This is a genomic window from Carboxylicivirga longa, from assembly GCF_050589825.1.
Taxonomy (GTDB): Bacteria; Bacteroidota; Bacteroidia; order Bacteroidales; family Marinilabiliaceae; genus Carboxylicivirga; species Carboxylicivirga longa.
Genome location: NZ_JBNGOZ010000016.1, coordinates 57,672 through 111,444, shown reverse-complemented (window position 1 = coordinate 111,444; position 53,773 = coordinate 57,672). Strand labels below are relative to the sequence as shown.

The 53,773-nt window shown below is 42.2% G+C and carries 45 protein-coding genes (1 of these 45 running past the window's edge); 15 read left to right on the top strand and 30 right to left on the bottom strand.

Annotated features, from left to right (window positions below; all coding sequences use genetic code 11):
* Nucleotides 1-378: 378 nt before the first annotated feature.
* The 4 genes from ACRD7A_RS14135 (at nucleotide 379) to ACRD7A_RS14120 (ending at nucleotide 7,223) form a co-directional block, all read left to right on the top strand.
* Nucleotides 379-621, top strand: a complete 243-nt coding sequence (locus ACRD7A_RS14135; RefSeq protein WP_430811748.1) for a type II toxin-antitoxin system ParD family antitoxin — start codon at nucleotides 379-381, stop codon at nucleotides 619-621.
* A complete protein-coding gene (locus tag ACRD7A_RS14130; RefSeq protein ID WP_430811749.1) occupies nucleotides 618-920 on the top strand; it encodes a type II toxin-antitoxin system RelE/ParE family toxin in 303 nt (100 codons plus the stop codon). The genes ACRD7A_RS14135 and ACRD7A_RS14130 overlap by 4 nt, the downstream gene beginning before the upstream one ends.
* A gap of 34 nt (nucleotides 921-954) precedes the next feature.
* The gene (locus ACRD7A_RS14125) at nucleotides 955-1,863 is read left to right on the top strand and encodes a hypothetical protein (protein WP_430811750.1); all 909 of its coding nucleotides are present in this window, start codon (nucleotides 955-957) and stop codon (nucleotides 1,861-1,863) included.
* A 242-nt stretch (nucleotides 1,864-2,105) separates the two neighbouring features.
* Nucleotides 2,106-7,223: a right-handed parallel beta-helix repeat-containing protein gene (locus ACRD7A_RS14120; RefSeq protein ID WP_430811751.1), complete on the top strand. Its 5,118-nt coding sequence runs from the start codon at nucleotides 2,106-2,108 to the stop codon at nucleotides 7,221-7,223.
* Nucleotides 7,224-7,778: 555 nt separating this feature from the next.
* Here the strand turns inward: ACRD7A_RS14120 and ACRD7A_RS14115 are convergent.
* The 5 genes from ACRD7A_RS14115 to ybaK form a co-directional block, all read right to left on the bottom strand.
* Nucleotides 7,779-7,907, bottom strand: a complete 129-nt coding sequence (locus ACRD7A_RS14115) for a hypothetical protein (RefSeq protein ID WP_430811752.1) — start codon at nucleotides 7,905-7,907, stop codon at nucleotides 7,779-7,781.
* Between the two features lie 219 nt (nucleotides 7,908-8,126).
* Nucleotides 8,127-8,585 (bottom strand): aspartate carbamoyltransferase regulatory subunit, encoded by a 459-nt coding sequence (gene pyrI / locus ACRD7A_RS14110; RefSeq protein WP_430811753.1) that lies wholly within the window; start codon nucleotides 8,583-8,585, stop codon nucleotides 8,127-8,129.
* A gap of 17 nt (nucleotides 8,586-8,602) precedes the next feature.
* Nucleotides 8,603-9,511, bottom strand: a complete 909-nt coding sequence (gene pyrB, locus ACRD7A_RS14105; protein WP_430811754.1) for an aspartate carbamoyltransferase — start codon at nucleotides 9,509-9,511, stop codon at nucleotides 8,603-8,605.
* Between the two features lie 386 nt (nucleotides 9,512-9,897).
* On the bottom strand, nucleotides 9,898-10,443 hold the full coding sequence (gene msrA / locus ACRD7A_RS14100; RefSeq protein WP_430811755.1) for a peptide-methionine (S)-S-oxide reductase MsrA: 546 nt from the start codon (nucleotides 10,441-10,443) through the stop codon (nucleotides 9,898-9,900).
* Between the two features lie 90 nt (nucleotides 10,444-10,533).
* Nucleotides 10,534-11,025, bottom strand: coding sequence for a Cys-tRNA(Pro) deacylase (ybaK, locus tag ACRD7A_RS14095; protein ID WP_430811756.1), 492 nt, complete (start codon nucleotides 11,023-11,025; stop codon nucleotides 10,534-10,536).
* A 70-nt stretch (nucleotides 11,026-11,095) separates the two neighbouring features.
* Here ybaK and ACRD7A_RS14090 point away from each other — a divergent pair, with 70 nt between their 5' ends.
* Both ACRD7A_RS14090 and kdsA read left to right on the top strand, forming a co-directional pair.
* A complete protein-coding gene (locus ACRD7A_RS14090) occupies nucleotides 11,096-12,376 on the top strand; it encodes a replication-associated recombination protein A (protein WP_430811757.1) in 1,281 nt (426 codons plus the stop codon).
* A 116-nt stretch (nucleotides 12,377-12,492) separates the two neighbouring features.
* Complete coding sequence (gene kdsA / locus ACRD7A_RS14085; protein ID WP_430811758.1) at nucleotides 12,493-13,314, top strand: 3-deoxy-8-phosphooctulonate synthase; 822 nt, start codon at nucleotides 12,493-12,495, stop codon at nucleotides 13,312-13,314.
* A 74-nt stretch (nucleotides 13,315-13,388) separates the two neighbouring features.
* On the opposite strand, the gene ACRD7A_RS14080 is transcribed toward kdsA, so the two are convergent.
* Nucleotides 13,389-15,224: a sensor histidine kinase gene (locus ACRD7A_RS14080; protein WP_430811759.1), complete on the bottom strand. Its 1,836-nt coding sequence runs from the start codon at nucleotides 15,222-15,224 to the stop codon at nucleotides 13,389-13,391.
* A gap of 197 nt (nucleotides 15,225-15,421) precedes the next feature.
* Between ACRD7A_RS14080 and ACRD7A_RS14075 the strand changes: the two genes are divergently transcribed.
* On the top strand, nucleotides 15,422-17,083 hold the full coding sequence (locus ACRD7A_RS14075) for a dipeptidase (protein ID WP_430811760.1): 1,662 nt from the start codon (nucleotides 15,422-15,424) through the stop codon (nucleotides 17,081-17,083).
* Between the two features lie 213 nt (nucleotides 17,084-17,296).
* On the opposite strand, the gene ACRD7A_RS14070 is transcribed toward ACRD7A_RS14075, so the two are convergent.
* The 7 genes from ACRD7A_RS14070 to ACRD7A_RS14040 all read right to left on the bottom strand — a co-directional run bounded on the left by ACRD7A_RS14070 (nucleotide 17,297) and on the right by ACRD7A_RS14040 (nucleotide 26,413).
* Nucleotides 17,297-18,997 carry a formate--tetrahydrofolate ligase gene (locus ACRD7A_RS14070; protein WP_430811761.1) on the bottom strand — a complete coding sequence of 567 codons (1,701 nt, stop codon included), beginning with the start codon at nucleotides 18,995-18,997 and terminating at the stop codon, nucleotides 17,297-17,299.
* A gap of 115 nt (nucleotides 18,998-19,112) precedes the next feature.
* The gene (locus ACRD7A_RS14065; RefSeq protein ID WP_430811762.1) at nucleotides 19,113-19,838 is read right to left on the bottom strand and encodes a LytR/AlgR family response regulator transcription factor; all 726 of its coding nucleotides are present in this window, start codon (nucleotides 19,836-19,838) and stop codon (nucleotides 19,113-19,115) included.
* Entirely contained in the window at nucleotides 19,835-20,956 is a 1,122-nt protein-coding gene (locus ACRD7A_RS14060) for a sensor histidine kinase (protein ID WP_430811763.1), read from the bottom strand. The genes ACRD7A_RS14065 and ACRD7A_RS14060 overlap by 4 nt, the downstream gene beginning before the upstream one ends.
* A gap of 78 nt (nucleotides 20,957-21,034) precedes the next feature.
* On the bottom strand, nucleotides 21,035-21,700 hold the full coding sequence (locus tag ACRD7A_RS14055; protein WP_430811764.1) for a rhomboid family intramembrane serine protease: 666 nt from the start codon (nucleotides 21,698-21,700) through the stop codon (nucleotides 21,035-21,037).
* Complete coding sequence (locus ACRD7A_RS14050; RefSeq protein ID WP_430811765.1) at nucleotides 21,687-22,730, bottom strand: threonine aldolase family protein; 1,044 nt, start codon at nucleotides 22,728-22,730, stop codon at nucleotides 21,687-21,689. The genes ACRD7A_RS14055 and ACRD7A_RS14050 overlap by 14 nt, the downstream gene beginning before the upstream one ends.
* Before the next feature lie 214 nt (nucleotides 22,731-22,944).
* Nucleotides 22,945-24,048 (bottom strand): universal stress protein, encoded by a 1,104-nt coding sequence (locus ACRD7A_RS14045; protein ID WP_430811766.1) that lies wholly within the window; start codon nucleotides 24,046-24,048, stop codon nucleotides 22,945-22,947.
* 157 nt (nucleotides 24,049-24,205) lie between these two features.
* Entirely contained in the window at nucleotides 24,206-26,413 is a 2,208-nt protein-coding gene (locus ACRD7A_RS14040; protein ID WP_430811767.1) for a RelA/SpoT family protein, read from the bottom strand.
* A gap of 295 nt (nucleotides 26,414-26,708) precedes the next feature.
* On the opposite strand from ACRD7A_RS14040, the gene ACRD7A_RS14035 reads away from it, so the two are divergent.
* From ACRD7A_RS14035 to rplS, 4 genes are all read left to right on the top strand, one after another.
* Nucleotides 26,709-26,996 (top strand): YtxH domain-containing protein, encoded by a 288-nt coding sequence (locus ACRD7A_RS14035; RefSeq protein WP_430811768.1) that lies wholly within the window; start codon nucleotides 26,709-26,711, stop codon nucleotides 26,994-26,996.
* 72 nt (nucleotides 26,997-27,068) lie between these two features.
* Entirely contained in the window at nucleotides 27,069-27,440 is a 372-nt protein-coding gene (locus ACRD7A_RS14030; protein ID WP_430811769.1) for a phage holin family protein, read from the top strand.
* The gene (locus ACRD7A_RS14025; RefSeq protein WP_430811770.1) at nucleotides 27,427-27,711 is read left to right on the top strand and encodes a hypothetical protein; all 285 of its coding nucleotides are present in this window, start codon (nucleotides 27,427-27,429) and stop codon (nucleotides 27,709-27,711) included. The genes ACRD7A_RS14030 and ACRD7A_RS14025 overlap by 14 nt, the downstream gene beginning before the upstream one ends.
* A gap of 138 nt (nucleotides 27,712-27,849) precedes the next feature.
* Nucleotides 27,850-28,197, top strand: a complete 348-nt coding sequence (gene rplS, locus ACRD7A_RS14020) for a 50S ribosomal protein L19 (RefSeq protein WP_430811771.1) — start codon at nucleotides 27,850-27,852, stop codon at nucleotides 28,195-28,197.
* A gap of 472 nt (nucleotides 28,198-28,669) precedes the next feature.
* Here rplS and ACRD7A_RS14015 read toward each other — a convergent pair whose 3' ends face one another.
* Nucleotides 28,670-31,117 carry an AsmA family protein gene (locus ACRD7A_RS14015; protein ID WP_430811772.1) on the bottom strand — a complete coding sequence of 816 codons (2,448 nt, stop codon included), beginning with the start codon at nucleotides 31,115-31,117 and terminating at the stop codon, nucleotides 28,670-28,672.
* 143 nt (nucleotides 31,118-31,260) lie between these two features.
* Between ACRD7A_RS14015 and ACRD7A_RS14010 the strand changes: the two genes are divergently transcribed.
* A complete protein-coding gene (locus ACRD7A_RS14010; RefSeq protein ID WP_430811773.1) occupies nucleotides 31,261-32,841 on the top strand; it encodes a dipeptidase in 1,581 nt (526 codons plus the stop codon).
* A 216-nt stretch (nucleotides 32,842-33,057) separates the two neighbouring features.
* Here ACRD7A_RS14010 and ACRD7A_RS14005 read toward each other — a convergent pair whose 3' ends face one another.
* The 8 genes from ACRD7A_RS14005 to ACRD7A_RS13970 form a co-directional block, all read right to left on the bottom strand.
* Complete coding sequence (locus ACRD7A_RS14005) at nucleotides 33,058-34,572, bottom strand: BACON domain-containing protein (protein WP_430811774.1); 1,515 nt, start codon at nucleotides 34,570-34,572, stop codon at nucleotides 33,058-33,060.
* 17 nt (nucleotides 34,573-34,589) lie between these two features.
* The gene (locus ACRD7A_RS14000; RefSeq protein ID WP_430811775.1) at nucleotides 34,590-37,862 is read right to left on the bottom strand and encodes a TonB-dependent receptor; all 3,273 of its coding nucleotides are present in this window, start codon (nucleotides 37,860-37,862) and stop codon (nucleotides 34,590-34,592) included.
* Nucleotides 37,863-38,287: 425 nt separating this feature from the next.
* The gene (locus tag ACRD7A_RS13995; RefSeq protein ID WP_430811776.1) at nucleotides 38,288-38,857 is read right to left on the bottom strand and encodes a TetR/AcrR family transcriptional regulator; all 570 of its coding nucleotides are present in this window, start codon (nucleotides 38,855-38,857) and stop codon (nucleotides 38,288-38,290) included.
* Nucleotides 38,858-39,004: 147 nt separating this feature from the next.
* Nucleotides 39,005-39,982, bottom strand: coding sequence for an ROK family protein (locus ACRD7A_RS13990; protein ID WP_430811777.1), 978 nt, complete (start codon nucleotides 39,980-39,982; stop codon nucleotides 39,005-39,007).
* 96 nt (nucleotides 39,983-40,078) lie between these two features.
* On the bottom strand, nucleotides 40,079-41,332 hold the full coding sequence (locus ACRD7A_RS13985) for an MFS transporter (protein WP_430811778.1): 1,254 nt from the start codon (nucleotides 41,330-41,332) through the stop codon (nucleotides 40,079-40,081).
* A 315-nt stretch (nucleotides 41,333-41,647) separates the two neighbouring features.
* Complete coding sequence (locus ACRD7A_RS13980; RefSeq protein WP_430811779.1) at nucleotides 41,648-42,238, bottom strand: hypothetical protein; 591 nt, start codon at nucleotides 42,236-42,238, stop codon at nucleotides 41,648-41,650.
* 81 nt (nucleotides 42,239-42,319) lie between these two features.
* Nucleotides 42,320-42,847: an FKBP-type peptidyl-prolyl cis-trans isomerase gene (locus ACRD7A_RS13975; protein WP_430811780.1), complete on the bottom strand. Its 528-nt coding sequence runs from the start codon at nucleotides 42,845-42,847 to the stop codon at nucleotides 42,320-42,322.
* On the bottom strand, nucleotides 42,831-43,856 hold the full coding sequence (locus tag ACRD7A_RS13970) for a DHH family phosphoesterase (RefSeq protein ID WP_430811781.1): 1,026 nt from the start codon (nucleotides 43,854-43,856) through the stop codon (nucleotides 42,831-42,833). The genes ACRD7A_RS13975 and ACRD7A_RS13970 overlap by 17 nt, the downstream gene beginning before the upstream one ends.
* Nucleotides 43,857-44,002: 146 nt before the next feature.
* On the opposite strand from ACRD7A_RS13970, the gene ndk reads away from it, so the two are divergent.
* Nucleotides 44,003-44,434, top strand: a complete 432-nt coding sequence (gene ndk, locus ACRD7A_RS13965) for a nucleoside-diphosphate kinase (protein ID WP_430811782.1) — start codon at nucleotides 44,003-44,005, stop codon at nucleotides 44,432-44,434.
* 70 nt (nucleotides 44,435-44,504) lie between these two features.
* On the opposite strand, the gene ACRD7A_RS13960 is transcribed toward ndk, so the two are convergent.
* The 4 genes from ACRD7A_RS13960 to recF form a co-directional block, all read right to left on the bottom strand.
* Nucleotides 44,505-44,795 (bottom strand): DciA family protein, encoded by a 291-nt coding sequence (locus tag ACRD7A_RS13960; protein ID WP_430811783.1) that lies wholly within the window; start codon nucleotides 44,793-44,795, stop codon nucleotides 44,505-44,507.
* A gap of 215 nt (nucleotides 44,796-45,010) precedes the next feature.
* On the bottom strand, nucleotides 45,011-45,214 hold the full coding sequence (locus tag ACRD7A_RS13955) for a HepT-like ribonuclease domain-containing protein (RefSeq protein ID WP_430811784.1): 204 nt from the start codon (nucleotides 45,212-45,214) through the stop codon (nucleotides 45,011-45,013).
* 145 nt (nucleotides 45,215-45,359) lie between these two features.
* Nucleotides 45,360-45,668: a nucleotidyltransferase family protein gene (locus ACRD7A_RS13950; protein ID WP_430811785.1), complete on the bottom strand. Its 309-nt coding sequence runs from the start codon at nucleotides 45,666-45,668 to the stop codon at nucleotides 45,360-45,362.
* Nucleotides 45,669-45,833: 165 nt separating this feature from the next.
* Complete coding sequence (gene recF / locus ACRD7A_RS13945; protein ID WP_430811786.1) at nucleotides 45,834-46,946, bottom strand: DNA replication/repair protein RecF; 1,113 nt, start codon at nucleotides 46,944-46,946, stop codon at nucleotides 45,834-45,836.
* Between the two features lie 196 nt (nucleotides 46,947-47,142).
* Between recF and ACRD7A_RS13940 the strand changes: the two genes are divergently transcribed.
* Nucleotides 47,143-47,829, top strand: coding sequence for a tetratricopeptide repeat protein (locus tag ACRD7A_RS13940; protein ID WP_430811787.1), 687 nt, complete (start codon nucleotides 47,143-47,145; stop codon nucleotides 47,827-47,829).
* A 75-nt stretch (nucleotides 47,830-47,904) separates the two neighbouring features.
* Entirely contained in the window at nucleotides 47,905-48,399 is a 495-nt protein-coding gene (ribH, locus tag ACRD7A_RS13935) for a 6,7-dimethyl-8-ribityllumazine synthase (RefSeq protein WP_430811788.1), read from the top strand.
* Between the two features lie 82 nt (nucleotides 48,400-48,481).
* Here ribH and ACRD7A_RS13930 read toward each other — a convergent pair whose 3' ends face one another.
* From ACRD7A_RS13930 to ACRD7A_RS13915, 4 genes are all read right to left on the bottom strand, one after another.
* Nucleotides 48,482-49,198: a peroxiredoxin gene (locus tag ACRD7A_RS13930; protein ID WP_430811789.1), complete on the bottom strand. Its 717-nt coding sequence runs from the start codon at nucleotides 49,196-49,198 to the stop codon at nucleotides 48,482-48,484.
* Nucleotides 49,199-49,277: 79 nt separating this feature from the next.
* The gene (locus tag ACRD7A_RS13925) at nucleotides 49,278-49,703 is read right to left on the bottom strand and encodes a Fur family transcriptional regulator (RefSeq protein ID WP_430811790.1); all 426 of its coding nucleotides are present in this window, start codon (nucleotides 49,701-49,703) and stop codon (nucleotides 49,278-49,280) included.
* A gap of 7 nt (nucleotides 49,704-49,710) precedes the next feature.
* A complete protein-coding gene (gene katG, locus ACRD7A_RS13920; protein WP_430811791.1) occupies nucleotides 49,711-51,921 on the bottom strand; it encodes a catalase/peroxidase HPI in 2,211 nt (736 codons plus the stop codon).
* A gap of 123 nt (nucleotides 51,922-52,044) precedes the next feature.
* On the bottom strand, nucleotides 52,045-53,773 hold the 3' portion of the coding sequence (locus ACRD7A_RS13915; protein WP_430811792.1) for a mechanosensitive ion channel family protein. The gene runs 134 nt beyond the window's last position; only the last 1,729 of its 1,863 coding nucleotides appear in the window; its start codon lies beyond the right edge, outside the window — the gene reads right to left on this strand; its stop codon occupies nucleotides 52,045-52,047.

The window sequence follows — 53,773 nt, the reverse complement described above, 5'->3', positions numbered from 1 at the left end:
ATCTCTCAAAGATCGTGTTTCCTGATAATCAGGAATCTTTATTAAATTGTACCCTTGATGGACATTCAGGGCACACAGCAGCGCCCAACAAACCGCCATAGCGCATAAGGCGATTAGTGAGGTTTCGGAGGCTTGCCGCTTCGGTCAGCTCCGCCAAATCGTTGATTTGGCTCTCCAAAATGAAAAGTTAAACCCAAATACAACGCTTTGGCTTCCCTCCTTTGTGGAAGGTTGGTGAGGTCAACATTCGCATTACGTCGCCATGCGGCAGGCCGTTGGGCGTAAATTCATAAACCTAACAATGAACTTTGATTTTTACAGAGATAAACTTGACTAAATTACCAAGAATTGGTAACTTTGATGTAAAATTAATTTGAAATGGGAAAAAATACGTCAATATCATTAGGATCGCATTTCGAGGAGTTTATAAATTACTCAATTGCATCAGGAAAATATAGTTCTGCAAGTGAAGTTGTACGTTCAGCATTAAGATTATTGGAATCTGAGGAAAAAAGACTTAATGAATTAAGAAACGCATTAATTGAAGGAGAAAACAGTGGGATAGTTGAAAATTTTAATCCAGAAAAACACCTAGAAGAATTACATCGGAAATACCTATGAATAAAAGATATCGAATAAGTGAAAAAGCAATTTTGGATTTGGAGAAGATATGGTTTTACACTTTAAATAAATGGTCGAAAGAACAAGCCGATAGATATCATAAATTAATCATTGAAGAAATTGATTTTATTTCAACCCACTTCGATTTATGTAGAAGCATGGATCATGTTCGCACAGGATATCGAATGTCAAAGGTTAAATCTCACTTAATTTTTTGCAAAAAGATGAAAGATGATGTAATTGAAATTATTAGAATTTTACATCAAAGTATGGATATTGAAAATCGACTGAAAGATTAAAATCTACGCCCAACAAGCCATCATAAAGTAGCCCTTGCTTTGGCTGGATTTGGGAGTTTTGCTCCCGCGCGAGCTGGGGCTAAAACAAGAAAGCGAAATTACCACACGCACCAGTGCCACTTCATATGGCCGAACCGTTGGGTGTAAAAAAACAAACCCAATGATTCGAATATTAGGTCTACTCTTATTACTTTTTGTCCAAACAGGAATTTATGGACAAATGAAGCGTGGTGAATATCCTTTTCGTATTAATGAGAATTCTGTATTTAATGGAACTAAATTAATTGTTGATACTAGTTCTAAACCTCAGAATTTTAAATCAACAATGGAAAGCTGGTGCATGTCTCGCATTGGTATAGAAATCACTAAGTATGGGAAAAGGGCTATTCTTGAAGATTCCATGACTCTGAAAATTCATTTGCCATCTAATAATGAAGAAATTGTTTGGAATGTACAACGTATGAAAACTATTCATGAAGAAACTAATTCAAGAGCTTTTATTGCAGGGTTTTCCAATAATACTAAAGACACAATATCTTTTCCAATTCAAGATGAAAGTTTAATCGCAATTATAGAAGCAAAGGATAAAAATGGCAATTGGAGTCCAGTTCAATTCTGGCCCAAAAGTGGTTGTGGAAACAGTTATTATTCCAAATATCTTTTTCCAGATAACACATTGTTATTTACAGTTGATAATAATTTTGGAAATCAAAAAACAAATATGAGATTGCGGCTTCATGGTAATGACACAATATATGTTTCAAATGAATTTGAGGGCACAGTGGATGAATCCATTTTTGATAGATCTCAAATTAGTATTGAAGAATTCAATCATATACTTTGTGATTCTATACTTTATCTGGATAAACCACTATTCGGAGACCTCAATTGTGAATTAGAAGTTGAAATGGATATTGAATTTGAAGAGATTATTCAAAAATAAAACAATGCCTAACAAGCCATCATAAAGTAGCCCTTGCTTTGGCGGGATTTGGGAGTTCAGCTCCCGTGTGAACTACAGAATAAACAAGAAAGCGAATATACCATACGCAAACCAGGCCACTTCATATGACCGAACCGTTGCCAGTAATGCATAATTCAAAAGCTAGAACTTTGAGAAAAAGATTCCTATTAGTAAAATTCGATAATAATATCATCACACATAATTAATTATCAATTAAAAAAATGAAATACAGCGAATTTACCAAATCAATTATATTCAACACCTTATTAACAATTGCTTTGATGTTGAATACTCAAATTAATATTATAGCAGAGGAGCATTACGTTTGGGGTAAGGATATATTTCCAAATTTTAGTGATGGTGATATTACTGTTTCGGATAAAGCTTGGAAAGCTATATATAATACTGACCTTGCTTCCAACTTAAAAACAAAAACATTAAAAGGTAAGACATCAAATAAAATTCATTTTGGAGGAGATATAATTAAAAATACAAAATGGGATGCAGATACCATTTCTGTCACTTCAGCTATCAAAATCCATGATAATGTTTTACTCGAAATATCTCCTGGGACCGTTATTGAATTCCAAGGGAATTATACAATTTATGTTGAGGGAACAATATCTGCCATTGGAAATACGAAGGACTCGATTAAGTTTTGTGGCAACAGCGCAAATACAACATGGGCAGGTATTAAGTTTATCAACGATTGGTCTGGTGCGAATGGAGCAATGGACAATAATGATTCCACCAAATTTGTAAATTGCATCTTCACCGGAGTTAGAAATTTCAATGAAATTGGAGGAGCCATATATATGCGTTCTTACTCAAAAGTTCTCATTAAGGGTTGTAGAATTACAAATAATGTATCGGGGTATGGAGCAATTACCTGTCGTTTTAATGCAAACCCAGTAATCGACGGCAATTACATCGGTTATAACCAAGCAAATCAACATGGAGGAGGTATCTGGTGCGATGACTCCAGCCCTACCATTATAAATAATAAAATTATTAAGAATGGACATATCGACATTCCTCAATTAGGAGGAGGAATAGCTCTTGAAAATTCAAATGCTTATATCGCTAATAATATAATAGCCTATAACCTTGCCCACTCCACAGGAGGTGGTATTTCTTGTTATTATTCGTCTAATCCCAAAATTATTAACAACACCATATGTTATAACAGTGCTAAAGATAAATACAATAGTTGGTGGCCCGGATATGGTAGTGGAATAGCTTGCGATGAAAATTCAAAACCCGAAATTATAAATACAATATTGTGGGGTAATACTAATAGAGATGGAAATGAACAATTGAGGTTATCTTCATCCAACGGTTTTCCTTTAATCCAAAATTGTGTCATACAAGATGGCCTTGATAGTATTTTAGGGTTGAATTTTGCAGATCTTATCGAACTTAAGAAGGTTAGTAAGAATAATCTTAAACAAGCACCTGATTTTACAAATGGCCCTTTACTCGATTTTACTCTAAGAGCTCACTCTCCGTGCATTGATCAAGGTATTGAAGATACTTCAGGATTGAATTTACCTCGATTGGATTACTTAAATAACCCCCGAATTGCAAATGAAGCGATCGACATAGGTGCAATAGAATACCAGGGGATACCGGCAAATAAACAGCCGGTAATAGAAAGGCATGATGCTGTTAGTGGTTTAATGAATGCTTCAATACAAATGAATGTGATCTTTAATGACCTGGATATTGATGATACACATACTATTGATGTTGTTTCAGACAACTCCAATTTGCAAATTCAAAGTATAAGTGGGCATACTTCATTTTCAACCTATGATATTGTTCCTGCAGATAATTGGCTTGGAACTGCCAATATAACTGTTACAGTAACTGATAATAGTGGCGAAAGCAATGCTACTGATTCATATGTCTATCCATTAACAATAATGGAAACAGCATGTGGAGATATTTTTGGCAATACGGTTTGGAATAACGATACGGTGAAAGTTACATGCGATATAACAGTTAAAGAAAATGCAACTCTTAGCATAAAACCCGGGACCGTAATCCAATTTCAGGATTACTATAAATTGAATGTGTTTGGTAAGCTTTTAGCCAAAGGCGAAATAAATGATACCATTCAATTTACGGTTAAAGACACGACTAACTTTTCACAGTATCACAGGCATACAGGATGGCATGGAATTCGATTTTACAATAATATAAAAGATACATCCATAGTTCAATATGCCAGGTTTGAATATGGAAAAGCATTAGATGATGAAAACAATCAAGCTGATAACAAGAATGGAGGGGCTATTTTCATAAGTGATTATACCAGTGTTAATATCTCTAATTGTATGTTTTATAGAAATTATGCAGCTCAGGATGGTTCTGTAATATATTCCCACAATAGTTCTCCTATAATTTCCAACTGTATATTTAATCAAAATCATGGACGAACATCAACGATTGTAGCGGATAGAAAAGCAAAGATTCTTGATAACTTAATTTCATATAACTCTAACAATGAGGGTTATGGTATTATTTGCTCCGATTCAACACTAATAATTGGTAATCGAATTCTAAATAATAAAAGTGGAGGAGTAAGGTGCTTTGACAGCCCTGCCATTTTAAACACCATCATTTGTAATAATTCGAGTGTTGGTTTATCCTTTTATGATTGTCACACTAAAAGAATCAGCAACATTATTGTTTATAATAATGGTTCGTACCAGGGTGGCAGTGCACTTAGCATGTGGACTTCCTACATAGATGTATATAATTCGATTATTAATGGATATATTGATACCGGATGGGGATATCCTACCTTTTATAATTGTTTTTTAGATGTTACCGGTGATTTTAGGAAGGGGAATAATGATGCAGGTTGCATATATGCCTTGCCAGGTTTTGTTGCACCAAGCGAAGGTATGGGTGTTGAATTTGATGCTGTAGGAGCAGATTGGTCTTTACTCCTTACGTCCTATGGGATTAACACTGGTATAGAGGCAGGTATTCAAGACTTTGATAAGGATATTGCTGGAAATCCAAGAGTTTATGGAGATTACATTGACATTGGCCCGTATGAATATCAAGCAAGTCCTCAAAACCGTCAGCCTTTGATAGAGGGAATTGATGATAAAGAAATAGTTAACTTTTCTTCAATGGAACTGGCTGTTCATTATTGGGATCCGGATAAGACTGATAATCACTCCATCACTGTAACTTCCAGTAGTCCTCATGTTGAAATTTCGGAATTAAGCGGAGACACCATTGGTTCTACCGTTAATGTAGTTTCAATAGATGATTGGGAGGGTACAGCTCAAATTACCATAAAGGTAAATGATAATTCCGGAAGTGAAAACTCAATAGCCAGCGAAACAGTCAACATTATAGTTTCTAAAGATATTTGTGGTCATATATCCAATAATTCAATATGGAAAGGAGATATTGTAAAAATATCATGTCCAGTTATAATTGATGATGAAGTATGTCTTAAAATAATGCCAGGGACACACATAGAGTTTAGCAACGATGCATATATTGAAGTTATTGGTACCCTTTTAGCCGAAGGGACTAAAAGTGATAGTATTGTCTTTTCTACAATAAATAACGATTCAGGTTGGAAAGGAATTAATTTTAAGAATGGTTTTCATGCATATAGTCATCCATCAGGTATAATGAATGATAATGATACCAGCAAGTTTATCTATTGCAAATTTGAATATTGCAATACCAGAACATTTTTTATTGATGAATACGATAAATTAGTGATTTCGAATTCACGATTTGCTAACAACCAGGGACAATGTATCCAGACATATGAGGCAAGCCCTATGATAAAAAATAATGTATTTGAATATAATACATGCAGCAATTACGAGTCCGGAACCATTTGGTGTGAACGTTACTCCAACCCAATAATTATTGGAAATATTATTCGAAATAATACCGGAATATTAGGTGGTGGTATTAATTGCGACTATTATTCAAACCCATTAATTACTAACAATTTAATATATAACAACAACGCTACATCAGGAGGAGGTATATATTGTACACAATCATCACCGAAAATAATTAACAATACAATAGTAAATAATAAGGCAACAAACGGAGCAGGTATATATTGCAGGTACTCATCTCCATATTTGTACAATTCAATTTTATGGGGCAATGAAGCCACAAACGATACTTATCAGGTTTATAATCATAGAGATGCCCGCAATATTTCAAATTGCATTATACCTGAGAGCGGACTTCATTTTACGGATGATAATTATGAGACAGGCCTGATTATTTCCAGCTCGCCAAATTTTATGAATGAGACTGAAGATGATTATAATCTGGCAGCCAACTCTGTTTGTATAAATACAGGTTCAAATGAATATGTTGAAATGAATTCTATTAGCCTGGATATATTTGGCAATAACAGAATCAATGATAACATAGTAGATGTGGGAGCATTTGAATTCCAGGGAGAACCAGAAGAGATGGCTCCGGTTTACTTAGATTTATCTAATAATTATGTCAACGAGAACAGGCCAATTAGAACCATGGTTGGAATATTGACAACACTGGACCCTAATTATAGCGACATTCATAGTTATTCATTTGCAAACGGTGACGGGACAAACGATGAGGGCAACTATGGTTTCGAGATAGTTGGAGACACTCTGTTTACAAAACAGGAATTTGATTATGAAAGTAAAGCAAGCTATCCTGTATTAATTTCATCTATAGATAATACCGGGAAAAGTATTACAGAGTGTTTTATTGTATTAATACGCGACACAAGCGAACCTCCTGTGCTTATGAATCCTATACCCGATGTTACTAGTAATGCAGAGGAGGAGTTTTATTTTCAAATTCCCGATAGTACTTTCTATCAGGATGACAAGAGCTACTATAGATATACAGCCAAACTAACTGAATCAAATTCGTTACCGTCATGGATAAACTTTGATCAATACAGTGGCGTTTTTGCAAGCAGTAATCCGGTTGTTGGAACATATAACATTGAAGTTATTATTAGCGATTGGTACTATACAAGTGTTCCTGATACATTCAAAATTACAACTATCAATAGTGATGTCTCAATAAACGAAAGCTCAGATTCAAAACCAATCAGCATATATCCCAATCCATCTAGCAATTATTTTAATGTAATTAATATTCCGAATGAGGTAACAAAATATCAAATCACTGATATTTACGGGAGCGTTATATTGGTGCAAAAAACAATTAACAACAATGGGGCTTTACAAATTGATTTGTCACAATATCCTGATGGATTGTATCTACTCAGATTAATTGGAAATTCTGCAGATGAAACTTATAAACTGATAAAGAGGTGAAAGCACATACTGGCAACACTGTATATACAAAATAGGCGTGATAGTATTAAATTTCGGGATTGTAGTCCGCCTCAAAATCGTAGCCGTTTGACAGGTTCGAAGTCCGCTATCGCCTACTTTGCATATACTAATCGTTGGCAGTAATAGTAACTATCTGCCTTAACGAACACGAACTCGAACGGAGCGCTTCGATTATGAAAAACAAAAACGGGACGCAAAACCGTAAAATCGGGAAAAGTGGTTTAAGGTAAAGGCATTTTAAAACCAAGGCGCGCATTTTCGGACTCGCAAATAAAACGTAGCAGGACTTGCAAACCAAACGGACACGGCGGACTTATCCCGGCCGGCACATTTTCAGCCAGGCAGCCGGACTTCCGATTTGTAGCGGGACTTTCAAGCAACTGTTTACGGACTCACGTTTTTTTTTGTTTAGGTGTAGCCAGACTTCAAAATAACACATACGGACTAGAGCGCGCCAAAACCTAGAATACAAAGCTGTTTAGACGGAAAAAGCTGAATAACACAAAGATTTTCAGCCCGTTTTTGAAGTGAATCTTAGAAGAAATTATAAACCGCAGCGCCCAACAAACCGCCATAGCGCATAAGGCGATTAGTGAGGTTTCGGAGGCTTGTCGCTTCGCCCGGCAGCGCCAAATCGTTGATTTGGCTTCCCTCCTTTTTCAAGGTTTGTGAGGTCAATGCCCGTTACGCACCATGTGGCCGACCGTGATATCCACAATATCCACTCTACTATATTGCTAATAACAATATGGATATATCCTAATCACCTGTCTTTCTATAATCTATGGACATACAATCCAACAGTAACTGTCTCCACAATAGTGTATAATTTATTGTGGAGACGGTTACCAAGTATATAGATAGGCATGCTACTTAAATTATCTAAAGCACCTCCAAATGCTCTTCATTGGTTATCTTTTCGCAATACTGACACTTCAAAGCTAAAGGAGATTTTTCTACCAACGAGAATTTGGTAAGCATGGTCTCGTTATTCGTTATGCACTTGGGATTGAAACACTTGACAATACCCACAATCTGTTCAGGCAAGGTAACCACCTTCTTATCCACCACCTGATAATCCTCAATAATATTTAGCTTGGCCGATGGTGCCACCAAGGCAATTTTATTAATATCTTCATCGGCAAAATATTTTTTAGCCACTTTTATAATGGCCTTATGCCCTTGCTGCTTACTTTTCAGGTTAGTACCAAAGGTAATCTGATCTGTTATTTTATCGAGTCCTAAAATAGAAATCACCTTGAATAAGTGCGTGGCGGGTATATGATCAATAACAGTACCATTCTTAATGGCTCTTACGCTTAATTCTTTCTTTGTCATCATTCAATCTTTTAAGGGTATTACTTCAATCCTAAAATTGCAGCCATAATGGCCATACGGGCATAAACACCATTCTCTGCCTGCTCAAAATAATAAGCTTTGGGGTTGGCATCCACATCAGTATGTATCTCATTAACACGGGGTAACGGGTGTAAGATACGCAGACTATCCTTAGTGTTATCCAACATTGAATTACGCAGCACATACACATTTTTAACCTTTTCATATTCGATAGGATCAGAGAAACGCTCGCGCTGAACGCGCGTCATATACAAAATATCAGCTGCCTCAATAATATCTGTAAACTGATAATGTTCGTAATATTTTATTCCCTTCGACTCGAGAAAAAGCTTATATTCATCCGGCATTTTTAATGCATCGGGCGAAATAAAGTTAAAGGTTGGGTTAAATTGCGACATGGCCATTAAAAGTGAATGCACGGTACGTCCATACTTAAGATCACCCACAAGGAAGATATTCAGGTTTTCCAGCGTCCCCTGTGTCTTATATATTGAGTACAAATCCAAAAGAGTTTGTGTGGGATGCTGATTAGCACCATCGCCTGCATTAATCACCGGCACATCAGACACCTCAGAAGCATAACGGGCTGACCCTTCCAAGGGATGACGCATCACAATCAAATCGCTGTAGTTACTCACCATCTTAATGGTATCATTTAGGGACTCTCCTTTAGTGGTCGATGATGATGACGAGTCGCTAAACCCAATAATGCTACCTCCTAGACGTTGTATCGCAGTTTCAAAGCTCAAACGCGTGCGTGTTGAGGGCTCAAAAAACAAGCTCGATACTACTTTACCGTCCAACAGCTTCTGATTGGGATTGGCTTCAAAATCGGCTGCTAAGGATACTATTCGCAGAATTTCCTCCTTGGTGAAATCCGTGATAGAAACTAAACTTTTATTCTTCATGTGCTTAACATTTTACAGCGGGATGATCCCCACATTATTTGGTTCGGACAATAATTCTCAATAGCAGACATGCGAGTGCATGCCTTAAGAAAAAACATAAAAAAAAGACCTGAAATAGAAATCAGGTCTTTTTGAAAATATCGTAAATTAAATAATAGCGCTACATTGAAAAAAGGCGATGAAAATAAAAAGAAAGAAGGTGTCCAATCACCCCTATCCGGATGATTGTATGACTTTCGTCGCCTTAGATATGGCCCATTCAATAGTCTCATTCCGGAGTTCAAAGATAAGTATTTTAGTCAGAATCATACAAGCTTATGCTGTTAATTATTTTAACCCACCTCTCCCATTATATGCCTAAATCAACTGTTAAATAGCGGCTTAATCTACTTCTTCAATTTATCTTTAAAGCGCTTTTTAAACTTATCCATCTTAGGATTAATCACGACCCGGCAATAAGGCTGCTGTGGATTATTGGCAAAATAATCATGGTGATAGTCCTCGGCAGGATAAAAAGTAACTGCCTCACTCACTTCCGTAACAATGGGATCCTTAAAAATGTGCTGTCGGCTTAATTCATCAATAATCTTATGGGTTTTGTCCCGTTGCGACTCATTATGATAAAATACCACTGAGCGATACTGTGTTCCCACATCGGCACCCTGCCGGTTTAGGGTGGTGGGGTCATGCGTGGCGAAAAAGATGTATAGCAGATCTTCAAAGGTAATCTCATCGGGCCGAAAAGTAATCTGTATCACTTCAGCATGCCCGGTTAACCCCGTACATACTTCCTTATAAGTGGGGTTCTCCACCTGTCCTCCACTATAACCGGGTTCCACCTTTTCTACCCCTCTCAGGGCATCAAAAAAGGCCTCAGTACACCAAAAACAGCCTCCTCCAAAAGTGGCTTTGGCTTTCTCTTGTCCTGTCATACTAGAACTAATTATTAAAATTAAAAAGGTATAAGCAATTATCCTCATTATCCAATTTTTTCAAGAATAACAGGAGCTAAAGGGTATTGTTTATTCGCTTTTGTGTTTAATCAGGTCAGCCAGTCGAGCGTCTAACACCTGCATTAACTGATCAACACCAAGCTCAACAATATGACCTTTTTTACCTCCACTCACAATAACCTTCCCTAGCCGCGATGCACTTGCGTCCAAAAAGGTAGGATACTGCTTTTTCATACCCACAGGCGAACAGCCGCCTTTCACATAACCTGTATATTTCAGTAAATCCTTATGGGGCAACATGTCCATCTTTTTTTCGCCAGCTACCAGTGCCGCTTTTTTTAAATCTAATTCTTTTCTAATCGGAATAATAAACACATAGAGCTCATTATTAGCACTTTTTGCAACCAGCGTTTTGTGCACAAGATCCACATTTCGCTCATTCATTCGTGCCACCAAGGTACCATCCGTATTTTCATCGTCGGTAAAATAGTGAAAGGAAGCATATTCAACCTTATTTCGGTCGAGAATACGCATCGCATTGGTCTTTGATTGTTTTGCCATAATGTTAGTTCTTCGAAAACACAAATGTAAATTTCATTTTGTAGTTTTGCTTACTCAAAAGAAAAAAGGCATGAGCGGATACCCTCCATTGGCCGAACGCATGCGGCCAACAAACCTGGAACAGTACATTGGACAGCAGCACCTGGTGGGCAAGGGTGCAGTGCTTCGTAAAATGATTGACCGCAAGGTAATCTCATCTATCATATTATGGGGCCCACCGGGCGTTGGCAAAACAACACTGGCAAAAATCATTGCCAAACAACTTGAGCGTCCGTTCTTTGTGCTATCAGCCATTAACTCGGGTGTTAAAGATGTGCGCGAAGCCATTGAGAAAGCCCGTAAAGCCCGTTTCTTCAGCTCCCCCTCTCCCATCCTTTTTATAGATGAGATACACCGCTTTAGCAAATCGCAACAGGACAGCCTACTGGGTGCCGTTGAAGAAGGTGTGGTGACACTCATTGGAGCCACCACCGAAAACCCTTCGTTTGAAGTAATATCTCCTTTACTGTCGCGTTGTCAGGTATATGTACTAAAGGCCCTGGAGAAGGAAGACCTGCTTGGTCTGGTGAGCAAAGTACTGACGGAAGATATTCTCCTTAAGAAAAAAAACATTACTATCGAAGAAGATACCGCTCTTCTTCGTTATTCGGGAGGCGATGCCCGCAAACTGCTTAACATACTGGAGCTGGTAACCAATGCCGAAAACAACCAGGATAACCTCATCATCAATGATGAGCTGGTAACTACCCACCTGCAACAGAACCCGGCACAATACGATAAAAATGGAGAGATGCACTACGATATCATCTCTGCCTTTATCAAATCCATTCGGGGTAGCGACCCCGATGCGGCTGTTTATTGGCTGGCACGAATGGTGGAAGGCGGTGAAGATCCTAAATTCATTGCCCGACGGCTTATCATATCTGCCTCTGAAGATGTTGGTCTGGCCAACCCCAATGCACTACTCCTGGCCACTAACTGTTTCGAGGCCATTAAGATGGTGGGCTGGCCCGAAGCGCGTATCATTCTGTCACAGGTAACCATTTATCTGGCCACAAGCCCTAAAAGTAATTCGGCCTATCAGGCCATAAACAAGGCACAAGCGGTAGTGAAACAGAGTGGTAACCTACCTGTACCACTTCATCTGCGCAATGCCCCCACCAAACTGATGAAAGAACTTAACTACGGCAAAAAATATTTATATGCGCATGATTATCCCAACAACTTTGTACAACAAGATTATCTTCCAGACGACTTGAAGGGCACCCAATTATACTGCGCTCAGAAAAATCCGCAAGAGGCAAAAACGGAAGAGCGCATGAAGTTTTTGTGGAAAGAACGATTTAAGTGAGAAAAGCGATGGAAGATTCAAGACTTAAGAAGTAAGTGTCGATATTGATTACTATTTTTGTGGCATTAATATAACTGCGGACTTCGGATCACCGGATTTCGGATTAAACGACAAACATGGATTTAAATAAGATACCTAAGATTAAACATACCAACAGTGGTAATTTCTTTCTACTGGCCGGCCCCTGCGCCATAGAAGGCGAGGAAATGGCCCTTCGTATTGCCGAACGTGTGGTGGAAATAACGGATAAACTAAGAATCCCGTATATCTTCAAAGGATCGTACCGCAAGGCCAATCGTTCGCGCATCGACTCTTTTAGTGGCATTGGCGACGAAAAAGCCCTGAAAATACTACGCAAAGTAAGCGATACCTTTGACATACCCACGGTAACCGATATACACGCCGCCCACGAAGCAGCCATGGCAGCCGAGTATGTTGATGTATTACAAATACCTGCTTTTCTGTGCCGTCAGACTGATCTGTTGGTGGCGGCAGCGCAAACGGGTAAAGTGGTAAACATTAAAAAAGGACAGTTCCTCAGTCCTGAAGCCATGCAGTTTGCCGTTAAAAAAGTGCAGGATATGCAAAATAATCAGGTGATTTTAACCGACCGCGGCACCATGTTTGGCTATCAGGATATGATTGTTGACTACCGTGGAATACCGGCTATGCAGGAGTTTAATGTGCCTGTAGTGCTGGATATTACACACTCCCTGCAACAGCCTAATCAATCGAGTGGCGTAACCGGTGGCAAACCCCAACTCATTGAGACAGTGGCGCGTGCAGGAATTGCCACAGGCGTAGATGGCTTGTTTATCGAAACACACTTTGATCCAACCAATGCTAAATCGGATGGCGCCAATATGTTGCATCTCGATTTGTTAGAAGGATTAATGACCCGCCTTGTAGAAATTAGAAAGGTAATTAACAACTTCTAGCACTTTAACCAATAAGACAAAAAGAATTAAGACTGCCTCAAAAATGGATGAGCCCTTCATCTTTTGAGGCAGTTTCATTTTAACAGCGGCAAGGTAACCAAGAATTCAGCGCCCTGCTCATGTTCGCTGCGTACCTCAATGCGTCCTCCATTTTTTTCAACCATATCGCTTGACAGGTGCAAGCCCAGGCCCGTTCCTGTTTCAGACGATGTACCTTCGCTGCTGACATAACTGTGCAGGTCAAAGAGCATCTTGGCCTTCTCAGGGCGTATACCTATGCCAGTGTCTTTAACCGATAGCACTACTGCATCATCAAGTAACCGCACTGAGCATCTCACCTCGCCTCTAGGCCCGGTAAACTTAATGGCATTGTGTATTAAATTGCGAATCACAAATTTAATCATGTCAATATCGGCATAAGCCACCACATTACCATCAACTTCATTAATCAAACTTATGTGCTTATTACGAGCATGTATGCTGTAACTCTCATAAGCATCATCAATCAGCTTCTTTAAGCGAAAATAATGCGGTGTTACAGTCATCTGTCCCAGTTGATTCATAGCCCACACAAGCAGGTCGTCGAGCAATTTATAAACACGCTCGCTACTAACAGAAATTTGTTCAATAAACTGCTTAATCTCAACACGACTGTAGCTCTCCAGATTATCCCTTAGCAAGCTTGAAAAGCCTAAAATACTATTAAATGGATTTTTTATATCGTGGGCAATAATAGAAAAGAGCTTATCCTTAGTGGTGTTCAATTCCTTTAGCTTGGCCTCACGTGCTTTGAGTTGCAGTTCACTCTGCTTTAAAGGAGTGAGGTCCATGCCCACCGATTGATACTCGAAGATATTACCTTTTGAATCAAGCAATGCACGGTCGAGCCAACGCATCCATTTCGTTTTTCCATTCTTCAATATTAGCTGCTGCTCCATTACACTAATAGGCTGCTCGGCCGTTAACGAACGAATGGTGTTAATGGCACGGTCACGCTCCCCCTCGGGAAACCACTCAAAAATACAGGTACCAATCAGCTCCTCGCGCGATACTTCAAAGGTTTGACAATAGGCTTCATTGGCATAAATAAGGATGCCTTTTTTATCAAAGCGGCTGATCAGTGCCGGGGCATCCTCAAGCAAGGAGAAATACCGCTGCTCGCTGGTTGCCAGCGATTTTATCATCTGACGGTAAGGCGTTACATCATAAAAAAACAGGCATATATTATTCTGACCAAAAGGGAAAGTTCGAAACTTAATATGCTTACCAATATCCTTAATCTGTGTTTCAAACGAAGAGGGATGCTTTAACACACGAAGAATGCGCTTCTCATGAAACTCAAACTCTGGAAACATATCGAGTACAGTAACCCCCACAAGGCCAAGGCGCCCCACCACACGACCAGCCGATGGATTAGCGCGCACCACACGGAAGTCGTGCACCTCTCCTCCATCCTGATAAATGGGTTGCACAATGGCAATGCCTATGGGAGAGTTATCAAACAACTCATCCAAAAAGGCAATATCGCTTTCGTGCTGCTGCTCTAACTGACGCTGCAAGGTAATATCTTCTTTCACGGCGATGTAGCCTTCTACACCTTGCTGAGCATTTAGCACAGGACTGATCACGGCCTTTTCCCATATATAATTACCCTGCTTGCTAAGATTTTTAAACACACCGTGCCAGGTCTCCCCATTCTGTATGGTATTCCACAAATCCGTATAAAACTGGGCTGTATGGTATCCACTCTTTAAAAGATCAGGCTTTTTACCAAGCACCTCTCCACGTGTGTATCCATATTTCTTCTCGAAGCTCTTGTTGACATAACGGATAACACCCCGTTCATCGGTTAGTATCACAATACTTTCAGTGTAGTCCAATGCCTGAATTAGTTCATCCTGTATTTCCATATCCCCCATTTATGGCCACTTGCAAATAAGTAAAAAAGCCCGTGAAACGCAAACACAAAACTCAATATACTATTAATTAACACCATGATAGGCAAGCTCTATTCTGCGATTGTGAATCCTGCCCAATCTCATTTTCTAAACCACAAGATTTTATATATTTGTGTCAGAACAAACAATTTTACTTAATATTTTAGGATATGATGAAAAGAATTTTCGCATTATTAGGTGTGGCTGCGCTGCTGCTAAACCAAACACCTGCCAATGCCTGTACCAATGTGCTGGTAACCAAAGGAGCCTCCAGCGATGGCTCTACCCTAATTTCATACGCCGCCGATTCGCACAATCTTTATGGTGAGCTTTACTTTTGGCCGGCTGCCTCTTACGAAGCCGGCACCATGTTAAAAGTGCATGAGTGGGACACCGGTAAATACCTTGGGGAAATACCCCAGGCACGGGAAACATATACCGTAATCGGTAACATGAACGAGCACCAGTTAAGTATTGCCGAAACAACCTTTGGCGGCCGCTCTGAGTTGCACGACCCCAATGGCCTTATTGACTACGGTAGCCTTATCTATATTGCCCTTCAGCGTGCCAAAACTGCCCGCGAAGCCATTCAGGTTATGACAGATTTGGTAGCCGAGCATGGTTACTACAGTTCCGGAGAGTCTTTCTCCATTGCCGATGCCAACGAAGTGTGGGTAATGGAAATGATTGGTAAAGGTGAAAATAATAAGGGAGCCGTTTGGGTGGCCGTGAAAATTCCGGATGGTTACGTATCGGCACACGCTAACCAGGCCCGAATTACAACTTTTCCACTAAAAGATAAGGAGAACTGCCTGTACTCGGAAGATGTGATTTCTTTTGCCCGCGAAAAAGGCTATTTCGATGGTAAAAATAAAGACTTTAGCTTTGCAGATGCCTATGCCCCCCTTGACTTTGGTGCCGTGCGTTTCTGTGATGCGCGAGTATGGAGCGCATTCAATATTATGAATCCAAAAGATATGGGTAAGTACGAGCAATATGCTTTGGGCAACTCAACAGAGAGAATGCCACTATACATCAAGCCCGATCGCAAGATTTCGCAGCGCGATGTGATGAATATCATGCGCGACCACTATGAAGGTACAGCACTTGACATGACCAAAGATGCCGGTGCCGGCCCATACAGTAAGCCGTACCGCTTCCGTCCTTTGACCTGGGAAGTTGATGGCGAAAAATATTTCAACGAACGTGCCATTGCCACGCAGCAAACAGGCTTCTCCTTTGTGGCACAAATGCGCAGCTGGCTGCCCGCACACATCGGGGGTATCCTGTGGTTTGGTGTTGACGATGCTGCCTCATCGGTGTATATGCCCATGTACGCAGGTATGACAGAAGTACCACACTGCGTAGCTCAAGGCAATGGCGATATGATCACCTATTCCGAAAGCGCTGCCTTTTGGGTATTTACCACCGTTAGCAACCGTGCCTATGGCCGCTACAGCTATATGATTGAGGATATTAAAAAAGTACAGAAAGAGCTGGAAGACAACCTGGAAGCCTACACTAAGGTGATTGATGAATCGGCTAAAACCCTATACGAGCAGAATCCTGCCCTGGCTCGTCAATTCTTAACCGACTTCTCAATGAATCAGGCCGAATTGGTGACGGAGCGCTGGCGCGAGCTGGGCAACTTCCTGCTGGTAAAATACAACGATGGTAACCTGCACGAGGAAGAAGATGGCAGGTTCTTACTTAACGAGCATGGTATTTCAAAGCCTCCTAAGTTCCCGGGGTATTCGCAGGAATATTATCGTACCATTGTAAAAGATGCCGGTGATCATCTGAAAGTTAAAGAATTGCCGGCTGGTGAGTAGTGAGATTGATTTAGAGGGTTTTTAGATCAACAATGTTGCGGCATATTTCAATGCTCATATAAGCAGATAACTATGAATAAGTTTTGAAAGTTCCATAACACCTATTGAAAACTCTACTAATCATTGATTAGATAAAAAAAACCTCGCGCTGTGCGAGGTTTTTTTATGATCGAAGCCTACAGCTTCATTTATTTTTAAAAGTATTTGAGCTAACTAAGACAAGCCGCTAACGATACCATTCTCATCAATGTCCATCCCTTCGGAAGCCGGAACAGCCGGCAGACCCGGCATACGCATCATCTTCCCTAAGATGGGGATAATAAAACCAGCACCCGCAGCTATTTCAAACTCACGCACGGTAACGGTAAAACCCTTGGGGCGTCCCACCAATTTCTCATTATCACTAAATGAATTTTGTGTTTTGGCCATGCATATGGGCAACTGATCAAGCGACAGACGTTCGATCTTCTTAATATCCGTCAGTGCCTCCTTGGAGAACTCTACACCATCGGCACCATAAATCTCACGGGCAATGGTTTCAATCTTTTCCTTCACGCCCAGCTTATGATCATACAGGGGCTTAAAATTATTCTTTTGGGCATCAATCTCTTCTACCACTGCCTGTGCTAAAGCCATAGCACCATCACCGCCCATGGCCCAGGCCTTGGTTACCACGGCTTTCACGCCTAAGTTGGCACACAGTGACTTTACCAGCTCCACTTCGGCTTCGGTATCGCTTATAAAATTATTAATGGAGACAACCGGGTTAAGCCCAAACTTCCGTGAGTTTTCGATATGCTTCTCCAGGTTGGCAAAACCCTTTTCAACGCGCTCCAGGCTAGCCGTGTTCAACTCTTCCTTACTAGCTCCCCCATGATGGCGCAGCGCACGAATGGTTGCCACAATTACTTTTGCTTTGGGCTTTAAGCCACCTGCCACACATTTAATATTAAGAAACTTTTCGGCGCCCAGGTCTGCTCCAAAGCCCGCTTCGGTAACCACATAATCCGACAATGAAAGCCCCATTTTAGTAGCCAAAATGGTATTGGTACCCTGGGCAATATTTGCAAAAGGCCCACCGTGTATAATGGCAGGATTGCCTTCGAGTGTCTGAACCAGATTAGGTTTAACGGCATCTTTAAGCAACAGCGCCATGGCTCCCTGCGCATTTAAATCGCGTGCATAAATAGGCTTTTTATCGTAGGTGAAACCAACAAATATATTGCCCAGGCGTTGTTTCAAATCCGTAATATCGTTAGACATACATAAAATAGCCATTACCTCGGAAGCGGCGGTAATATTAAAACCATCCTGGCGGGGCATGCCGTTGGGTGTGCCACCCAGGCCAACAACGATATTGCGCAGGGTACGGTCGTTCATATCAATCACACGTTTCCACACTACGGTGCGTGGATCAATATTCAGGCTGCGGGTTTTGCTCTGTATATTATTGTCAATAAGAGCAGCCAATAAATTATTGGCTTTCTCAATAGCCGAAAAATCGCCTGTAAAATGCAGGTTAATGTCTTCCATAGGCACCACCTGAGCATGACCACCGCCGGCAGCTCCCCCTTTGATTCCGAACACGGGTCCCAAAGAAGGCTCACGTAACACAGTCAAAGCCTGCTTACCAATCTTATTAAGGCCCTCGGTTAAACCAATTGAGATGGTTGTTTTCCCCTCACCAGCCGGTGTAGGCGTAAGGGCTGTAACTAAAATCAAATTATTGGCATCCACCTTTTTATCATCAATCAAATGAAGGGGTAGCTTGGCCTTATACTTGCCATACAGCTCCAGGTCGTCATCGGCAATCTTTAGCTTAGCTGCAATTTGTGTAATGGGTTGCAAGGTGGCAGCCTGTGCAATTTCTAAATCACTTTTTACAGCAAGGCTGTTGTCCTTTGGGGTACTCATAACGGTCGTCTTTTATATTAGTCTCTTGTGCTTCAACTTGAGAATCAGCAGGTCTTAAAATAAGCCGCAAAATTAGAAAAAAATGACCAAACAAATACATGGGTAAAGACCTTTATTAGCCATTTACCAGACGTTTATTTACCACCTCTTTATAGGATTTACCAATGGGTATGTATTTCTCTACATTGTCGAGCTTTAGCTGATTGCCGTAAAAAGCAACGATGCGTTCGACATTGACAATGTAAGATTTATGAACACGCATAAAGCCATGTGGGGCAAGCTGCTGCTCCAACTTACGCAATGACTCCAGCGTGATAATTCGCCCATTAACACAATGAAAACTAACATACTCTCGCAATCCCTCAATATAACAGATATCCTTAAAACGGATGCGATAGATTTTGTGATCGGCCTTCACCATCATAAAATTTTTAGCCGCTGCCCGGGGTGGCAAATTCTGAAAATCGCTCACAACATTTTTGTACGACAGACGATCGCCCACCTTATTAATGGTATGCATAAAACGCTCAAAAGAAAAGGGTTTAACCAGGTAGTCAAGTACATCCAACTGATAGCCCTCCAGGGCGTACTCTTCATAAGCGGTGGTAAACACTACTAGTGGCTTCTTGGCCAGTGTTTTCAGAAAGTCAATACCGGTGATATCAGGCATCTGAATATCCAAAAACATCAAATCGATTTCATCTTTCTGAATTACTCCCATGGCATCGAGGGGCGATTTGAAGCTGCCTACCAATTCGAGGTGGGCAAACTTTGAAATGAAGCTTTGCAGGAGCTCACGCGCCGGAAATTCATCATCCACAATTATACATTTCACCTTCATGCGGTTTCTATTTTTAGTTTAAGCCGGTATTCTCTGTTGTTCATGCTAATGTCAATCAAATGCTTATCCGGATACAGATATTGCAGGCGCCGTCTCACATTATCCACCCCTATACCACTGTTTTTTCCGGCGGCCACCCTTTGTTGCGGTACACTATTGTTCACCTCAAAAGTAATAAAACGATTATCGGTGGTGAGGGTAATGGATAGCCAGCCATGCTCCGTATCTTCAATCTTACTATGCTTAAAACTGTTTTCTACAAAAGGAATCAGCAGCATGGGCTCAATCATCTTCATGCGGTCGGCCCGGTCAATATCAATATGCATATTGGGTATGCCCTCTATTTTGATGCGCTGAAACTCAATGAAGTTTTTAATATAATCCACTTCTTTGCCCAGCCTAACCTTTACATCTTCCGACTCGTAAAGAACATAACGCAACATAGCAGATAGTTTTAACACCATTTCGGGTGTTTTCACAGAATGCAGCATGGACAAGCTGTATATATTGTTAAGGGCATTAAATAAGAAGTGCGGGTTCATCTGCGATTTCAAAAACTTCATTTCGGTCACCAGATTTTGGTTTACTAAACTTAGCTCTTGCTGCTTACGCTGGCGCGAATCGGAATAAATCCAAAACAAGGTACTGATAAATAACATGGCAATAAACGAGGGCACCCCCATCATGTTAAATCCAAAGAGGCGCCGCTCCTTAAATACCGGACGATCGGGTTTGTAAATAAGTGCCTTATTCTCCCGCAAGAAAGGATCTTCATCAATAATACGCTCCCATGCTTCATCGGGAGGGAGCCGTTCCTTCCTTTTAAAACCAGGAGGCTCTCCGCTAATATGAAACAGGTGCGCTGTAACAAATAAAGTAAGCCCAATACCCAATAAGTATTTTATGTAGGCGCCCTTTACAATATAGCGTGGCAAGAGCCAGTATGCATTAATATAAAAAATGATAGCACTTACAATTAAAGTACGCAACACAAAAAGCAGCGCACTGCTTGTATCCATTATTAAAAGGGGCAGATACGATACCAATAAGCCATAACCCAACCACCAACCTACATGCACCAAAACATCTCTGCGTTTGAAATAAACCCACTTTGTCATAGCACAAAAATAATTGTTTTAGCGAGTTGGAGCCGCTATTTCAACAAGCGCCGCTATTTTATCAACCAAAAGCTATTTTCAGTCGTTGTCTGATAACTGATTTTCCAAATCCACCTCCCAGAAAGGATGATCGTAGTTTTCCTCGGGCCATTCCTTCACCGGTTTTTGCGGTCCTTGCCTACGGTAAATAAAAGCCAGCATGCCACCAGCTATGGTGCCCCAAAGGTGCGACTCCCAAGAGTAGGGGACGTCCCACTTAAGGGGAAAGATACCCCATATCATGCCGCCATACAAAAAAACGACCATCAGCGAGATGGCCATCAAGGGGATGTAGTTACGAATAAATCCGCCCACAATCAGAAAAGCAGCCAGTCCATAGATAATACCACTGGCGCCGATATGCCAGGCATCGCGGGCACCCAGCCACACCCAGATACCACTTAACAGATAAATATAGACAAACACACGCACCGAAATGCCCCGGTAGAAGTAAAACAAGGTGGTACCCAGCACCAGAAAAGGCAGCGCATTGGCAAAAAAATGTGACCAGTCGGAATGCACCAGGGGAGCCAACAAAATACCCGGCAGTCCGACCACCGACAGGGGCTTGATACCCCACTCTACCAGACTAAAGCCCTCCAATGTTTCAACCAGTTTAAGACTAAAGGTAAGCAGCAGGAAAAAGCCCGGAATAACCAGGGCTGTTTTTATCTTCTTCAGTTCTATATCACTACTCTTCTTCAATCCCTAACTTATTTTTAAGGGTTTGTACAAATTGCTCAATGTCTTCTTCATGAGTATCAAAAGAGGTCATCCAACGAACCTCATCACGCTGCTCATCCCATACATAAAAGAAAAACTCAGACTGTAAATCTTCGATGATTGTGCGGGGCAGCTTAGCAAAAACACCGTTAGAAACAACAGCTTGAGTCAATTCCACACCCTGTATATCTTGCACTTTAGCAGCCAACAAGGTGGCCATACTATTGGCGTGCAAAGCATTCTGCTTCCACAGATCATTGGTAAGAAGGGCGATAAACTGTGCCGCTATGTAGCGCATTTTAGAATGCAGCTGGGTTGATTGCTTACGAATATATTTAACATGCTGCGCCAGGTCGGCATTGGCAAATACCACCGCCTCGCCAAACATCAAACCATTTTTTGTACCACCAAAAGACAGCACATCAACACCCGCTTTAATAGAGGTTTCGGCCAGGGAGCAGTTGAGTGCCGCTGCCGCATTGGCAATGCGTGCCCCATCCATGTGCAGGTAAAGCCCCCTTTGATGCACATAATCAGCAATATCTTTTACCTCGTCGATGGTGTAAATCGTGCCCAACTCTGTGGCTTGCGTAATGGACACCACCCGCGGCTGCACATGATGCTCAAATCCAAAACCATGCATATATTGTTCAATCTGAGCCGCAGTTATTTTGCCATCCTTACTCTCAATGGGCAATAACTTACAACCCGACAATTTCTCGGGCGCACCACATTCATCCACATTGATATGGGCCGTTCGGGCACATATCACGGCTTGAAACGACTGTGCCAGTGCCTGAATGGCTATTACATTGGCACCGGTGCCATTATACACAAAAAAGGTTTCTGTCTGACTGCCAAACTCCTGTTTGAACATGGCCTGTGCCTTGCGGGTAAGGGTATCATCGCCATATCCCACCGCATGCCCTGTGTTGGCTTCAGCCAGGGCCTGCATCACGGCCGGATGCACGCTGGCATTGTTGTCACTGGCAAATCCTCTGATATAACTCATCTATTGTCTGTAATTTATTGTTCTGTACTGCTTGCTGATTCCCCCACTAAGCTTTTTCTGAAAAAGGAATAGCAACCTATATCTTCCTCTTCAATTATAAAGCAACTGTACCCCTACAATGCAAAAAAAGACCGGCTATGCAACAACCGATCTTTTATATGTAAGTTAGAAATTATTTTAATTGTACGAGCTATTGCACGCCTAAAATAATCATTTAATCGTTAAAAACCAGTAAGGGTGTGGTAGAATGAAATAGCATTTTTTTGGCAAGATTAGGATTGATAATACGGCTGATAAAATTGCGTTTTCTACGTGTAAACGATAGTATATCCACCCCATATTCTCTCACGTAGCTCTCGATTCCCACAAAAAGATCCTCGTGTTCTATCAAATCGCACTTTACCCGTTCCTCGTTATAATTCATTTTAATGTGCTCACGCAATCCTTTCATACGCACTTCGTCCCACTGCGAATGCTCTTTCGAACTAACATGCCCACAAGTAACCTGCATATCCAACGGGCGTATCAACTTCTCAAGCTTCTCGAGCGAGCGAAAATCGGCCTCCTGAAAATCAGTGGCATACAATAAGTGCTTGAGAGCTCCCAGGCCGGTATATTGAAAATTTTCGGGTATGGCCAGCACTGGCACGCGGGCGTTCTCCATTACTTCGGCCGTTACGCTACCAATCAAATCGGCGGCTTTTCGGTCAGCTCCCCTCGTACCCATAATAATTACCAAAGGACGATAGGCCTGACTGTATTTTACAATTTCATCTTCGGCAATACCCTTCACCAACTCCATCTTCAAAGATACAGGAGTGCTAAAGCCTTCATTCTTTTTATTTAAAAACGCTTTAATATCCTCCATACCTTCCCTTGCCTTTTCCTCCATCTCCATGGCCAGCTCTTCGGTGTTTACCTCATAGGCAAAAGTATCGGAGAAAGGAATAGTGCTTATTATGGGATTAAAATAGGTGTTCAACACCGTTAGCTCAGCACCTAACTCACGGGCCCAGTCCATGGCAAGCACAGCTGCCTTGCGCGAATATTCAGAGAAATCGACAGGCAAGAGAATACGCGGTGGAATATCTTCTTCCTCCACGGGCTCCAGCGTTTCCTGCATCATTCCCTCAAGCACGGGCATGGCTCTCTCCAGGTCAACATCAGAAATTTTAACTTTCACACCGGTGGACACAGCTCCTTGAATCAGGTTGGTATTTTCAAGGAAACATTCAATTGCTTCAGAGGCCAATAGCGTCTTGAGAATATGTGCCTTTTCGAATGACAGCACAGCTAAGGTGATAATTTGATCCTTCATGGTGGTATAATTTAGAAATCAGCTATTTTCAAAAGTTACCCCAAAAAGAACAAAAAAACAAGTATTGATAATCCATTCAAATCAATGGATGGTATGGTGTGCTTATTAGGTACAACTCTTACTAATAAGCACAGCCTTCACCGTTATAATTATATAGCTATGCCCCCACCCTTGAAACGGTATAAACGCCCTTCACATTTTTTATTTTACGTATTAGAGCACTCAGGCTGTTGGTGTTGTCAACAAAAACCGTTAATGTACCTTCAAAAACACCCTCATGCGAATCAATGGTCATCGATCTTATTTTTACCTTCATCTCCTTAGTAACAACCTGCGAAATATTGGTGACAATACCAATATCATCAACTCCGGTTACCTTCATAGTAGCCTGATAGCTGGCATCTGCACCGGCTGTCCATTGCGCTTTTACAATACGATACCCAAATTTGGTATGCATATCAGCAGCATTAGGACAGTTCTTACGATGGATTTTAATGCCCCCCATAGAGGCTACAAAACCAAATATATCATCGCCAAAAATAGGATTACAGCACTTGGCCAGTTTATAGTCAACATTTGTCAGGCTTTTATCGATCATTAGCACATCGTCGCCGGGTAACTCTTCGCTGCCGGCCACAAAATTTTCAGCACTTCGCTCCTTCTCAGGCTCCAGACCTTCCAGCGTTTTCTTTTCGAGCTGTATAATAAACTCCTTCAGGCGCGAAAAATCAATTTTATTCATGGCGATGCCACGCATAAAGTCATGCACTGTTTTGTATCCAAAGGCTTTCACCAACTGATGAAGCAGTTGATCATTTAACTCATACTTCCAGTTTTTTAGTCGACGTGCAAGGGTCTCGCGACCAATCTCTGCCTCTTTGTATTCTATATCGCGCAGTGCCTGCTTGAGTTTAGCCTTGGCTTTTGACGTAACTACAATATTGAGCCAGTCTTTCTTTGGTATCTGGTTGGCAGCCGTTTGAATATCAACATGATCGCCATTTTTCAGCACGTATTTAATGGGCACATTCTTATTATTGACCTTACCTCCCACACACTTCTTACCCACCTCAGAGTGAATCTCAAAGGCAAAATCCAATACGGTGGCTCCCTTTTTCAGGCGTCTCAAATCACCCTTGGGCGTAAACACAAATACCTCCTCGTCGTACAGATCAAGTTTAAAATCATCAATGAAATCAACGGCATTCAACTCAGGATTCTCAAGTATCTCACGTACATTGGCCAGCCACTCATCCATGCCCTTCTCGCCTTTGTGCCCCTTATATTTCCAATGGGCCGCCAAACCTTTCTCGGCCACTTCATTCATGCGTTCAGTGCGTATTTGCACCTCTACCCATTTATTTTGGGGGCCCAGCACGGTGGTGTGCAAAGACTCATAGCCGTTAGATTTGGGCACTGATATCCAATCGCGCAAACGACTGGGATTGGGCTGATATTTATCCGTTACCACCGAATACACCTGCCAGCACTCCGATTTTTCTTTTGCCAACTCACTGTCCAAAATCACACGTATGGCAAATAAATCGTATACATTCTCAAACTCAGTATTCTGCTTCTTCAGCTTATTGTATATGGAATGAATTGTTTTGGTGCGTCCTTTAATTTCAAACTTCAGCCCCTCCTTTTTTAGTGTTTTCTCCAGCGGCTCAATAAATTCTTTGATGTATTTATCGCGTGCCCGCTTGGTTTCATTAAGTTTTTTAGCGATGAAGGAATACATCTCGCGATTGGTGAATTTCATCACCAGATCCTCCATCTCCGATTTAACATTATACAAACCCAGGCGGTGCGCCATAGGGGCGTACAGATAAGCTACCTCGCTGCTAATGCGTTGCTGATCATCGGGGGCATAACCGGCCAAATTACGCATTGTACGCAGGCGGTTGGCAATAATAAGGAGCACCACCCTGATGTCTTCAGCAAAGGTAAGCAGTAACTTTCGGAAGTTATCGTTTTCAATGGAGGTATTCTTGTTATACAGCTCACCCACTTTCACTAGTCCTCTTGTGATCAAAGCCACCTGCTTGCCGAAAGTTGTTTCGATGATTTTACTGTCGACGCTGCCCTCGAGCACCGCATCATAAAGCAAGGCACCAATCACAGCAATACGATTCAGCCCCAGCTCATTGACCACTACAAGAGCCACTTCAAGTGATTCAATAATTTTTAACTCACCGGCTTCATTCCTCACCATGCCCTTACTGGCAGTCGACAAATTTAATGCCTGACGTATCAATCTCACATCATTGGCCTCCATTACGGGTATACAGGCCTTCAACAACTGTTTATAAACCGCTTTTACCGCCCTGCGCTCTTTGTCACTTACTGCTCGTACTTCGCTCATCTTCCTTTTCTTAAAAGTCCATATTCATCATTGTTGTGCTGCGATTTTAAAACCTGCCGTTGTAAGGATACAAATCACTAATCATAATCCATTTCGTTGTTGGCTCTTCAAGGTTTGGATGTAAAGTTATAACTTTATCAAAAACAATTTAAGCCGAATGACATCTTGATAGCGACATGAGTGATAATTCTAGATTATCTTTCCATCAACAGGGTCATTTGCTACATTAATAAATTGACATCATCAATTTACTTTTGTACCTTATTAACTTTAATAACCGTTAAATTTAAAGACCATGAAGTACACCGGATTATTTTTGGGAGGCTTGCTAACCGGAGCAGCTCTGGGTGCCTCTATTGCATTACTCTATGCCCCACAGAAGGGCAGCGATACAAGGGAACAAATAAAAGTAAAGCTCAAAGAAATGGAAGATGAGCTGCAACAAATGCGTGACAAGGTAAAAGCAAAGGGTGGCGAGTTAAAGGAAGAGATGAAAGTGAAAATGAACGACCTTGAGCACAAGATTGAGAACCTGATTAAAGAGTACAAAAAAAATCTTGAACCAAGCCATGGCGCTAACTAACACAAAAACTCAATCAGTCACCTGATATCCCGAAAAGGAGCTTCTTTTCGGGGTATTTTATGCGCACACATCATGAAAGAAAATATATCTGAAGAATTAAATGAAGCAAAAGAGGAGTTTGAAGAGTACATAAATGCCCGCCTGGATCTGGCCAAACTGCACACTGCAGAGAACCTGTCACGTTTTTTCGCCGGCATGCTGGTTAAAATGGGGCTCTTCTACTTATTTTTCTTCGTCCTGCTGTTCAGCTCACTGGCCATATCATTTTGGATTAACGACTACCTGGATAGTCAGGGTTTAGGCTTTATTATTGTAGCCGGATTTTACTTACTGCTGGCCCTAATATTTTACGCCCTGCGGCGAAGCTTAATACACCGCCCCATCATTCAATCTTTTATTCAATTATTCTTCCCCAAATTCACCGATTACGATGAACCAAAGTAAAAACTCATATAACCACATTCGATCATTTGCCGACTTCGAGAATGAGAAGATGAAGCTTTACTATCAAATTAAGCTGTCAGAAAAAAAGATGGAGTTACGCTATATTGAGCTATTATCTTTTCTCAATCCCATGCGTTTTGTTCCTTTTCTAGTGAGCAGCTGGCTGCGACCTATATCGACCTATTTTAAAAATATTATATTCAGCTTTTTTAATCGGGGAGAAACCAATTCTCAGGATTCAGGTCACAAGCAGAGCTATCACGAAGAATGATGGCATTTTATTGCCAAATATTTTCCATTTACGGATAAGAAACACTACTTTTGCAGTCGATTTGCGTAACCTCTTATTGAACGAGGGAGTCAGGTAATGTTGCGTGAATAACGTTTAATCCAATAAAAGATTCAGAAAATGGATTTAATTAAAGTAGCCGAAGCCGCTTTTGAAGGCGGAGTTGAAATGCCTGATTTTGGGCCCGGTGATAACATCGCGGTATCATACAAAATTAAAGAGGGTAACAAAGAACGTATTCAGGTATTTAAAGGTGTTGTTATCCAAATTAAAGGACAGGGAAACAATAAGCGTTTCACCGTTAGAAAAATGTCTAACAACGTAGGTGTTGAACGTATTTTCCCATTCAACTCACCTTTTATCGATAAGGTAGAGTTATTACGTCAAGGTAAAGTGCGTCGTGCTAAATTGTACTACTTACGCGGACTTACCGGTAAGAAAGCACGTATTAAAGAGAAAAGAAGCTAAACCATTATATGATGGTAAAGAAAAAACCGACTCGCGTCGGTTTTTTTTGTTTATGGAGCTTGCTTCAATAAGCGCTGGAAAATCTAGATTTACGCATAAATTTCTTATTTTAACCCCGGCGGGGTTGTCTGTTTATGACCACAGGCGAAGCCCACGGTATTCATGCATCACTCCTCATCAACCCCGGAGTGGGTTGAATGTATAGGGAAGCTGTAAACTATGCACATTGGATGACATATTCAACTGCGTTGCAGTTGTTTTCGACACTTCGTGCTCACCCTGTGCTTCGCGCAGCGTTATTCCTATTCTATTCCTCCGGAATTGTTAGCAGCTGTAATCGCCGGCTTTAGCCAGTGGGAACAGTGACATTGGCTGAATCGAAAAACTGGTTGAACTAGTGAATTGGGGAGATGTTAGAGGATCAGTTATAAAAGCGAGGATGCCCATTAACCGGACACCCTCACATTATCTTTTAGAAACCTTTAAATAGATTCTTCAGCAGGTTTTCTCCTTCCTTCTTCAGTTCTTTCTCCACCTGCTTCTTCACTTTATTCATATCAAAGCCCAGCTGTGGTTTTGTCACTGTACCGGTCACCAGCACATCCACCATCAGGTCATCACCCGAGGTGGGCAAAGCCATACCCAGCGATCCGGCCATCTTAGCCACTTCTTTACGGGTTACCGGCAGAGTAATAATATAATTGATGGTCTGGTCAAGCCCCTGTCGGCCCTGCACTTCCACCATCTTGCCCCCCACCTTGGTCTTGAAGGGCTTCACCACTACATTTCCCTTCTCAATCACAAAGTTAATATTGATATCCTCAGCCCGCATGCGACGATAACTATCATTTTTAAGCGTGGATGCCAGGGCATTCTGTATCTTCGAGTCAGCCACTTCAACTGCTGCCGAACGCAGCCAACCTCCCCCGTTAATACTGGCCATCACCAGCTCTGATTTCTGGTTGAGCCCACTGCTAAACTGAAAGCGGGGCGATACTTTTCCTGTCGTATTTTTCGCGATGGGCAACAACGAATCTACTACGCTAAAGGCATTGGCCGTCATATTAAGATCCAGCTCCTTACCGTCGAAGTTGAAATCCACAAAAGGCTTTTTCACATTGGCAGTATTGTACTCCCCATTCATCTGAAGACTTCCATCAAGCAAGTGCATCTGCAGGCCATTGAGGCGCACCACACCGTTCTTCACCGTTATTTTACCCCGCGTATCCTCCACGCGCAGTTTATCATACAACAAAGCATCAATCTGCGATACAAAGGTAAGATCAAGATTTTTGGGCACTGCCACCAGCGCTGTTTCTTCTGCTTCACCTTCTGCTTCCGTCTCCTCACCAACCATGGCTAAAAATTCATTGGTATCGATCAGCTTGGATTGGTGCTTTAAGGATCCTTTTAACACACCGTCATTCAAGGCATAAGCCAGGTAGTTGCGTACCGACCCTTGCAAACGAAAATCGCTTTTACCCATTCTACAGTCGAAATACTCAAGCTCAACCGCACGTGCACTCAACTGCATACCTGCCCTGTCTATAAATAGCCCCTGCGGCAAATCCTTACTGCCATAGAAAAAATCCTTCAGCTCCATTCGACCGTATGCATCTATCTTATCATAAGCTTCCGCCTCTATCATAGCATAATCACCCGCCATACTAAAGTCTGTTTCAATCAGTCCCTTCATGTCCATGCTATCCATCGGAATGGCATTGGCCAAGGATTGTAAGTCGATGCGCCCTTTAGCCACCGCATCAAACGTGGGATTTGATACGGGATTGATAAGCTGTAAACTTGCCTCGAAGGGGTTATTGGCCACCTCAAAATGAAAGCGCTCCAGCTGAACCTCTGTTTGGTCGGCACTGCCACCGGGATTAGTAACATGCAAAGCCACCTGAATATCATTCACCGACTCGGGCAACTGCGGATAACGAAGCTTACCATCCTGCACCCCCATCTCAAGTGTAAAAGCCGGCAACTGTTCTTCATCCACGTAATCGCCTTTTACGGTGGCATTCAAATGCATTGATCCGGCCGTTTCCAGTCCCTCAATATCTTTCAGGTAAGCCTCGGGTATTAGCGCCAGCAAGGATTTAAAATCAGTTTTGCTTGTTCCCAGGGTAAGATCCATTCCCACAGCCTCTTCTCTCAGGGTCACGCTGCCATCCAGGTGCAAAGCCAGGCGATTTAATGTGAACTCATTATCCAGGAATGTATAGATTTGCTTTTCCATATCGGCCCCTATGCCGGCACTCAGTCCCACTGACACACCATTGAGATAACGCACCTTGCCATAATCAATAAATAAACGCTCAATGGCCGAACGAACATTCAGATTGGTCTGCTGAGCCGACATATCGCCCGATAGACTCATATCAAAGCCTTCCACACGCGTAGCAACACCCATTGTTTCATCACGATAATTAAGCGTGGCATCTCGTATAATAAACTCATCGAGTACCACTTGAAAGGCCGCTTCTCCTGCCGTAGTATCAGCCTCTTCACTCCCTACTTCGGAAGCCATTGCAATGTCCCAATTAGCTGTAGAATCCGCCAGCACCAGTGCATTTACCGTCAACTGATTTAAGCGTACTGATTTTACTTCTATCCTGCCCGATAAAGCCCCGATCAGCCCCATCTCGGTTGAAAACTCATCGAGATACACCAATGTATCCGACTCAAATGGTGCATGCCCCACAACTGACAGCCCGCGAATACCCATATTTAGGTTAGGAAAATTCTTAATCAACGAAAGGGAAAAATCAGTATAGTTCACATTCGCCTTCACATTGGCATTAATCTGCTCTTTAACGATGCCTTCTATTTTGCCCTTAAACAGGGTGGGCAAAAGCAGTAACAGCAAAAGGATGGTGACAATTACAAGACCACCTATTTTTAAAAGTTTCTTCATATTTGCATCAATTATGTTTTGTGTAAATAACAAAGTTAACAAAAGCTGCTAATCGGCGTTAATACCATCATTAAAAGTAGTCAATAGAATTTTATGCCTCATTCATTTTTATAATTTTGTAATTCTTGTAAACTATTATGCCAATGAAATTAAAAATTGCTACAATCTTGTTGCTAGCAGGTACTGCACAGTGCTTACCTGCACAGATAAGGGCCGATTGGGAAGGCGGTGTTCCCGAAGGATGCACAACGATAACAGTTGGCAAGCAAGCCAGCTTTGATGGGTCAGTAATGACCTCGCACACCGATGACAGTCACCGCACAAGGGCCTGGATGAACATTGTACCCGAGCAAAAACACGGACGCCGTGATAAGGTAACCATGTATGCCCGCGAGAAAGACGACAGCCGCAAGATGCCCGCCTACAAACATACACCGGTGGGCGAGATACCGCAGGTGCGCCATACCTACGGATTTATCAATTCGGCCTATCCCTGCATGAATACCAAGCAGCTAGCCATTGGAGAGTCTACTTTTGGCGGCCGTGAATCGCTAGTGTCAGAAGCCGGGTTAATCGACTGCCAGCGCCTCATTCAGCTGATGCTGGAGCGTTGCACCACTGCCCGTGAAGCCATCCAACTAACGGATGAGTTAACCAAAGAATATGGCTACCGCGACTGGGGCGAATGCCTTACCATAGCCGATAAAAAGGAAGTGTGGCACCTTGAAATAGTAGGCCCCGGAAAAGACAAAGTAGGCGCCATATGGGTGGCACAGCGCGTGCCCGACGGCCACGTGAGTGTGAATGCCAATGCGGCTCGCATCCTGGAGGTGGACACGGCCGATCACCATAACTTTATGTACTCCGATAATCTGTTTGACATGGCTCGTGACAGTGCCTGGTGGCAACCTGATTCGGCAGCCTTCCGTTTTGCCTACGCCTATGCTCCCGAAGGCCGTGAGTCCATGGCGGCACGTCGTCGTGAGTGGCGTGCACTAAGCATGATGGCACCGTCGCTGGGACTGGATCCTGAAGCCAGCGACTACCCTTTCTCGGTGAAACCGGATAGCAAAGTTACCCTTGATAAGATGATTGAGGTATTCAAAGACTATTATGAGCACACCCCCTATGACATGGTGGGGCACCTGAAAAAGGTAACGGAAGAAGGCGATACCATCCCTCATCCCTACGCCAACCCTTTTATGCCCTACGATAAATATGACCTGCATAACATTGAAGGCGGATGGGGCAAGCTGGGCGAGCGCACCATTGCACGTTGGTACACCATGTATGGCACCATCACCCAAAGTCGCGATTGGCTACCCGATGAGATTGGCGGCCTGGTATGGATGGCACAGGATAATATTGCGACTTCGGTATATATTCCCATCTATTGCAGCGTGAGCGATCTGCCGGCTTCCTACAAAGCACCGGGGCGCAATGGCTTCAGTCGTCAATCGGCCTGGTGGGCATTTAACCGCATGAGCACGCTGGCTGCGCTGCGCTGGAATGATGCGCGCCACGATGTGGATAAAGTACTACTGCCCCTGCAACAAGAGATTTTTGCCAAGCAACGCGAAACAGAGCTGGCTGCCATGAGCATGGGCCGTAAACAAACTATTGCCCACCTTACCCGCTATACCATTGACTGGGGTAACCGTGTGGTGAATGTGGCCTGGCAACTGGGCGATGATCTATGGACCAAGTACGATGAGAAATTTTAAAAATCAGACTTTGGACGCACTGTAGACCTTTAGATTGTTAGACTAACAGACATGATAATTAAGGTTATAACAATAGTAAAAATAAAGGCTGCTTCGAATGAGGCAGCCTTTATTGTACCAGGTAATAAGTGTTAGGGAACGGTTCTCTAGCGTAAGATGCTTATAAAGAACCGTTCCCTAAATGATGAATTAAAATGTAACTTTCAGAATTTACTACTAGTTAGCACTTTCATGACTGAAGTAAATACCATTCGTAAGCTGATTGGATCCCTCATAAGATCCTTTGTTTGCAATTACTGTTAGTGTATCACCTACTTTAAGACCTTTAGCAGCAATCAAACCTTTTCGATCATCACCGCTTGCTCCATAACCCGGATAGCAACCATGGAGATAAGTTTCACCACTACTGTCTTTCAGATTCATATTACCGTAATCTTCCCTAACAATTGATGTCACTTGAGCAGTCACCATATAATATATGTCTCTCGAATCTTCTTTGGCAAGTACATCGGCAATAGTAGCAGGAATAACAGAAATAGAGCTTTCCAAAACAGCACCCTTTACTTGGGGAGTTCCTTTATATTCGGCACGTGTTCCTACAATTGTAATAATGTCCCCCTCTTTCAAACCCTTATCTGCAAAATCTTCAATGCCATAAACATAGGTTTCACCAGAGAAATCACGTAAGTATAAATTACCGTATGTATCGTTTGAAATACCAGTAATAACACCAGACAATCGGTATTGTGTATTACCCACTTCTGCTGCAAGAAATTCTGCAATACTTGCATCTATAATCGATCCTGCCTGGCTTAACATGGTTTGCGATGTATATTCTTTTGTTCCATCAGTTGTACTGAACGTAAGCGTTGTTTCACGATCTCCACCCTCATTAACTGCCGCTTTAAATGTTACTACAGAGCTTGTACCTACGGTTTGGATCGATGAAATAGATAACCATGATTTGGCATCGTCAGGAATTTCAACGGATAGGCCTTCGCCTTTACATGTAACATATGCAATAAAATCACCACCTTCGAGAGGAAGCATTGCGTTTTCTACAGAATCAACTTTCACAAGTGATTTGTTGATTTGGACAACCATTACATTCACCATTTGAGGATTTCCCTTATACGATGACTTTGGTCCTTCAATTGTTACTTCATCGCCCACTTCAAGCCCAAGACTCTCAAAATTCTTTGTTCCTCCTTTTGCATCAAGTGTACCATAGATGTATAATTCACCCGTTTCATCGGTCAAATACCAGTTACCATATAATGTATTTGTAATGTTAGTGCAAACACCCGTTACACGGAAATTTTTACCATCTGGCGCCGCAAGCACTTCAGCAACCGGAACTTCTGATATTTGCGGAAGACCTTGAATAATATTAATTCGCTGCGTTACCCCTCCAGTATTGAGTAAAACCTCTGCGGTGCGACCATCTAAAGCAGCAGGTGCAGAAAAAGTGATCTCAGTCTCACCGGCACTACCCGAAGTTGAAGAAATAGTTAACCATTCAACAGGATCTTTTTCAGTAGTTACTTTCTCAGCAGACCAGCTATCTTTCGCTGTAATAGTTATGGATGTAGAGCCTCCCTCCAGAGGGAGAGCAACAAACGATGATGATACTTGAATTTCATCAAGCAATGTCATTGTTTCTTCATCATTACAACTCGTCATAAGTGCAAGCAATGCAATGAAAAATGGAAATATATTTTTTAATTTCATAGTTATTAGCGCTTTAATTAATTGAAAATATACTTGATACCAATTGATGCATACCAACATTGACCCAATGAGTATCTTGAGGTAAATGTTTTAGTACCCCCGTGGATTGATGATGGCGTAGAGAATGTAGCCACACCGTCAGCATCAACACCTTCGTATTTGAGGATACGAGCTTCCGAACCAATTTCAGGATTCAAATATTTGGCCACCCCCCAGTCTGAATTGAAAAAGTTCATCAAATTTTTGATATCAAAGCTAAGCTGCAATTTGTGTCCCACATTACCTGTCTTAAGCGCAAAATCATGTTTGTAGCTAAAGTCTACACGATGCACCCAGGGAGAATAAACGCTATAAGCTTCAGCATAATCGCCTTGATTATCCTTCAGGTAATCATTGCTATGCACATAGTCCATAAAACGGGTTTGATCATCTGCAGAAACAAAGCGGAAGTCGCCGTTTTCCACCTCTTTGTCCGTCGGAATATAAATAGCATCGTAGTTGTAACCGTCACTATTCATATCATTAACCGTCATATATGAGTAGTTAGCACCACCGCGCCATCCTTCATAAATAAGTCCATAGTGGTTCCCGCTCTTATCGTGGGCTGTAAGCGATGCTACGAGACGATCGGGTGTAGTGTATTGAGAATTGTGCAATTTTATATGGTTGGGGCCTTCTACTGTTGGAACATAAGTAAATGCTGATTCAGCATTAGATCCCGGCATGCCGGTTACATCTTTAGCAACGGTATGCGTATAGGCAGCCATCAGGCTGATCCATTCGGCTGGTTGGGCATTGAGTGTAACATTAGCCGACCAACCGTAACCGCGACTTGTATTTTCTAACACAAATGCTTTAGTACCGGTACGATAACCATCGGGGTAAATTGGGCGATTATCGACACCATTGAAACGGGCAAAACCACCTGCATTGGGAATACTCCAGTCTGAAATAGTAACACCATTAATCGTTTTGTTATAGATTCCTTCCACTGTAGCTGAGAAGGGGAAAGGTGTTGGGAATGCATAGTCAACAGCAACCGACGATTTCCAAACTTGGGGCATTTTAAACTCCGGACTAACTGCCGCTATAGCAGATGGTACGGTTCCGTCTTCAGGCGAAATGGTTGTAGGATAACCTAAACCTGTAAGCTTATCATATAATGCAGCTATTGTAGCTCTACCATTTGCATCGGTGACAAGACCACCCGCAAATTCATCCATTGTAAAACCATTATTCGCAGCATTTCTTTCGTTTATTTGAGCCTGGTATTGTACCATACCGCCATTGGTTGGCATATTGGTGAAGAATACCAGTGGCAAGTTACCCGAGAAAAGACCGGTACCTCCACGAACTTTTAAGCTCTTATCGCCCAATGCATCCCACACAAAGCCTACACGAGGAGAAAATATAATGTTGGCGTCGGGCCATTTTCCGGTATCGATATGACGTCCGGAATAATCAAGTTCTTTAATGGCCTGGTTGGTCATCAAATCATCATTATTGAACATCAGTGCATCCAGACGAAGACCGAAGGAAAGCTTGAATACGTCGTTAACACTCCAATCATCTTGTGCATAAACGCCAATTTTGTTACTTCTTACGCGTGCTGCAGGATTACTTTCACCATTATAACCATAAGTCAAGTTAACAATTTCGGGAGTAGCACCATTCAAGAAATCATCAAGACTGGAGTAGCGATAATAACCAGTACCGTTACGCATATAGGCATTATCGGCCATCTTATACTCGTAAGCAATACCACCAAAAATTTTATGATTACCTGCATAATATGTGATTTCATCTTTAATATTCACCACATCATTATGCACACCATTGTTCCAGGTAAATAACTCGTAACCCAACGAAAGATAAGCCTGGCCGTCTTTCAAAATATCGATAAAAGGAAACGGATCAGAATCGGTTCCGCGAACATCATCTAGTTTCGAGTAGGTAGCCAAAAATTGGTTAGAAATATTGTCTGACAAACGACTATTTAAGTCAAAAGAGAAGGAATGAACCAGGTTGTCCATTGAATACATTGAGTTGGCATACGACATTGAAGCCTGCGACATACGTGCCTCTGACATACGCGTTCCGCCGTCCATAGAACTAGCATTGGGCGATCGCCACGATGTATTCTTTGTGTAGTTATAACGCAATGCTAAACGATGTTTGTTGGTGATGTTCCAATCGATACGACCCAACAGTTTAGTATTGCTTTCATCGGCAGGAAAATTAGTGTATGACCCTGTATTGTAACCGTATTTATCGCTCACAAAGTCAGATACCGTTTGAAGGTCATCTTCAGTTGTTCGTGAAATATAATTGTCGGCATCGGCAATACCATCTGTTGAAGCTCTCCAACGATTAGCAACCGTTGGCGTTTCGGATTTTTCAGCATTGATAAATACAAATAATTTATTTTTAATGATAGGCCCACCAAAAGTTAAACCATAGGTGGTATTGCGGTCTTTTTCACGTGCTCCGGCAATTTGCTGCCCTTTAACGGCATCTCCTCGCATATTTTCATTTCTATGAAAAACGTAAGCACTCCCTTTAAAGTTATTTGTACCCGACTTGGTAATCGCGTTCACACCTCCTCCAATAAAGTTAGTTTGACGCACATCGTAAGGTGCTATTACAACTTGCAATTCATCTATGGCTTCAATAGAAATTGGATTACCTCCACCGGGAAGCGCATCACTCAAACCAAAATTATTGTTGAAATTAGCTCCATCCACTGTAAAGTTTGCCGTACGACCATCTGCACCGGCAAAGCTCATCCCCTTACCTCCATAAGGAGAAAGGCGGGTAATATCTTCAACGCTGCGGCTTACGGTGGGCAAATTAACGATTTGATCATTTGAAATATTGGTTACAGCTCCGGTTTTCTCGTTAGAAAATTTTGTGCGAACCGCAGTAACCATAATTTCGTCAATAGATGTTGATTCATCGGAAAGGACAACGTTCATTACATAGTTCTCGGCTAAGCTCAATGTAATATTATTTTGTACATAGTCACCATATCCAATAAAGGTAACCTTTACCGTATAAGGCCCTCCGACCCGCATACCGTTAAAATTGAATCGTCCTTCAGTGTTAGTGATTGTACCATAAGTTGTTCCTGAAGGTGTGTGTGTAGCAATTACCGTTGCACCTATTACGGCTCCTTCTGCATCGGTAACACGTCCTCCCATACTGGATGTAGTTACCTGTGCATTTGTTTGCAAAATGAAAAATGCCAGAAGCATAATCATACATGCAAATAAGCTAAATACTTTTCTCATGATAGAATGAATTAGTAGTTAAAATTAGTAAATATTCATTGTTTATTAATTATAATACTGAACCTTTGATAGTTAAGGAAAACGTTCCCATTCCAGTAAAAACATCTCAAATTTCTAAAACTAGACCGAAGGGTCGGTTAATTAAGGGTTAAAATTGTGTTAATTTTTGAGAATAGACAAGAAATCAGGCACAAATAATTAACATTTTTTAAGATCACAACAAATCGCACGTCAGTGCGAGCCTTTAGGTATTAATACAAGGCTTAACGCTCATAAAGGCGAAACACCCAAAATACTTAGTAACAGAACACTACAAGGAATTAATGTGTATTTATTGCGCTTATGAGAAATTATAAGTAATCCATAATTAAGAATTATGAAATCGGTAAGGAAGTAAATAGATCGTGGGCCCTTTCTGGTTATGACTACTCTTGTGTGGACTGCTTTTGGGCCACCCCATCCCAATACATATCAAAGGCAGCATCGAACTCTTCGTGAAAAGTCTTAACCGGCTTGGTGGAATTAAGAAAATAATTGGCCATGGCGCGCGTAAAGGCAAAATCGAAAAAAGCAATCATATCTGTTTTATAGGCTTTGAGTACGCCCATATTCACCTTCTGCATGATAAAACGACGCGGCCCTTCCTTGGTTTCGTCCACCAGGCTAAAGTGCAGTTTCATGTAAGGGCTCGACTCAAAAATACTAATGTAATGGAACTTAACCGGATGGGTAATAAACCACTTAACGATGGCGCTGAACACCTGTTTTGTATTCTCGCGGGCATCAAGAATATTCTTATTAACACACTGATCCTCAATCTCAAACATTAACTGCTTATAGATATCAATAATCAACTGCTCTTTGTTGCTGATATGGTGATACAAGGTTCCTTTGGCAATACCGATGCGCTCGATCAATTCATTTACCGAAGCTGCAAATCCTTTTTCGACAAACAATTCCATTGCGCCCCTATAGATATCATTCTTTTTACTCATAGCTTCAAGTTTAGCCGTGCGAAGTTAAAATAATTATAACATGAAGCAAGTATAAGTCATTAACCTTTTTTAACAGAAAAAGCTTGCGATAAAAAAAACCCTCCCGCAATTAACGAAAGGGCACTATATATCATAATTACAACCTTCCTACTTCTCTCTTTCCTTCCAGGCCAGGGCACTTGCCCCTACAATGGCTGCATTACCCGCATCAAGCTCCGAAGGCAACAACTTTATTTTATTCTTAAATATTGGCAGTAAGTGCTTTTCAATACTTTCGCGCGTGGGCTTCAGTATTAAATCGCCGGCCGCCATAGGTCCACCAAAAAGGAAAATAGCCTCGGGGCTTAGATGATGAATTGTATCGGCAATTCCCTGCCCAAGGTAATGCCCAGTTAGCGCAAACACTTCAAGTGCCACCTGATCGCCGGCAACAGCGGCGTCATAAATCATCTTTGAATTTAAATCATTGTAAGTATGATTGGCCAGCGGGCTGCTAGCAGCATTATACTTGGCCAGCAATTCGAAGGCGGTGCGTTTCATCCCGGGGGCCGAGCAATAAGCCTCCAGGTGACCTTTCGCACCACAGCCACACAGGCGCCCATCGGGCACCAGGGTGGTATGACCACACTCACCGGCAAAGCCATCATGGCCATACACCAAATCGCCATTGACTACAACACCACTTCCTACGCCCGTTCCCAGCGTGTACATCACAAAATTCTTCATGCCCTTGGCACCGCCATAGATCATCTCACCAATGGCCGCAGCGTTAGCATCGTTGGTTAAGGCAATAGCAGGCATATCCGGAAACTGCTCCTTCACGAGTTTAACCAAATGCACTACTCCTTTGAAAGATAAATTGGGAGCATACTCGATAGTGCCGTTATAATAATTACCATTGGGCGCCCCCACGCCAATACCAATAATATCGATGTCTTCGTTCATCAACTTAGCATTGGTAATTAACTTTTTAATGACATTGGCCAGCTCTTCGATGTAAGCATTAATATTACCATGCGATGGGGTGGCAATATTATCTTTAGCAAGTACATGTCCCTGCTCATCAACCACACCAATGGCCGTATTGGTTCCACCAATATCTACACCTACTGATACATTTTTCATATTACTCGTTTTATTTAGTTAAGCCATATATACAAACATGACCCTCCGGTAGGTAACCAGAGAGTCATGCCAATTGTTTTATTTATCGATAAGCGATTAGCCTCTCTGATGTACCTTAGAACCCAACAATGCATAGTAAAGGATGTACAATTCACCAGCAATTACCAGTGTCCATGTCCATGCCCAGTTGCCACCCAATGCGTCGGCCATCATACCTTGCATTAAAGGTAGAATAGCACCACCAATTACACCGATCATCAAGGCACCTGATGCTTTTGATGTATATTTACCCAAATCAGCTACTGCTAATGAGAAAATACCACCCCACATAATTGAGTGTAATAATCCAATTCCTACTAAGAACCATGGGTTACCGGTGATCATTGAAATTAATACCAATACCGTAGCACCAACTGAAGTAACCACCAACTGTACCTTGGCCGAAATTTTACTTAAAGTACTACCCACCAAGCGGCCTACTAACATACCACCCCAGTACAGAGTAGCCATTTTAGCAGCTGCCTCGGCGAAAGATCCGCCTAACCACTCAGCGTATACATTAATATTGGCACCAATGGCTACCTCAACACCTACATAAAAGAAGATACCGATTACACCTAATTTTAAGTGTGAGAAAGACCAAATGCTTTTTTCTAATTTTTCGCCACCTTCGTTAGTTGTACCAGCAATGTTAGGTAATGACAAACGACTAACGATGAAAATTACCAAAGCGATGGTAACTGCTAAAAGAATAAATGGGATAATCACTTTATTGATATCCACCTCGGCCATTGATGCACCACCAAATACCAGACCCGACACGAAGTAAGGTGCAGATGTTGTACCAATAGAGTTGGATGAACCACCAATAGTAATACGCTGAATAGCACTAGTACCTTTCACCTCACAGGCTGTAAGATAAGGGTTAATTACCACCTGCATAATGGTAGCAGCGGCACCCACTACATAAGAACCAATAAGGAATACGAAGAAACCTAATGGAATGCCGAAAAGAACAACACCGTCTTTCATTGAACCCAGGTAAGCAGAACCGGCTGTGATTAACAAACCTACTACCATTACACCCAAGGCACGCAACAAGGTACTCTTATATCCGAAACGATCTACCCATTTCGAACCGGTATTACCTGTTAGCGGATAAGCTAAAAACCAGGCAAAAGTTACCATGATGGTCAATGTGTTTTTAATCGACTTAATACTTTCTGCACCTAAAAATGCCTCACGTAAAGGTGTTTGAAACTGCTGAAACACCACGGTTAAAAAACCTACAATAAAAAACAGGAATACCATTGTAACAAATGGCCCCAAATAACTCTTCTGCTGATTCATAATCTTTAATAGTTAACTTAGCAGTCAACCCTATCTGCTGATAATGCTGACCCCATTTACTTTTAGTTTGTGTATAAATTAATTCATCTTTTCGTTTCAAATACTTTCAATTGCTTATTAAATATTTTCGTTAGCAGGCAATTTCACTATTTCAAAACGGGCAGCAAGATAATATTTAAAAACGCATGTTTGACATTTTGCATCAAAAAAGCGCTTATAAAAATTAGTTTTAAATTAACATACACAATGCACCTAATAAAAAAAGCCACCTCCGGTATTCGAAGATGACTTTTCGTATGCTTTGTTTCTTATCCTTTATTGTTCCAGATAGGTCACCCGCAGCTCGTAAATATAGGTATCATAACCCTGAAAGCCGGCGATAGCCGAAGGCACTACAATTTTTGCTTCGCCACCGTAACGCATATGCTGTATAGCTTCGTTAATACCCAATGACACCCCTGTTTGCTGAGCAGAGGCCGCATCACCTATGATGTATGTAGTAAACGACACCGGTGCCGTATCAAAATCATTGGTTCCCAGATAACGCTCTACAGTTTTTAACCCGCCATCAATGGAGTCTTTCACAATATCATAGGCAGTAAAGCGATAAGCTACGCGCTTAAAAACCTTCACCGAGTCGCCCTCTCCGATCTTTGTATGGTAGAGCATCAATCCTGATTCCAGCCGATGATCCACTGTATCAATTGCAGCTGCAGACATAGAGTCGAGACGCGATAAACCATTGGCCATCTCCTCGTTGTAATACTCATCAAGCAATTTTAGCTCTGCTTCAATATATTCCTTGGGGTTGATGTAATTGCTATTACTCTCGCAGGCCGAAAGACCAACTAAAGTAACTACTGCCGCAACTATAATCAGATTAAAGTATTTATTTCTGTTCTTCATTTAATATTCGTTATGCCGGTTTGACAAGCACACAAAGAAAATCATTTTTATGCAATCTTCAAATCTTATTCATGGCCTTCTTTACGGCCTTTGCACCTTCAGCACCTCAATATCCATCATTAGAATGGCCAAGCGAGGTATTTTATCACCATCGCCGGCAATACCATGCGCCAGGTAAGGCGGCATAATAATTTGACCAATGGCTCCCTGCCCCAACTGTTGCACAAACTGTTCCAGTCCGGCTTCCACCTGCGCCTTTCCCACCGTAAAAGTCATCATTCCCTCGGTAGCCGACGAATAACATACCGTACCATCAAGCAAACGAGTGGTATAGGCGAGCGTCACCACATCCCGGGGTTTAATCGTATCACCCTTTGCCGGTGTGCTCACCCGATAGTAATAGCCGGTAGATGATTTCTTCATATCCAACTCATGATCGGCAATATACTGCTCAATAACGCGCGACTCTGCACTCACCATCTGTCGGTTCATCTCCAGCAACATATCTTTCGTTACACGGCGGGTCGATTTTTGATCGCTATTGCAGGCGCCCAACAAAATAACAGCGCTCAACAGGAGCAAACGACTATTTTTAAAAACCATTGGCATCGCAAAACTCTTTTAATACCACTTTAAAACGCTCAACGGTCTCATCCAGGCTTAATCGCGACTCGCCACCGGCAGCATTGAAATGTCCACCCCCGTTAAAATAAGTCTCGCTAAAGGTATTGGCCGGGAAACCGGCACGTGAACGAAACGATATCTTCACCAGGTCTTTCTTCTCGGTAAACAGCGCCGACAGCTTAACGCCTTCGATCCACAGCGCCTGATTAACAAAACCCTCGGTGTCGCCGGGCTTAAAATTAAACTGCTTAAGCTCAGCCTGACTGAGTGCGATAAACGCCGCCTTATTATCCTCGATACGCTGCATTTTTGTACCCAGAGCATGCCCCAGCAGGCGCATACGATCAAAGGAGTTATTATGGAAAATCATCTGATGAATACGATCTTTATCAATCCCCATTCGCAGCAAATCGGCCACAATCAGATAAGTTTCGGGTCGGCTTGAGTTATAACTTAAGGAGCCGGTATCGGTCATAATGCCGGCATAGATACACTCGGCAGCTTCTTTACTAACATCATCTCTCATGCCGGCTTCGCAAAGCAAATGAAATAAAAGCTCGCAGGTAGATGAGGCTTCAGGCACACTGATTTGCAGATCAGCGGTATTGGCTTCGGGAAAAGGATGATGATCGACCATAATACGATATGTAGTGTCTTTCTCAAACACCTGCCCCATCAGCTTAATGCGCGACAAAGCGTTAAAATCAACAAAAATAACCAGGTCGCTATCGGCAATCAGCTTCTTCGACTTTTTTACATTCTTATCGTAGATGATAACTTCATTAACGCCGTGCATCCAGTTAAGAAATTCGGGAAATTCGTTGGGAGATATAACGGCTGCCTCCTTACCCATATTGCGTAATATATTGGAGAGTCCGAGCGCCGCCCCCAAGGCATCGCCATCGGGGTTATTATGAGGAACAATTACCAGTTTCTGACTGTTATCTACTTTGTTTTTAAATACATCCACTAAGGACTTATCTTTAATATTCATCTTCTGATTTTAGTTGGAATTACAAAGATAAAGATTTTGAGGGATTATTTTTTTTGTATTTTAGTAACGCATCACAGTCTTATGTAAACCCATTAGACTTAGGATGATAACAATATTTTTACCTTACACTAAATTAATCAGCTACTATGGCAGGACAAAAAACACTAACTATGATTAAACCCGGTGCCGTCAAAAACCGACATATCGGTGCCATTTTAAACATGATTGAAGAGTCGGGTTTTCGTATCTCAGCTATTAAATCGTTGAAGCTATCCAAAGAAGATGCGGAGGAATTTTACGAGGAACATCGTGGCCGTCCGTTCTTTCCCGAGCTTGTTGACTTTATGTCATCAGGGCCCATCGTGGCGGCAATTCTCCTGAAAGACAATGCCGTTGATGACTTCAGGAGATTAATAGGCAGCACCGATCCGGCGGAGGCCGAAGATGGCACCATTCGTAAGCTATTTGCCGAGAGCAAAGCAAAGAATGCCATACACGGTTCAGACAGCGATGCCAGTGCTGACCGCGAGAGTCATTTCTTTTTTAGTGATAAAGAGTTACTGGAGAAACATCCATGAAAAAATGATGATTTACACATTTGATGAAAGGAAAAAGTGCCCGGTGCTTGTTGCATTGTGCACTTTTTTCTTATCTAAATACAATATCCTGAATGATGTTATCGCCAATGGCCTGGTTAAGATTAATAATAATCTTATCCTTCCACATCATTAACTCATTGCGCAATACCGACGAGGTCATTTCGACATACAGGATGCCGTTACGCACATAAATACGGTGCGTTGCCTTGCCCACGGCCGGCCCCAACACTTTGGTCCAGTAATGCACGGCACGGTTCTCAAGCAAACCCTTATTCAGGTTGTCCTTCTTCAGTACTTCTTTAATCACATCGCTTATTGCCTGGGTTTTACGTCGTCGCATCTGTTGTATTTTTATTCGTTTTGTTATCTGTTGAGTGAGTGGTGATTGTTAATGGCATGGCGCTGTAAGGCGATTGATCCTTACTAACCTTCCAAATATAGCGGAGCCAAAGCGTTGTATTTGTTTATAGCATTTCATTTTTAAAGCCAAATCAATGATTTGGCTGGCTGACCGAGGCTGCAAGCCTCCGGAACCGCGCTGATCGCCCAAGGACACTATGCGGTTTGTTGGCAACTGGCATTTTTTTTTAGATATGCCTCTATTTCTCTTTTTAGTTTTGGAAGGTGTTTAGAAATTATTCCCCAAATGATAACATCATCAACTTTGTCATAACCATAAATTACCCAATTTCTTGTATCCACAATTTTTCTTGCATTTTCAACCTCTAAATCAGTGTCTTCATTTAAAGCTCGATTCATTGCTTCTCCTATTATCTCAATCTCGCGTTCAATGACTCGCCTTAGGAGTTTATTATTCTAATATTCCAAAAAAATCTCTTTTATCTCCCAAATATTCATTAATCAACTCAATAGAAATTTTGATATCGTATAAGTGCTTTTAATTTCACGCTTTATAAATCAGTTCCTTTGATTCATTAATACTTTGAATGAAAAACGGATTATTAAGAGTATGTTCCGTTACGATATCTATATCACGATGAAATAATTCTCTAAGTCTGTAATGTAATTCAAAATAGTTATCTGCGTATTCTTCTGGAGTCAAGTTATCTACGAATGATAATAAAAAATCAATATCACTTGTGTCTGAAAAATCGTTTCCTACCACAGAACCAAAAACATACAACCTTTTTACTTTGAATTCTTGACAGAGTTCAATTAGGTTGTTTTTACATTCTTCTAGAATCTGTTGCATCGATTTATATTTTAGTCAAATGTAATAAATTCTTTTCTTATGAAGGAAATTCTGCGCTTGCGTAATTGCTTGTTGCCAACCGATGCAATATACCAACCGTGCTATACAGTCCAAAAGGTTATCAAGACATTTCATTTATCTCCTGACAGAAAATACACAAATTTATCAAACAACCTCTTCTTCAGTAATCTGTCCGTCGGCTACATCAAACATTTTATACTCCTTGCCCGTCTGCTTCACAATGTCGAGCAGATAGGGTTTATTAGTATCGGTAATAAAAATCTGGTTGAAAACATCCTCGGCCACCAATTGCAGCAATCTCTTGCTACGCTCATCATCCAGCTTGTCAAAAATATCATCGAGCAACAAAATGGGTTTAATACCGTTGTGCTGCTTAATAAACTCATATTGTGCCAGCTTCAGGGCAATTAAAAAGGTTTTTTTCTGTCCCTGCGAGGCAATCTTTTTGATGGGATGCCCCTTGAGCAAGAGCTCAAGATCGTCCTTATGGGTGCCACGGGTAGTATATCCCACTAAGGTATCTTTAGTACGGGCCTCGCGCAGCTGCTCCTTCAAGTCACCTTCGTGCAGGTGCGAAATATAATTTAGCGCAATCGCCTCTTTACCATCAGAAATATAAGCATAGTATTTTTGAAATACCGGCACCAGCTCTTTTATAAAAGCCACTCGCTTGGCATAAATGCGGTTGGCCAGCTGCTCCAACTGCTCATCCCATAATTCAAGCATGGAAAAATCACGAGATCGGCTTTCCTTAAGCTGCTTAAGTGTAGCATTGCGCTGCAACAAAGAGCGGTTATAACGCAATAAATCTTCCAAAAAGGGCTTGTCATACTGTGCTATCACGCCATCCATATACTTACGCCGCTGCTCGCTACCCTCGTTTATAAGTTGCTCATCGGCCGGCGAAATCATTACCAGTGGAAGTAAACCAATATGTTCCGCCAGTTTAGCATACTCTTTTTTATTACGCTTAAAATGCTTTTTTTGTGCTTTTTTCAAACCACAATAGATATGCTCATCCTCCTGTTGCCGTTCATACTGTCCCTGCACTACAAAAAACTCCTGATCGTGGGTGATATTTAAACTATCGCTGGCGTTAAAGTAGCTTTTACAAAACGACAGATAATAAAGGGCATCCAGCACATTGGTTTTACCGGCGCCATTATGTCCCACAAGGCAGTTAATACCTGGCGAAAAGGCAATTTCGGCCTGCATTATGTTTTTAAAATTAATAAGATTAAGGTGCCGGATGTGCATGTGTATCGATTTTGTGCAAAAGTAACGAAGATGGGACGATTGTACCAAACGGTGTCACATTATTTTCCACTCAAAAATAGCCATCCTGAGCACAAAAAAGCCACAAAGCATCAGAATGTATCAAAAAGTAATAATCCATCTTTTGTTTTTAGGGCAAAAGGATTACTTTTGGCATTCGAATAAAAATTTACTTAAAATGTCAAAAGAGAAACATACGCATCAAGACGATAGCTTCGAAAATGTGGAGACCGCATTGAGTAAGACGGAGCACTTTATTGAAGAAAATCAGAACAAATTAAGCATATTTGCGCTGGCCATCATCATCATCGTAGCCGGATACTGGGGTGTTAAGAAATTCTATTTCATGCCCTTAGAGCAAGAAGCCCAGAAAACCATCTTCTTTGCCCAGCAATACTTCGAGAAAGACTCGTTTAACCTGGCACTCAATGGCGATGGTCAGAATGCCGGTTTCCTAGAAGTTGTTGAGGACTATGGCTCAACCACAGCCGGTAACCTGGCAGCCTACTATGCCGGTGTTTCTTACCTTCATTTGGGTGATTACGAAGCAGCCGTTCGTTACCTGAAAGATTTTTCGAGCAGCGAGGAAATGGTAGCAGCTACCGCAGCAGGTGCTTTGGGCGATGCCTATGCCGAGCTGGGACAAAATGACAAAGCCATTGCTCAGTATAAAGAGGCAGCATCGTTCGACAACGGACTGACCGCTCCTACCTACCTGATGAAATTGGGTGTTATGTATGAAGCAAAAGGTGATTACAAGGCTGCTGTTGATGCCTACAACACCATTAAAGAGCAGTACAGCACATCGGCCGAAGCTCGTCAGGTTGATAAATATTTGACACGCGCCGAACTACAAGAGAAGTAATTTGAACTAAAATATTTGAAAGAGGTTGTCTATGTAGGCAACCTCTTTTATTTTTGTAGAAAAAGAAGAAATACAATGGCAACAAGTCTTAAAAATCTTTCGGATTACAATATAGCTGATGTACCATCGGCCACTGATATGAAATTCGGTATTGTAGTTTCGGAATGGAACACTGAAATTACCGAAGCCCTTTACGAAGGCGCTTACAATACACTGCTGAAGCATGGCGCTCTGGAGGAAAACATTGTAAAAAAGTATGTACCGGGCAGCTTTGAGTTAACCGCCGGTGCCAAATACCTGGCTGAAATGACCGATGTGGATGCGGTTATCTGCCTAGGCTGTGTCATTAAAGGCGACACTCCACATTTCGATTTCGTATGCCATGGCGTAACACAAGGTATGACGCTACTGAATGTGCAGTACCCCATTCCGTTTATCTTTGGCCTGCTTACAACCCTGGATCAACAACAGGCACTTGACCGAGCCGGTGGCAAACATGGCAACAAAGGTGATGAAGGAGCTGTTACAGCGATAAAGATGGTACACCTTAACCAGTCTTTAAAAAGTTAACATCTCACAAAAATAAGACTTATCGGATGACTATATGGCAAACTATACATTCAGTCATCCGATAAGTGTGGATAAACAATCTTTACTTCAACACTTTCTTCAGCACCTCATCCTTATCCAATTTGCGCGTACAGAAAAACCAGTCCTTACAATCGTCCACATCCTCATCCTTTCCCTCCATACGATCTTTAGCGGTACCGCACGATCCTGCCGGTGAAATTATTACATCATCACCGGGCTGCCAATCGGCCGGGGTGGCCACATTAAAGGCATCAGAAGTTTTCAGTGCAATTAAAGCACGGTATATTTCCTCGAAGTTACGTCCAAGGCTTAAAGGATAGTAAATAATTGTGCGAATAACACCCTGTGGATCAATAAAGAATACAGCCCTAACTGCCTTTGTCGTATCCTCATTGGGTTGTATCATACCATATTTTTTAGCCACATTCATGCTTATATCCTCAATCAGCGGAAAGGTTACTTCCACATCTTTCATACCACGGTACTCTATTTTTTCCTTAATGGTGCGCAGCCAGGCAATATGGCTATACAAGCCATCCACGGAGAGTCCCACCAGCTTACAGTTGGCTTCGGCAAACTTATCCTCCATGGTGGCAAAGGTCATAAACTCAGAAGTACACACCGGTGTGAAATCAGCCGGGTGGCTGAACAAAATCACCCAATGCCCCAGGTAGTCGGTCGGGAAATTGATTTCGCCCTGGGTGGTAACAGCCTTAAATGCAGGTGCCTTATCGCCAATGCGTGGCATGCTCACTACTTGTTCATGATTTTCTTCCATAATAATTTAACGTTAAAAAGATTAGTTAATAATATTAGCTGTTTGTGCGTAGGCGCACATTTCATTTTCCTGTAGTCTGCTAGCACTTATCAAAGGTGCCGGTAATTTGCAATACAAACTCGCGCATACGAAATCCTTTCACCTGTTTGCTTTTGAAATAATCCTCGAGCAACTGATCCAATGTTTCGTCCACATAGTCTTCTATCAGATCGCACTCGCCGCAATACAGGTGGTGATGCCGCTCCATAATACCATCATAGCGCATCACATCACGCTCGGTATGCACCCGTTTCACCAACTTATTATCCACCAATATATCCAGGATTTTATAAACTGTTCCGGAGGCAATATGAGGGTGATTACGGCGGATATTCTCAATAATATTATCCGCCGTAGGATGCCCTCCCAGCTGATAGATGGCTGCTAATATGGCAATGCGCTGCGGTGTTACCTTTAGACCTTTATCGGCTAGTTTTTTACTAATTGCTTCAACAGATTCGTTCATTGGCACATTATTGCAGCTCAAATCGATCAAGATTCATCACCTTATCCCATGCGCTGATAAAATCATGCACAAATTTCTCAGCAGCATCATCACAGGCGTACACTTCTGCAAGGGCACGCAACTCGGCATTGGAGCCAAAGACCAAATCCGCTCTTGTCGCTGTCCACTTCACCTTTCCACTCTCACGATCACGTCCATCAAAGCAGTATGCTGTTTTATCGGCAGGCATCCAGGCCGTATCCATACTCAGCAGATTAACAAAGAAATCATTACTTAGCACGCCGGGACGCTCTGTAAAGACACCCTGTTGGTTACCATCGAAATTGGCGTTTAAAACACGCATGCCCCCTAATAAAACCGTCATCTCGGGTGCGGTCAACGTCAGCAACTGCGCCTTGTCCACCAGAAAATCCTCAGTAGAAATTGCGTATTGCTTCTTTTGGTAGTTACGAAAGCCATCGGCCACAGGCTCCATCACCTCAAAGGATGCTGCATCAGTCTGTTCCTGCGTGGCATCAGTTCGGCCGGGTGTAAAAGGCACGCTCACCTCATAGCCGGCAGCTTTAGCTGCCTGTTCAACGGCAGCACATCCGGACAGCACAATCAAATCAGCCATGGACACCTGCTTACCTCCCACTGCTTTTTCATTAAAATTCTGCTGCACTTTCTCCAGAACATTCAGGACCTTATGTAACTGCTGGGGATTATTCACCTCCCAATCTTTCTGGGGAGCCAGACGAATACGAGCACCGTTGGCACCTCCCCGCTTGTCAGAACCCCTAAAGGTAGAAGCTGATGCCCAGGCGGTTGTTAATAATTCAGAAACGCTCAATTGAGTGCTCATAATCTCTTTCTTCAGATCGGCTATATCCTGCTCATCAATAAGCGAATGCGATAATGGAGGCAATGGATCTTGCCAAATCAACTCTTCTGTGGGCACCTCGGGTCCCAGGTAACGGCTCTTCGGTCCCATATCGCGATGCGTCAGCTTAAACCATGCACGGCCAAAGGCATCGGCAAAATCAAGGGGATTTTCGTAAAAGTGGCGGGCTATTTTTTCATATTCAGGATCGAAACGTAATGACAAATCAGTCGTCAACATGCGTGGATGATGCTTCTTCCCCTTCTCATGGGCGTCGGGCATCAATTCATCGCTATCTTTAGCCTGCCACATGTAGGCACCTGCCGGACTTTTAACCAGTTCCCACTCATAGCTAAACAGGTTATCGAAGAAATAATAGCTCCACTTAACAGGTGTCTGTGTCCAAATCAGCTCAATACCACTGGTTATGGTATCCTTACCCTTGCCACTGCCATAAGTATTCTTCCAACCCAGCCCCTGCTCCTCCAGCGGTGCTGCCTCGGGCTCAGGACCCACGTGTGCTGCATCAGCAGCCCCATGGCACTTACCAAAGGTATGACCACCAGCGATCAAGGCTACGGTTTCCTCATCATTCATGGCCATACGTGCAAATGTTTCCCGTATATCTTTGGCTGCTGCCAGTGGATCGGGCTTTCCATCAGGACCTTCAGGATTCACATATATGAGCCCCATCTGCACGGCTGCCAAAGGATTATCTAGCTCCTTCTTATCATTACCATAACGCTCCTTACTATCGAGCCACGTGGTTTCCACACCCCAATTCACATCTTCTTCAGGCTCCCACACATCCTCTCGCCCACCGGCAAAACCAAAAGTTTTAAACCCCATAGACTCAAGCGCCACATTACCGGCCAGAATCATCAAATCAGCCCACGAAATACTTTTTCCGTATTTTTTTTTGATAGGCCACAACAAGCGACGTGCTTTGTCCAGATTGGCATTATCAGGCCAGCTATTTAGCGGAGCGAAACGCTGCTGACCAGCACCACCTCCCCCTCTTCCGTCACCAACACGGTAAGTACCGGCACTGTGCCACGCCATGCGGATAAACAAAGGACCATAATGTCCGAAATCGGCCGGCCACCAGGGTTTTGAATCTGTCATAAGGGCTCGCAAATCCTCTTTCAATGCTTGATAATCCAAAGCTTCAAAAGCCGCTGCATAATCAAATCCTTCATCCATAGGATTAGATGCCACACCGTGCTGGCGAAGAATATTTAATTTGAGTTGTCCGGGCCACCAATCTCTGTTTCGTGTTCCACTTCCTCCGTGGCTGTGCTTACCCATAGCGCCTGTAACGGGACATCTGCCCGGCTGATTTGATTGTTTTTCCATGACATTGTAAATTTAATCTGCATTAGTATTAAAATGAATATTCCTCAAATGAGAATTAGTCTCATTTAAAGTTGCATCAATTTACTAATCATTTAAAACAATGTCAATCTAGGTGCGTGATATTCAGGTGTTTTTATCAATACTAAGCCCAAAGCCCGGTGCCTTATAATCGGGTGGCAGATAGTCAGGTGGCAGGGTAATATGATTACCATCGCGGGCAGCACGGTAATGAGGCGATAATATTTCTATGCCCTGTTCGTTAAATACATCCTGTATATTCTGATGCAGAGCCGAATAAAGAAGTGCCTGTTTACTGGCCTGACGTGTGTAGGCATTAATTTGATAAGCCACATAAAAATCATCGAGGCTGGTTTGCAACACAAAGGGAGGCGGGGTGCTCAAAAAGCCCGTTGTACGACCTGCGGCTTCCACCAAAGCAGCCTGCACTTTTTTCCAGGACACATCATAACCAATGGTTACCGTGGTATGCAGGATAAGTCCCCGATCCTGCGCCTCCACAGTATAATTGGTGGTTGTACCGGTAAGAACCGATGAATTGGGTATAGTGATCACCTCATTCTTGATGGTTCTCACGCGTGTTACTAACAAGGTTTTTTCAATTACATCACCGGAAATATCTGCTATCTTAATACGATCGCCTATTTTAAACGGACGCATATAGGTGATAACCAGGCCGGCCACCATATTGGCAATGGCTGATGATGAACCCAGTGAAAAGAGAATACCGATAAACACCGAAACACCTTTGAATATATTGGAGTCGGAACCCGGCAGAAACTGAAATATGATCACAAAGGTAAAAGCATACAGTAATATCTTAATGATGCTGTAGGTAGGCATGGCCCAGTCGGCATGGAAACCGGATATTTTCAATTTTTCGGTTTGTATCTCACGGAATATATAACGTACAAAACGAATCACGTTGCGCATGATAAAACCGATAACCAAAATACTAAAGAGATTGGGCAGGTAGTTCCATACGGCTACCAGCACACTTTTAAAAGGCGACCATATCAGCTGAAACAAAGCATTGGCCCAATCACGCGAAAAAGGAAAGATGCTGAATATTACGGGCAAGGTAATATACAGTAAGAGAATGTAAACGAGCCATCGTGTAATACGCGCCACAAAAAGAATACCGGTCATCTCCTGCTCGGCCGTCAGAAATGTATAATCTTTGTAAGAAAGATCGTGAAGCCAGTCCTCCTTTTTATTCTCAAGATAAGACATTAGCTTGTGGTATCCTTTTCCAATGAGCCAGATAATCACCCAGGCAATCACCAGCACCAGCGCCACCCATCCGATACGAGCCAGCAGCTTCAGGAGACTGTTGTCTTCACGGGCTTTTATTATCGCGTTCTTGATAATATCGCGCTTGGCCGTAGCCAACTCGAGTATACCTTGATCATGCCACAGGGCATCGGTCTCAGAGAGACTCATGATTATTATATCCTTATAGACGATATCGTAGCTGTGATCTGTCTTCAGCAGCTTTATGGAGTCGGCAATCAAATAATCATCCTCATACAATTGCATAATTTTCTGTCGAATGGTGGACGCACGCTCTCCGGGGGTAAGGGCTCCCATCTTCGAATACACCATGAGCAGTGTATCGTTAGCAGGGCCCAGAACAGGATACCCTCTGGCGGTGGTTCGTAAGGTGTTAATATGCTCCTTCTTATCGGCTAACCGCTTTTTTTCTTTTTCAGAAATAGCCTGCAGCTGACGAAGCAAATCCTCCTTCTGAATATTATCGGTGGTTTTCAACTTCAGAAGCTGTGCCTCCAGTATGGCTTTGTTGAGCGAGTCGGCGCGTCGTTGCCCATCAAGG

Coding starts and splice junctions, on each gene's coding strand:
- pyrB (WP_430811754.1), bottom strand. CDS start 9,511: ATGAAGAATAAAAGTTTAGTTTCTATCACGGATTTCACCAAGGAGGAA.
- ACRD7A_RS13980 (WP_430811779.1), bottom strand. CDS start 42,238: ATGAAGAACAGAAATAAATACTTTAATCTGATTATAGTTGCGGCAGTA.
- ACRD7A_RS13950 (WP_430811785.1), bottom strand. CDS start 45,668: ATGCAACAGATTCTAGAAGAATGTAAAAACAACCTAATTGAACTCTGT.
- ACRD7A_RS14030 (WP_430811769.1), top strand. CDS start 27,069: ATGAAAGAAAATATATCTGAAGAATTAAATGAAGCAAAAGAGGAGTTT.
- ribH (WP_430811788.1), top strand. CDS start 47,905: ATGGCAACAAGTCTTAAAAATCTTTCGGATTACAATATAGCTGATGTA.
- ACRD7A_RS14045 (WP_430811766.1), bottom strand. CDS start 24,048: ATGAAGGATCAAATTATCACCTTAGCTGTGCTGTCATTCGAAAAGGCA.
- ACRD7A_RS13940 (WP_430811787.1), top strand. CDS start 47,143: ATGTCAAAAGAGAAACATACGCATCAAGACGATAGCTTCGAAAATGTG.
- ACRD7A_RS14065 (WP_430811762.1), bottom strand. CDS start 19,838: ATGAAGGTGAAATGTATAATTGTGGATGATGAATTTCCGGCGCGTGAG.
- msrA (WP_430811755.1), bottom strand. CDS start 10,443: ATGACAGGACAAGAGAAAGCCAAAGCCACTTTTGGAGGAGGCTGTTTT.
- ndk (WP_430811782.1), top strand. CDS start 44,003: ATGGCAGGACAAAAAACACTAACTATGATTAAACCCGGTGCCGTCAAA.
- rplS (WP_430811771.1), top strand. CDS start 27,850: ATGGATTTAATTAAAGTAGCCGAAGCCGCTTTTGAAGGCGGAGTTGAA.
- ACRD7A_RS13960 (WP_430811783.1), bottom strand. CDS start 44,795: ATGCGACGACGTAAAACCCAGGCAATAAGCGATGTGATTAAAGAAGTA.
- pyrI (WP_430811753.1), bottom strand. CDS start 8,585: ATGATGACAAAGAAAGAATTAAGCGTAAGAGCCATTAAGAATGGTACT.
- ACRD7A_RS13970 (WP_430811781.1), bottom strand. CDS start 43,856: ATGAATATTAAAGATAAGTCCTTAGTGGATGTATTTAAAAACAAAGTA.
- ACRD7A_RS14025 (WP_430811770.1), top strand. CDS start 27,427: ATGAACCAAAGTAAAAACTCATATAACCACATTCGATCATTTGCCGAC.
- ACRD7A_RS14010 (WP_430811773.1), top strand. CDS start 31,261: ATGAAATTAAAAATTGCTACAATCTTGTTGCTAGCAGGTACTGCACAG.
- ACRD7A_RS14070 (WP_430811761.1), bottom strand. CDS start 18,997: ATGAGTACCCCAAAGGACAACAGCCTTGCTGTAAAAAGTGATTTAGAA.
- ACRD7A_RS14120 (WP_430811751.1), top strand. CDS start 2,106: ATGAAATACAGCGAATTTACCAAATCAATTATATTCAACACCTTATTA.
- ACRD7A_RS14040 (WP_430811767.1), bottom strand. CDS start 26,413: ATGAGCGAAGTACGAGCAGTAAGTGACAAAGAGCGCAGGGCGGTAAAA.
- ACRD7A_RS14075 (WP_430811760.1), top strand. CDS start 15,422: ATGATGAAAAGAATTTTCGCATTATTAGGTGTGGCTGCGCTGCTGCTA.
- ACRD7A_RS13955 (WP_430811784.1), bottom strand. CDS start 45,214: ATGAATCGAGCTTTAAATGAAGACACTGATTTAGAGGTTGAAAATGCA.
- ACRD7A_RS13930 (WP_430811789.1), bottom strand. CDS start 49,198: ATGGAAGAAAATCATGAACAAGTAGTGAGCATGCCACGCATTGGCGAT.
- kdsA (WP_430811758.1), top strand. CDS start 12,493: ATGGATTTAAATAAGATACCTAAGATTAAACATACCAACAGTGGTAAT.
- ACRD7A_RS14090 (WP_430811757.1), top strand. CDS start 11,096: ATGAGCGGATACCCTCCATTGGCCGAACGCATGCGGCCAACAAACCTG.
- ACRD7A_RS14060 (WP_430811763.1), bottom strand. CDS start 20,956: ATGACAAAGTGGGTTTATTTCAAACGCAGAGATGTTTTGGTGCATGTA.
- ACRD7A_RS14050 (WP_430811765.1), bottom strand. CDS start 22,730: ATGAGTTATATCAGAGGATTTGCCAGTGACAACAATGCCAGCGTGCAT.
- recF (WP_430811786.1), bottom strand. CDS start 46,946: ATGCACATCCGGCACCTTAATCTTATTAATTTTAAAAACATAATGCAG.
- ACRD7A_RS13925 (WP_430811790.1), bottom strand. CDS start 49,703: ATGAACGAATCTGTTGAAGCAATTAGTAAAAAACTAGCCGATAAAGGT.
- ACRD7A_RS14005 (WP_430811774.1), bottom strand. CDS start 34,572: ATGAAATTAAAAAATATATTTCCATTTTTCATTGCATTGCTTGCACTT.
- ACRD7A_RS14015 (WP_430811772.1), bottom strand. CDS start 31,117: ATGAAGAAACTTTTAAAAATAGGTGGTCTTGTAATTGTCACCATCCTT.
- ACRD7A_RS13995 (WP_430811776.1), bottom strand. CDS start 38,857: ATGAGTAAAAAGAATGATATCTATAGGGGCGCAATGGAATTGTTTGTC.
- ACRD7A_RS13985 (WP_430811778.1), bottom strand. CDS start 41,332: ATGAATCAGCAGAAGAGTTATTTGGGGCCATTTGTTACAATGGTATTC.
- ACRD7A_RS14000 (WP_430811775.1), bottom strand. CDS start 37,862: ATGAGAAAAGTATTTAGCTTATTTGCATGTATGATTATGCTTCTGGCA.
- ybaK (WP_430811756.1), bottom strand. CDS start 11,025: ATGGCAAAACAATCAAAGACCAATGCGATGCGTATTCTCGACCGAAAT.
- ACRD7A_RS14135 (WP_430811748.1), top strand. CDS start 379: ATGGGAAAAAATACGTCAATATCATTAGGATCGCATTTCGAGGAGTTT.
- katG (WP_430811791.1), bottom strand. CDS start 51,921: ATGGAAAAACAATCAAATCAGCCGGGCAGATGTCCCGTTACAGGCGCT.
- ACRD7A_RS14035 (WP_430811768.1), top strand. CDS start 26,709: ATGAAGTACACCGGATTATTTTTGGGAGGCTTGCTAACCGGAGCAGCT.
- ACRD7A_RS13975 (WP_430811780.1), bottom strand. CDS start 42,847: ATGCCAATGGTTTTTAAAAATAGTCGTTTGCTCCTGTTGAGCGCTGTT.
- ACRD7A_RS14080 (WP_430811759.1), bottom strand. CDS start 15,224: ATGGAAATACAGGATGAACTAATTCAGGCATTGGACTACACTGAAAGT.
- ACRD7A_RS14130 (WP_430811749.1), top strand. CDS start 618: ATGAATAAAAGATATCGAATAAGTGAAAAAGCAATTTTGGATTTGGAG.
- ACRD7A_RS13990 (WP_430811777.1), bottom strand. CDS start 39,982: ATGAAAAATGTATCAGTAGGTGTAGATATTGGTGGAACCAATACGGCC.